Here is a 57,384-nt window from a genome sequence, read left to right on the forward strand (position 1 = left end):
GCCGACCGGCTCGGGCCGCCGTCGGCCGGCCCCGCGGAGGCCGCGACCGGCTCGGCGCCGGCCGCCGCCGGCGACCACACCGACCGCGTGGTGGAGGCCCTGACCGGCCTGGGCTGGCCCGCCAAGCAGGCCGACGACGCCGTCGCGAAGGTGCTCGCCGAGGCGGGGACCGAGGCCGTGGCCGCCGAGGACGTCGCGTCGACCCTGCGCGCGGCGCTGCGCGTGCTGGGAGGCCACCGTGGCTGAGCTCTCGACCGAGACGGAGGGCGCGGGCGGCCGGATCGTCGCGCCGAGCGCCGACGAGGTCGAGCGGGCCGCCGAGGCGGCGCTGCGCCCCAAGCGGCTCGACGACTTCGTGGGCCAGCGGGTCGTGCGCGACCAGCTCTCCCTGGTGCTGCAGGCCGCGATCGCGCGCGGCAACCCGCCCGACCACGTGCTCCTGTCCGGCCCGCCCGGCCTCGGCAAGACGACGCTCGCCATGATCATCGCGGGCGAGCTGGAGTCGCACCTGCGGCTCACCAGCGGCCCGGCCATCCAGCACGCGGGCGACCTCGCCGCCGTCCTGTCCTCCCTGGAGGAGGGGGACGTGCTGTTCATCGACGAGATCCACCGCCTCGCCCGCCCCGCCGAGGAGCTGCTCTACGTCGCGATGGAGGACTTCCGGGTCGACGTCGTGGTCGGCAAGGGCGCCGGCGCCTCGGCGATCCCGCTCGCCCTGCCGCGGTTCACGGTCGTCGGCGCCACCACGCGCTCCGGCCTGCTGCCCGCCCCGCTGCGCGACCGCTTCGGGTTCACCGGGCACATGGACTACTACTCGCCGCAGGAGCTGGAGCGGGTCATCCTGCGCTCCGCCGGGCTGCTCGGCGTGCGGCTGGACCACGCCGCGGCGCACGAGATCGCCGGCCGCTCGCGCGGCACCCCCCGCATCGCCAACCGGCTCCTGCGCCGCGTCCGCGACTGGGCCCAGGTGCGCGGCGACGGACGGCTCGACCTGCACGCCGCCAAGTCGGCCCTCGAGGTCTACGAGGTCGACCTCATCGGCCTGGACCGGCTCGACCGCGCCGTGCTCACCGCGCTGTGCACCCGGTTCGGGGGCGGGCCCGTCGGCCTGTCCACGCTCGCCATGACCGTGGGCGAGGAGGCGGAGACGGTCGAGACCGTCGCCGAGCCGTACCTGGTCCGCGAGGGCCTGGTCGGCCGCACCCCGCGCGGCCGCGTCGCCACGCTCGCGGCCTGGGAGCACCTGGGACTGACGCCGCCCGCCCCGGCGCCCGGCAGCCCGACCGCGATACCGGACCAGGGAACTTTGCTCGACCCCTGACGTTGTCCTGGTGGCACCCCTGCCGGGGAGCCCGAGGATCCAGGCCCGGCACTACACTGGGTTGGATCCTCGTCGTACGTGCGCACCAGCGCGTGCACAGCACATCCGACCCAGCAATCGAACAGGACCATCCATAGTGGACCCCACATTCCTCATCCTCATCGCGATCCTCCTCGTGGTGATGTTCTTCATGTCCTCCCGCACGCGCAAGCAGCAGCGCGAGGCGGCGGAGTTCCGGAACAACCTCACGGTCGGGACCAAGGTCATGACCGCCTCCGGCATGGTCGGCACCGTCGTCGACGTCGACGAGGCGAACGACCAGGTGACCATCGAGTCCGTCCCGGGCAGCCCCACCACCTGGCTCCGCGCGGCCATCGCCAGGAAGGTCGAGGAGCCGGTCGCGGAGGACACCGACGACGACGACGCGACCGATGAGTCCGACGACGCGGCGAAGAGCGAAACGCCGGGTACGATCAGCCCCGACGCGAACGACGTTCCTGACGACCTGTCCAGCCTGGACACTGCCCAGCGCGAGTATCGGGAGCAGCAGCGACGGGACGCGGACGGCAAGTGACGGCCGCGCCGTCCGGTGACCCCGGGCGGCGCCGAACCCGCGTCGGACGTACCCCGGCGCGCACACGAGAAGAGACAGACGTTGGCGACTGACACCCGGCGCTCGCGGCCGGTTCGCACGATCGTGATCCTCACGATCCTGACGATCCTGCTGCCCTTCGGCGCCCTCTTGGCCGGTTGGCAGCTCGACGGAAGGTCGAGCGACAATCCTGACGGCGCGAGCCTGGCCCCGGGCCTGGCGCTCGACCTGCAGGGCGGCACCCAGATCATCCTGGAAGCCGTCACCTCCGACGGGTCAGAGGTGACCCCGGAGGCGATGGAGGAGGCCATCGGCGTCATCCGGCAGCGTGTCGACGCCAACGGTGTGACCGAGGCCGAGATCGCGAGCCAGGGTGCGAACCAGATCGTGGTCGAGATCCCGGGCGAGGTGGACGACGAGACCATCGCGCTGATCTCGAAGGCCGCGCAGATGAAGTTCCGCCCGGTCCTGACCTACGGGGCCCCGCAGCCGACCGCGACGGCCGACCCGTCCGCCTCGCCCAGCGCTTCGGGTGACGCCGGCGACGACGCCAACGCAGATGGCGCCAACGCCGACGGCGGCGAGAGCGCGACCGCCGACAACCGCGCGGAGCTCGAGCGGAAGGCCGTCGAGGAGGCCAAGGACGTCGACCCGACGGACCCGAGCGACCTGGCGCAGATCACGCCCGCCGTCCAGCAGCTTTACGACGAGCTGGACTGCACCGACCCGAAGAACCTCGAGGGCGGTGGCGGCGACCACCCGGACCGCGTGCTCGTCACGTGCGACCAGACGGGTGCGGCCAAGTACATCCTCGGCCCGGTCGAGGTGGACGGCACCGACCTGAGCAGCGCGACGTCCGGCCTCATGCCGGGCGCGAACGGCACCGTCACCAACGAGTGGGGCGTCACCCTCGACTTCAACTCCGAGGGCACGGAGAAGTTCCGGAACACGACCGAACGGCTCGTGTCGCTGGAGCAGCCGCGCAACCAGTTCGCCATCGTGCTGGACGGCCTGATCGTCTCGGCGCCGAGCACCAACGAGCCCATTACCAACGGGCAGGCGACCATCTCCGGCTCCTTCACCCAGGAGTCGGCCGCCACGCTGGCCAACCAGCTCAGCTTCGGCTCGCTGCCGCTCACCTTCGAGGTGGACGGTCAGAACCAGATCTCCGCGACCCTGGGCTCCGAGCAGCTCCAGCGTGGCCTGTTCGCCGGCCTCATCGGCCTGGCCCTCGTGGTCGTGTACTCGATGTTCCAGTACCGCACGCTCGGCCTGCTGACCGTCATGTCGCTCGTCGTGGCCGGCGCGATGACCTACGTGGTGATCGCGCTCCTGAGCTGGGGCATGGGCTACCGCCTGTCCCTGCCGGGTATCGCCGGTCTGATCGTGGCCATCGGCTTCACGGCGGACTCGTTCATCGTGTACTTCGAACGTATCCGCGACGAGCTGCGCGACGGCAGGTCGCTGCGGCTGGCGGTCCAGCGCGGCTGGGTACGCGCCCGGCGCACCATCTACGCGGCCAAGTCCGTGAACCTGCTGTCGGCGATCATCCTGTACTTCATGACCGTCGGCGGCGTGCGCGGCTTCGCGTTCACGCTGGGCCTGACCACGATCATCGACATCATGGTGGTCATCTGGTTCACGCACCCGGTCATGGAGCTCATCTCGAAGATCCCGTTCTTCCGCGACGGCCACAGCGCGTCCGGCCTGTCGACCAGCCGGATCGAGTCGGTGCCCCGGTACCGCGGCGCCGGCCGGTTCTCCGGCCCGAAGGCCCCGGCCGACGGCGCCGACGCCGACGCACCCGACTTCGGCACGCCGGACCGGGAGCGCGAGCTGGTCTCGGCGCAGTCGGTGACCCCGGCGCCGCGCACCCGCGAGGACGGGCGCAGGATGACCATCGCGGAGCGGCGTGCCGCCGAGCGCAAGGCTGCCGCTGAGTCGGGCGACACGACTCAGCCGAACGAGGAGAACAACTGATGGCCGGCAGCTTCGCTCAGTGGGGCAACGACCTCTACACCGGGCGCAGGTCCTACCCGATCATCCAGCGGCGGCGCCTCTGGTTCTCGATCGTCGGCCTCCTGTCGGCCGCCTCGATCCTCGTCCTGGTGTTCCAGGGCCTGAACCTGGGCATCGACTTCCGCGGCGGTTCTGAGTTCACCGTCTCCGGCGTGGCCAGCACGGACGAGGACATCGCCCTCGACACCGTCGCCGAGGTCGCCCCGGGCGAGGAGCCGCACGTCACGCAGGTGGGCGCCGACTCCATGCGGGTGCAGGTCTCGCAGCTCGACAACGAGGAGACGGGCCGGCTCCAGGACGCCCTGGCGGAGGCCTACGGGGTCGAACCCTCCGAGGTCACGGCCAACTTCATCGGCCCCACCTGGGGCGAGTCCGTGAGCATGCGGGCCCTGTGGGGCACAGTCGCGTTCGTGGCGGCGGCGGCGATCTTCATGGCGCTGTACTTCCGGGCGTGGCGCATGTCGGCGGCCGCCATCATCGCGATGCTGCTCGACGTGCTGATCTCGGCCGGCGTGTACGCGGTGATCGGCTGGGAGGTCACGCCGTCGACCATCATCGGCTTCCTGACCATCCTCGGCTTCTCGCTGTACGACAAGATGGTCGTCTTCGACAAGGTGCGCGAGAACACCGCGGCCGTGACCGAGCAGTCCCGCAGCACGTACGCAGAGCGGGCCAACCTCGCGGTGAACCAGACCCTGGTCCGGTCCATCAACACCTCGGTCGTTGCGCTGCTGCCGGTCGCGGGCATCCTCTTCGTGGGTGGCTTCCTGCTGGGGGCCGGCACGCTGAACGACATCTCGCTGTCGCTGTTCGTCGGCATCGCGGTGGGCGCGACGTCGTCCATCTTCCTGGCCACGCCGCTGGACGTGGCGCTGCGCGAGCGCGAGCCCAAGATCGCCGCGCACACCCGGAAGGTCATGGACGCGCGGGCGGGCCTGGTGGCGGAGGGCGCCGACGAGAGCGTGCTCGCCGCCGCGGCGTCCGGCTCCGCGCAGCTCGTCCCCGGCCACCACCGGGGGCAGAGCGCTCAGCCCAGGCGTCGCCGGTAGGCTCACGCCTCGTGGCAGACGACCTGACCGACGTCGCCCTCTCCGGACTGCTGCCGGAGAGGGCGACGCGTATTCGCGACCTGATCGTGGACGTACCCGACTTCCCCTCCCCTGGAATCCTCTTCAAGGACATCACGCCCCTCCTGGCCGACGCCCGGGGGCTGGCCGACGTCGTGGAGGCCTTCACCCGGCTGGCCCTTGCCGACGGCGTCGACGTCGTGGCGGGTATGGAGGCGCGCGGCTTCCTGCTCGGCGCGCCGGTGGCCCACGCGCTCGGCCTGGGGTTCCTGCCCCTGCGGAAGGCCGGCAAGCTGCCGCCGCCCACGCAGAGCGTGTCCTACGACCTGGAGTACGGCTCGGCGGCGATCGAGCTGCGCTCGGGAACACTCACCCCGGGTGCACGCGTTCTCATCATTGACGACGTTCTCGCCACCGGTGGTACCGCGGCGGCAGCCGCACAGCTCGTGGAGCAGTGCGGGGGAGTGGTCGCCGGGCTCGCGTTCCTCATCGAGCTGGAGGCGCTCCACGGACGCGACAGGCTTCGTGGCCACAACGTCGATACTCTCCTTCGGGTAGACACGACGTCCGGTGAATGAGCCGACCGGACGGGGAATAGAGGTCCGAGGCTAGACTGGCGACTCCGGGTTTCCCGGGGAAGGAGGCGCGCACATGGCGGAGAACACGGTGTCACGCGCTTCTGTGCCCGAGAAGAACCCACCCACCCCGCCCGGTGGCAACCGGATGCGCAACCGGCTGGTGCGCCTCGGCGTGCGGAGCGTTGGCGGCGGCACGCCCGCGGCGATCGAGCCCCTGCTGCAGGCCATCCGCAGCAACCACCCCAGGTCCGACGTCGCGCTGATCGAGCGCGCCTACGTGGTCGCGGAGAAGGCGCACCGCGGGCAGATGCGCAAGAGCGGCGACCCGTACATCACGCACCCCGTCGCCGTCTCCACGATCCTGGCCGAGCTCGGGTTCGAGGGCACCACCATCGCGGCGGCGCTGCTGCACGACACGGTGGAGGACACCGACTACTCCCTGGAGACGCTGCGGAGCGAGTTCGGTGACGACGTCGCCCTGCTGGTGGACGGCGTCACCAAGCTCGACAAGGTGAAGTACGGCGACGCGGCGCAGGCCGAGACCGTGCGCAAGATGGTCGTCGCGATGGCCAAGGACATCCGCGTGCTGGTCATCAAGCTGGCCGACCGCCTGCACAACGCCCGCACCTGGAAGTACGTGCCGTCCAAGTCGGCCGAGCGCAAGGCGCGCGAGACCGTCGAGATCTACGCGCCGCTGGCCCACCGGCTGGGCATGAACACGATCAAGTGGGAGCTGGAGGACCTGTCCTTCCAGACCCTGTACCCCAAGGTGTACGACGAGATCGTGCACCTGGTGGCCGAGCGGGCTCCCGCGCGCGAGGAGTACCTCGGCGTGGTGAAGGGCCAGATCGAGTCGGACCTGCGCAGCGCCAAGATCAAGGCGACCGTGACGGGCCGGCCCAAGCACTACTACTCGATCTACCAGAAGATGATCGTGCGCGGCCACGACTTCGCGGAGATCTACGACCTGGTCGGCACGCGCGTCCTGGTGGACACCGTGCGCGACTGCTACGCGGCGCTCGGCGCCATGCACGCGCGGTGGAACCCGGTCCCCGGCCGGTTCAAGGACTACATCGCGATGCCGAAGTTCAACATGTACCAGTCGCTGCACACGACGGTGATCGGCCCGGGCGGCAAGCCCGTCGAGATCCAGATCCGCACGCACGACATGCACCGGCGCGCCGAGTACGGCGTGGCGGCGCACTGGAAGTACAAGGAGAAGACGCCGGCCGGCGGCGGCAGCGACCCGAAGAACCAGGACATGGCCTGGCTGCGCCAGCTCGTCGACTGGCAGCGCGAGACCGCCGACCCGGCGGAGTTCCTCGACTCGCTGCGGTTCGAGATCGGCGGCGACGAGGTCTACGTCTTCACGCCGAAGGGCATGGCGATGGCGCTGCCGGGCGGCGCGACGCCGGTCGACTTCGCCTACGCCGTGCACACCGAGGTGGGCCACCGCACGATGGGCGCCCGGGTGAACGGGCGCCTGGTGCCGCTGGACTCGCCGCTGGAGAACGGCGACGTCGTCGACATCCTGACCTCCAAGTCGGAGACGGCGGGGCCGAGCCGCGACTGGCTCGGGTTCGTGAAGTCGCCGCGCGCGCGGAACAAGATCCGCCAGTGGTTCACCAAGGAGCGCCGCGAGGAGGCCGTCGAGACCGGTAAGGACTCGATCGCCAAGGCCATGCGCAAGCAGGGCCTGCCGATCCAGCGCCTCATGTCGCACGAGACCCTGGTCGGGGTAGCGGACGAGATGAACTACCAGGACGTGTCCGCCCTGTACGCGGCCGTCGGCGAGGGGCAGATCTCCTCGGCGCACGTGGTGGAGAAGCTCGTCAAGGCGCTCGGCGGCGCCGACGGCGCGGAGGAGGACGTCGCCGAGGCGGCCCGGCCCGGCGGGCTCACCGCCCGGCGGGTGCGCTCGGGCGACCCGGGCGTGGTGCTCAAGGGCGCCGACTCGGCCGACGTGTGGGTCAAGCTCGCCAAGTGCTGCACGCCGGTACCGGGCGACGACATCGTCGGGTTCGTGACCCGCGGCCAGGGCGTGAGCGTGCACCGCACGGACTGCGTGAACCTGGACGGGCTGCGCAAGCAGCCGGAACGCCTCGTCGAGGTGGAGTGGACGCAGGGCGCCAACACGATGTTCCTGGTGCAGATCCAGGTCGAGGCGCTCGACCGGTCGCGCCTCCTGTCGGACGTCACGCGGGTGCTCTCCGAGAACCACGTCAACATCCTGTCGGCGTTCGTCTCGACGTCGGACGACCGGCTGGCGGTCTCCCGGTTCATCTTCGAGATGGCCGAGCCCGCGCACCTCGCAACGGTCCTGTCGGCGGTGCGGAAGGTCGAGGGCGTGTTCGACGTGCACCGCATCACCGGCACCAAGCCGGTCGAGCGGCCACAGCTCCCGGTCTGAGGCCGGCCCGCCAGGCGGGTCGGCCCGCGCCACGCTAGTCGGCCTCCCAGCGAGCCGGCCCGCCGGGCGCCCGGATGGCCCCGGACGCCCGTGCGCCGTCAGACGGTCCCTGGCGCGCCGGGAAGCAGTTTGCCCAGGTCGTAGCTGACCGGCTCCTCGAGCTGCTCGTAGGTGCACGACGCCGGCTCGCGGTCCGGCCGCCAGCGCTTGAACTGCGACGTGTGGCGGAACCGGGTGCCCTCCATGTGGTCGTAGCCCACCTCGAGCACGCGCTCCGGCCGCAGCGGCGTGAACGACAGGTCCTTGCCCGAGCTCCAGCGCGACTGCGCGCCGGGCAGCCGGTCGCCCACCTCCGCGTTCGCCGGGTCCGTCCAGCCGTGCCACGGGTGCTCCTCCGCCGCGGGGGTGCCTGGCTCGACGACCAGGGGCGCCAGCTCGGCGATGAGCTCGGCCCGCCGGGCCGCGGAGAACGACGCCGCGACGCCGACGAACTGCAGCCGCGGCTCGGGTGCCGCGTCGTCCCACAGGCCCAGCAGCAGGGAGCCCAGCAGCGGCTCCTGCGGCGTCGACGTCTTGTGCAGGCGGTAGCCCGCCAGCACGACGTCGGCGGTGCGCGTGTGCTTGACCTTGAGCATGTCGCGCTTGTTGGGCGCGTACACGCCGCCGGCGGGCTTGGCGACGACGCCGTCCAGGCCAGCGCCCTCGAACGAGCCGAACCACTCGGTGGCCACCGCGGCGTCCAGGGTGCGCGGCGTCGCGAACACCAGGGGGCCCGTCAGGCCCAGCCCGTCGAGCGCCTCGATCCGCTCGGTCAGGGGACGCTCCATGAGCGACTCGTCGCCGAGGGCCAGCACGTCGAACACCACCAGCGCCGCGGGGGTGGTCTCGGCGAGCATGTTCACCCGCGACGCCGCGGGGTGGATGCGCTGGGACAGCAGCTCGAAGTTGAGCTGCGCCGCGCCGTCGGCCGGGGACTGGGCGATGACGATCTCGCCGTCGACCACGCACCGCTCCGGGAGGGCGGCGCGCACCGCGGCCACGACGTCCGGGAAGTAGCGGTCCATCGGCTTGGCGTTGCGGGAGTCGATCCGCACGTCGTCGCCGTCGCGGTACACGATGGCGCGAAAGCCGTCCCACTTGGGCTCGTAGACGTAGGCGGGTCCGGCGTCGGTGACGGACTGGGCCGGCACCGACGCCACGCTCTTGGCGAGCATCGGCCGGACCGGCGGCTGGACGGGCAGGTTGAGTGTGGTCACGGGTACGAGCCTGCCTCAGCGCGGGGCATACCGCAGGGAGGCGCACCCGTCCGCGGACGTCCGGGAGCAGGTGGGCACGTTCGCGGAGCAGCGCAAGGTTTCCATGTGCTGCCGACGGCGGGGCGGGGCGGAACTCATCGGTGACCGCCGGACCGCTCCGCCGCGCGTGCGAGTTCGCCGGGTGCGGGTGATGGTGGACGGTGACGGTCATGCTGAACGGGAGGAGCAGTCATGCCGAAGCGTGAACCCGGACCCAGCGTCAAGGACAAGGAGCTGTACGAGAAGCTGCGCGACGAGGGCAGCTCCAAGGAGAAGTCCGCGCGCATCGCGAACGCCGCCGCTGGGTCGTCCCGCAAGAGCGTCGGCCGCAAGGGCGGCAAGGCGGGCGACTACGACGAGTGGACGGTGGAGCACCTGCGCAAGCGCGCCGCCGAGATCGGCATTCCGGGCCGGTCCTCGATGCGCAAGGGTGAGCTGATCAAGGCCCTGCGGTCCCACTGATCCTCCCGGCCCGCCCTCTCGATCGACGGCGTCGCGGCGGCCCTGCCCGACACCGGCCCGGCAGCCCTGCCGGGCCGGCGGGTCAGCTCGCGTCCTTGGACCGGTCCCTGTCCTTGTCCCGGCTCGGCTGGACCCGCTTGGGCTCGCCGGGCATCTTCGGGTACTCGGGCGGGTAGGGCAGGTCCTCCAGGCCCTCGGCCTCGTCGCGGGCCGCGAGGTCGAGGGCGGCGTCCAGCGAGCAGTCGAGGGCGGCGTCCCGGTCGGCGCGCAGCGCGGTGAACAGGTCGCCGCGCTCGGCGAACCGGGCGGGCGCCGTCGTGACGTCGAAGTCGTCGGGGTGCACGTGGGCCACCTCGTCCCAGTCCAGCGGCATCGACACCGTGGCCCTGCCGTTGGCGCGGATCGAGTAGGCCGAGGCGATGGTGCGGTCGCGGGCCATCTGGTTGTAGTCCACGAAGATGGCCTCGCCGCGCTCCTCCTTCCACCACCGGGTGGTGACCTGGCCGGGCAGCCGGCGTTCGAGCTCGCGCCCGATCGCGATGGTCGCGCGCCGCCCCTCTGTGAACGTCCACCGCGGCTCCAGCGGCACGAACACGTGCAGCCCCCGGCCGCCGGACGTCTTGGGGTACCCGGTCAGGTTCAGCTCGCCGAGCAGCTCCCGCAGGTGCGGCGCCACGGCCGCGGCGTCGGCGAAGTCGGTGCCGGGCTGGGGGTCGAGGTCGATGCGGAGCTGGTCCACCGCCTCGACGTCGTCCCGCCGCACGGGCCACGGGTGGAAGGTGAGCGTGCCCATGTTGGCCGCCCAGGCCACCACGGCGGGCTCGGTGGGGCAGACCTCGTCCGCCGTGCGGCCGGACGGGAACGCGATGGTCGCGGTCTCGACGTAGTCGGGTGCGCCCTTCGGGACGCGCTTCTGGTAGAAGCCGTCGCCCTTCGGGTCGTCCGGCTTCGGCATGCGGGTGGTCAGGTGCGCGCCCTCGTGCCAGCCCTTCGGCCAGCGCTCCAGCGTGGTGGGGCGGTGGAGCAGGGCGCCGGTGATGCCGTCGGACACGGCGACGAAGTACTCGACGACCTGCAGCTTGGTGATTCCACGGGGGAAGACGACGCGGTCGGGGCTCGTGACGCGCACCGTGCGGCCCGCGACGTCGAGCTCCACCGCTGGTGTCTTGGATCCGGCCATGTCCCGAAACTAGCCTGCCAGCCGCTCCAGCGCTGCCGTGAACGCCCGGTGCGCCGCGGGTCGGCCCACCACGCGCGCACGCCGGTCGAGCAGGCGCGCCGCGCGCCGCAGGTCCACGCCGAGCCCGGCCAGCGCGACGAGCACGGGCACAGCGGCCTCCGGCGAGGCGGTGCGGGCGACGTCGACGGCGGTGCGGGTCAGCCCGGTGACGGGCACTCCCGCGAGGTGGGTGGTGTCCCGCGCGAGCCCCGGTGCGCGCCGCGTGACCTGCCCGGACCGAGTCAGGGGCCGGTGGGTGTCGGGGGAGTAGGCCAGCTCGATCGCAGCGTCCGCGGGCCAGGCGGGGACGGCGGCGCCGTCGTACAGGCCGGTATGCACCCACGCGGCCGTGGACGCGGCCAGCACGCAGCGCGCGGGCACCTCGTGCGCGAGCGCCAGGGCGCGGTGCCCCGGGCCCACCACGGTGCCGACGGCGACGGCAGCGCCGTCGTGCAGCTCGACCAGGGCGCCGGCGCGGCGCAGGTCGGACCAGGCGACGGGGCCGCCCACGTGCGCGGGGGTGATCACGAGCGGCGCTGGCGGTGGGGCGGGGTCGAGGAGCGCGGCGAGGGAGGTGCGCGGGGGCGGCATGCGCAGAACCTACGTGCAGCGGGCCCGGTCGCGCAGTGCGACCGGGCCCGCTGTGGACAAGGGTCAGCCCCGTGAGTCCTCGGCTGCCTTGACGACCTGCTCGAGCCACGAGCGGCGGGCCGTCACGGCGGCCTCCAGCTCGGAGATCTTGCGCTTGTCGCCCTTGGCCTGGGCGTCGGCGAGGTTCGCCTCGAGGCCCGCGATCGCGGCCTCGAGCTGCGCTGCAGCACCCTCCGCGCGGGCCCGCGTCTCCGGGTTGGTGCGCTTCCACTGCGCCTGGTCGGCGTCGCGGACCGCGGTCTCGACCGCACGCAGACGGCCCTCGACGCGCTGGATGTCGCCGCGCGGCACCTTGCCGGCCTCCTCCCAGCGCTCCTGGATGCTCCGCAGGGCGGCCTTGGCCTTGTTCAGGTCCTTGACCGGCAGCAGCGCCTCCGCCTCTTCGAGCAGGACCTCCTTGACCTTGAGGTTCTCGCCGTACTCCGCGTCGATGGCGGCGTTCTCGGCGTCCCTGGCCTGGAAGAACCGGTCCTGGGCGGCCCGGAAGCGGGCCCACAGGGCGTCGTCGTCCTTGCGGGACGCGCGGCCCGCAGCCTTCCACCGCGACATGAGGTCGCGGTACGCGCCGGCGGTGTAGCCCCAGTCGGTGCTGGTGGACAGTGCCTCGGCCTCCGAGACCAGCTTCTCCTTCTCGATCTTGGCCGCGGTGTTGCGCTGCTCCAGGTCGGCGAAGAAGTGCCTGCGCTCGCGGTCGAACGCGGTGCGGGCGTGGCTGAACCGCTTCCAGAGCGACTCCTCCGTGGGGCGGTCGATGCGCGGGCCGGAGCGCTGGGCCTCCTTCCAGCGGTCCAGGAGGGCGCGCAGCTCCTCGCCGGCCGGGCGCCACTGCATCTTGCCCGGGTCGGTCGCCGCGATCTTCTCGGCGGCCTCCACGATCGCGGTGCGGGCGGCGACGGCCTCCGCCTTCGCGGCGGAACGCGCCTCCTCCAGGGCGGCCCGGCGCTCGGCGGAGCGGCCGCGCAGCGCCTCGACCCGGCCGCGCAGGCCGTCCAGGTCGCCGACGGCGGCGGGCTCCGCCGTCTCCTCGCCGAGCTTCTGGAGCGTCTGGTCGATCTCGCGCACCGACAGGTCCGCGCTCTCCAGGCGGGCCTCGAACAGGCCGACCTTCGCGCTCAGGTCGAGGTACCTGCGCACGTAGAGGGCCAGCGCCTCCTCGGTGGTCACGCCGGGGAACTGGCCCACGATGCGCTCACCGGTCGAGTCGCGCACGTAGACGTTGCCGTCGTCGTCGACGCGCCCGAACTTCTCCGCCTCGGCGTGCGCGACGGCGTCCGCTGCGGCGGGCACCACGGGCGTGGGGGCCGTGGCGGGGGCTGCGGCCGGCGTCACGGGGGCCGACGGCGCGCCCGGCTTGGGCGGCCGCGGCCTCGCGAGCGCGGCCGGCGACGGGATGGCCGAGGGCTTCGGGGCCATGGGCTTGGGCGCGGCGGGCTTGGGGGCGGGAGCGGCCGGGGTGGCAGGCTGCTCGGCTGCCGGGGGCTCCTCCGGCGCCGGCGCTTCCTCGGTGGCGGGCTCCTGGGCGGCGGCGTCGTCCGTCGAGGCGTCGGCGGCCGGTGCGTCGTCCGCCGGGACGTTGGTCTCCGGGACGTCGGCCTCGGCGGCGGGAGCCTCCTCCGCGGCGGCATCCTGTGCCGGAGCGTCCTCGGCAACCTGGGTCTCGGCGACCGGCGTCTCCTCGGCAGGCGCTTCTTCGGCAGGCGCTTCCTCGGGTGCTTCCTGCGCAGTGCCTTCCTCGGCGGGGGCCTCGTCGGCCGTTGCCTCCGCAGGGGCCTCGGGAGTCTCCTCCGCGCCGTCCTCGGGTGTGTCCGGTGCCGCGTCTGCCTCGACGGCGGCCTCAGGCGCCTCGCTCACCGCCTCGGCGGGAGATTCGGCTGCGGTCGGAGTCTCGGCCACTGACTCGTCGGGCGCGTCCTGCTGGACGGGCTCGTTCGAGCGAGAAGTGGGTTCGCTCACTGGGTCTCAACTCCTTCGATGGTGACCGGGTCGGTAGGCGCGCCGTCTGATGCGCCGCCTGCCACCCCCGCGTCAGCGACTGCCTGGACGAAGTCCAGGCCGGATGTGATCGTGCCGAAGACCGTGTACCCGCCGGCTTCGTCGGACGGGATGGTCGATTCCTCGTAGACGAGGAAGAACTGGGAGCCCATGGACTCCGCGTCGCCGCTGCGGCGCGCCATCGCGACGGTACCCGCTGGGTAGACGTCGTCCTCCGGGGCGTTCTCGACGGGGCCGAAGCTGTAGCCGGGGCTGCCGGAGCCGGTGAGCGTCGGGTCGCCGCACTGAAGCACGAAGATGCCCTCTGTGGTGAGGCGGTGGCAGCCGGTGCCGTCGAAGTAGCCGTCCTGCGCGAGCGTGACGAAGCTCGCGACGGCCTGCGGTGCGGCCGCGCCGTCGAGCTCGAGGACGATGTCGGCGTTGGTGTCGCCGGAGCAGGCCTGCAGCGTGACGGTCCAGGTGCGGTCCTCGGCGACGGCGGGCTCGGCGAGCTCGTACGTGTCCCTCGCCTCCTCGACGGGCGCCGGGCACGCGCTGGCGCTGCCCGTGTTGACCACGGCGGCGATCACGAAGGCGGCCACGAGCGCGAGCACGGTGCACAGCGCGACCACCAGCCACACGCGCTGTGTGCGGGCGCGCTTGGCTGCCTGCCGCCGCGCCCGCTTCTCCGCCTGCTTGGCCTGCTGCGCGCGCTGCCGCTGCTTGGTGGACGCCACCACGTTCCCTTCGCCGTGCTCTCTTGTGCTCGCCTCGACCCGGGGTACGGTCGCCGTGGACCGCTTCACCTGCCGGATCCGGGGCGAATCACCCCGTGCGGGGACAGTGTAGGCATCGGATGCCAGCTCATACTGTCTGAACGGTTCGGCCGACGGGTGAAGAAGGGGTCTGCCCGGGGGTCGGACGCCGCTGGTGGGCCTGGTCGACGACGCGGCCTCATGCCGCGCGCCGACCTCACCGCGGGGCGCGCGGAAGCGCGGCTGTGGAAAAGCCGGGCTGACCGGCTCGCGCTCGTGGGAAGATTTGAGGCATGGCAAAGCCCACTCCTCTCTCCGGTTTCCCCGAATGGCTCCCTGACGGTCGCATCGTCGAGCAGCACGTGCTCGACACACTGCGCCACACGTTCGAGCTGCACGGGTTCACCGGGGTAGAGACGCGGGCCGTCGAGCCGCTGGACCAGCTCCTGCGCAAGGGCGAGACCTCCAAGGAGGTCTACGTGCTGTCGCGGCTCCAGGACGAGGACGGCGCCAGGCAGGGCTCCGAGAAGCAGCTCGGGCTGCACTTCGACCTGACCGTGCCGTTCGCGCGGTACGTGCTGGAGAACGCCGGCCGCATCCCGTTCCCGTTCAAGCGCTACCAGATCCAGAAGGTCTGGCGCGGCGAGCGCCCGCAGGAGGGTCGCTTCCGCGAGTTCATCCAGGCCGACATCGACATCGTCGGCGCGGGCGAGCTGCCCTACCACTTCGAGGTCGAGGCGCCGCTGGTCATGGCGGAGGCCCTCGGCGCGCTGGGCGAGATCGGCCTGCCGCCGGTCCGCATCCTGGTGAACAACCGCAAGGTCGCCGAGGGCTTCTACCGCGGCATCGGCCTGGCCGACATCGAAGGCGTGCTGCGGCAGATCGACAAGCTCGACAAGATCGGTCCGGACAAGGTGTCCGAGCTGCTCGTGACCGAGTGCGGCGCCACGGACGACCAGGCCAAGGCCTGCCTGGCGCTCGCGTCCGTCTCCGGGTCCGACGTCGGCGTGATCGACGAGGTGCGTGCGCTCGCCGAGTCGCACGGCGCGGTGACGGAACTGCTGGAGACGGGCCTGGCCGAGCTGGGAGCGCTGATCGCGGCCGCCGCCGAGCGGGCGCCCGGCGTGGTGGTCGCGGACCTGAAGATCGCGCGCGGCCTCGACTACTACACCGGCTCGGTCTACGAGACGGTGCTGGTGGGGCACGAGCAGCTCGGTTCGGTCTGCTCGGGCGGCCGGTACGACACGCTCGCCTCCGACGGCAAGAACACCTACCCGGGCGTCGGCCTGTCGATCGGCGTCTCGCGTCTGGTCTCGCGCCTGCTGTCGGCCGAGCTGGTGCAGGCGACCCGGTCGGTGCCGTCCGCCGTGCTGGTCGCGGTGACGTCCGAGGAGGAGCGCGCCGCGTCCGACGTCGTGGCCACGGCGCTGCGGGCCCGGGACATCCCGGTCGAGGTGGCGCCGAACGCCGCGAAGTTCGGCCGGCAGATCAAGTACGCCGACCGGCGGGGCATCCCGTTCGTGTGGTTCCCGGGTTCGGTGGGCGAGGGCGGCACCGTGGGGCCCGACCAGGTCAAGGACATCCGGTCGGGCGACCAGGTCGACGCCGACGCCGCGACGTGGGAGCCGCCGGCCGAGGACCGCTGGCCGCGGGTGGTCCCGAAGGGCTGACAACCCGGCACGGCGACGCTCCTGGCGTAACGGCTTGACGCATGTTCGAACGAATGTTCGAATCAGATCATGCGTTGGCACGGTCAGGCGATCACTCACGACGACGGTGCGCTGCCCGGGCTCGAGCTGCCCGAGCTGCGCACCGCCGGACTGCTGCGGACCGTACGGTCGCCCGAGTTCGCGGGCGTCACGTTCCACGAGGTGCTCGCCAAGAGCGCCCTGTCGAAGGTCCCGGCGGCATCGCAGATGCCGTTCCGGTGGACGATCAACCCTTACCGGGGCTGTTCGCATGCGTGCGCCTATTGCTTTGCACGTCAGACGCACGAATACCTCGACCTGGATTCCGGGCACGACTTCGACTCGCAGGTCGTCGTCAAGGTCAACGCCGACCAGGTGCTGCGCGCCGAGCTCGCCAAGCCGTCCTGGGTCCACGAGCCCGTCGCGCTCGGCACCAACACCGACCCCTACCAGCGGGCCGAGGGCCGCTACCGGCTCATGCCAGGCATCATCTCGGCGCTCGCGGACTCGGGCACGCCGTTCTCGATCCTGACCAAGGGCACGCTCCTGCGGCGCGACCTGCCCCTGCTCGTCGAGGCGGCGCAGAAGGTCGACATCGGGCTGGGTGTGTCGCTGGCCTTCGCCGACACGCCGTCCGGCAAGGAGCTGCAGCAGTCCGTGGAGCCCGGCACGCCCACGCCGCGCGCCCGCCTCGACCTGATCCGGGCGATCCGCGCGGCCGGCCTGCCGTGCGGCGTCATGGTCGCGCCCGTGCTGCCGTGGCTGACCGACTCCCTCGCCCACCTCGAACGGCTTCTCGACGACCTGGCCGACGCCGGGGCGACCGGCGTCACCGTGCTGCCCCTGCACCTGCGCCCGGGCGCCCGCGAGTGGTACCTGGGCTGGCTCGAACGCTCCTACCCGCACCTCGTGGAGGGCTACGGCCGGGTCTACGCGCGCGGCGCGTACGCCCACAAGGGCTACCGGGACTGGCTCTGGCAGCGGGTGCGTCCGCTGCTCGACGAGCGCGGGCTGGGCGGGGCCGCGATGCACCGCACCCGAGCTGCCGGCGTGTCCGACAGCGACACGTCCGACAACGATCGGCACGGCGAGGGCGACTATCCGCGCGGCGCCTTCACCGGCATGCGCGCCGACGGCGCGGGCGCGGCCTCCTTGGCCGCGGACATCGGCAGCGAGACCCTGTTCTGACCCGTCCCCGCGCGCCGACCCGCCCGCCGAGACGACTACTGACTTCCGTTCACCATGCAGTTGCTGCCAGATCCGACGGCAAACTGGCAGCAACTGCATGGTGAACCGGAGTCAGTAGCCAACGACCGGTTCGGGCGTGGTGGTGCCGGGCGATTTTCGTTGTGTGTCCTGGTAGGGCCTGTTTCACTCGAAGCATGACCTTGCGCTCGACGGCGATGCGCCCAGTCCGCGCGGCCGTGACCCAGACCCTGTCCTTGCTCACCATCGGCGCGCTGCTCGTCGTCGGCGCGGTGCCCGCGCAGTCGGCGACCACTGCGGCGTCGTCCGACGGCGGCGCGCCGCCCTCCGCAAGTTCCGCCGGCGACATCCCCTGGACCGAGTGCGCGAACGAGGGGGCCGCCGCCTTCGACTGCGCCACCATCGAGGTGCCCTCGGACTACGACGAGCCCCAGGGCCCCACCACCACGATCGGGGTGACCCGCCTGCCCGCACTGGACCAGGAGAACCGCATAGGCAGCGTGGTGGTCAACTTCGGCGGGCCGGGCGGGCCCGGTGTGTCGACCCTGCACGCGCTCGGCGCGATCCTCTTCGACACGTCCGTCCGCGAGCGCTTCGACATCGTCAGCTTCGACCCGCGCGCCGTGGGCACGTCCGACCCGGCCACCTGCTTTCCCACGGCCGAGGCCGAGCAGGAGTTCCTGGCGTCCAGCCTGGTGCTCCCGCTGACCCGGGCGGAGAACGCCCGGTTCCTCCGCGAGGCGGCGCTGCTCGGCACGGGCTGCACGGTGTTCGGCGGCGACCGCATCGCCACGGCGTCGACGGCGAACGTGGCCCGCGACATGGACGTGCTGCGGGAGCGGCTGGGCGACGACGCGCTCACCTATGTCGGGTACTCGTACGGCACGGTGCTCGGCGCGACGTACGGGGCGCTGTTCCCGGACAACGTGCGCGCGCTGGTGCTCGACGGCACGCTCGACCCGCGGGTGTGGACCGGCGAGGCGAACGGCGAGCTCTTCGGCAAGCGGATCCGGCAGGCGGAGGGCGCCACGGAGACCTACGGCGAGTTCGTCCGGCTGTGCCGCGAGGCGGGCGAGCGCTGCGCCCTCAACGCGCTGGGCGATCCCGCCGACGTCGTCGAGGACGTCTACGCGGCGCTGAAGGAGCAGCCCGTCGAGATCCCGGCCGGGGACGGGACGACCATCGAGGTGGGGTACGGCGCCCTGGTCGCCCAGGTGTTCTTCTCGATGTACGGCGCGGCGGCCTGGTCGGACCTGGCGGCCCTGCTCGCCCAGCTCGCCGTCCTGACGGGCGTGGCCCCGTCGGCGCGTGCGCAGGCGCTGGACTCGGGACCGTCGATCAGCGAGCTGCTGCGCCGCCTCGGCATCTCCGAGGACTACGAGTCCATCGGCGGCGGGGTCGCGCCCGTCTGCACGGACGCCGACTTCCCCGGACGGCCGGCGTCCTACCCGCGCAAGGTCGACGCGCTCGACGAGCAGTACCCGCACTTCGGCCGGTTCCGCGGCTGGGTGGGCATCCAGTGCGAGTTCGTGCCCGTCGACGACGAGGACGCCTACGCCGGCCCGTGGGAGCAGACGACGGAGCAGCCCGTGCTCGTGATCGGCACCCGGTTCGACCCGGCCACCCACTACGGCTTCACCGCGCCGTACGCGTCGCTGTGGCCGGACGCCCGGATGCTCACCGTCGACGGCTGGGGCCACACGACCATCGGCCTGAGCACCTGCGCCGACGCGGCGATCGCGCGCTACCTCGTCACGCTCGAGGCCGACGACGGCGCGGTGTGCGAGCAGGACGTGGTGCCGTTCGCGCCGAGCACGCTGCGGGACGACCAGCGGCCGCTCGTTCCCGCGCCGCGGATCCCCGGCCTGCCCGGGCTGACGCCGCTGGCCGGCGCCGCGGGCTGACCTCGCGCGCGTTCGGCAGGAACGTGTCGGGCGCTCAGGTCACTTACGCGACCTGAGCGCCCGACGCATGCGACGGCCTTTCGCGCGCATCGGCCGTCAAGCCGGGCGCCGTCAGACCCCCGCTGTCAGACGCCCCGCCGTCAGACGCCCCGCCGTCAGGCGCGCAGTATCTCCAGGTGCTCCGCGATCCGGCCGATCGCCTCGGTGAGCACGTCGACGTCGGGCAGGGTCACCAGGCGGAAATGGTCCGGCTCCGGCCAGTTGAACCCGGTCCCGTGCGTGACCAGGATCTTCTTGTCACGCAGCAGGCCGATCACAAAAGTCTCGTCGTCGTCGATCGGATACATCTCGGGGTCCAGGCGCGGGAAGCAGTACAGTGCGCCGCGCGGGCGCACGGACGTGACGCCCGGGATCTCGTTGAGCAGCTTGTCGGCGAGCATGGACTGCTCGTAGAACCGGCCGCCGGGCACGATGAGCTCGTTGATCGACTGATAGCCGCCGAGCGCCGTCTGGATGGCGTGCTGGGCCGGCACGTTGGCGCACATGCGCATGTTCGACACGAGGGTCAGGCCCTCGATGAAGTCGGCGGCGCGGTGCTTGGGTCCGGAGATCATGGCCCAGCCCGACCGGTAGCCGGCGATCCGGTAGGCCTTGGACAGGCCGCTGAACGTGATCGTCAGGACGTCGTCGCCGGCGAAGGTGGCCGTGTGGTGGTGGGTCGCGCCGTCGAACAGGATCTTCTCGTAGATCTCGTCGCTCAGCAGGATCAGGTCGTGCCTGCGCGCCAGCTCCGCCAGGCCCTTGACCGTGGCCTCGCTGTACACGGCGCCGGTCGGGTTGTTCGGGTTGATGATCACGAGCGCGCGGGTGGCGGGCGTGATCAGTGCCTCGATGTCCTCCAGGGACGGGTTCCACCCGTTGTCCTCGTCGCAGCGGTAGTGCACGGGCGTGCCGCCCTGCAGGCTCACCGCCCCGGTCCACAGCGGGTAGTCCGGCGCGGGGATCAGCACCTCGTCGCCGTTGTCGATCAGTGCCTGCAGCACCATGCTGATCATCTCGGAGACGCCGTTGCCGATGTACACGTCCTCGACGCGGGTGTCGAGGCCGTGCGTCTGGTAGTAGTTCGCGACGGCGGTGCGCGCCGAGTAGATGCCGCGGCTGTCGCTGTAGCCCTGGGCCTCGGGCAGGTGGTGGATCATGTCCGCGAGGATCGCCTCGGGCGCGTCGAAGCCGAACGGCGCCGGGTTGCCGATGTTCAGCTTGAGGATCTTGTGACCCTCGGCCTCGAGCCGGTACGCCTCCTCGAGGATCGGACCCCGGACGTCGTACCGGACGGACTTCAGCTTTCGGCTCTGCCTGATCTCTCGCATCCGCACATGGTCGCAGGTCCGCGGAACCGTCTGCGCGCGGTGGCGCGCCGGCGAGACGCATTCACCCCGGAGGGGTATTTGTCCCCATTGACACCAGACGTCGCCATCGCGAAATGATGACGAGATGGCAGGCCTTTTCCGACGCCGGGTCGACGACGCGCCGATGGCGGTGGCTCAGCGGCTCGACCGTGCCCGGCCACGCACCGTCATCCTGTCCACCCTCTACGGGACCGGGTGGCAGCCCGTCGAGGGGAACGGCACGCTGCCGCCGAGCGCGAACCTCCGGTTCGGGTACCTGGCGCGCTACTACGACGACGCCGAGCAGCTCCTGCCCTCGGCTACCGTGCGCCACTGGGCCGGCGACGAGGTCGGCTTCACCGACGGCACCGACGACGTCGAGGTGGTCTGGGCCCGGCTCTGGCTGTTCCGCACGGCGTCGGGGCAGTCGGTGCCCGCCCTCAGCCTCGGCCTGAACGCGGCGGGGGCCGACGACCGGGGCCGGGCGAGCGACGACGCCTACCTCATGCTGCTCCGGCAGATCATCGACCTGCTCAACACGTGCCGCGACCTCCAGGTGACGCTCGGCGGCGCGCCGCTCGCCGAGCGGATCGAGCAGCTCGGCCGCGAGACGGGCGTGACCAGCCCCGGCGCCGTCTCCCGCGAGCGCCACCAGCTCGTCGTCGGGCCCGCGCTGCCCGACACGCTGGTGGGTACCGACCGGCGGATCCTGGTCGAACAGCTCGTCTACCGCACGCACCAGCGGTTCCGGGACACGCCGGAGACCTTCGCCTACCCGGAGGAGCTCAACAAGCGGCCGGGCGCCACCGTCGTCGTCGGACCGTACGTGAGCCTGCTGTTCGGCACCGACGACGAGGAGGACAACGCCGCGTTCGTCTCGGCGGCCCAGCTCGTGGCGAGCGCCGCGCGCCTGCGGTACATCCGCGAGGCGGCGCACCGGAACCTGGAGACGTTCCGCGACGCGCAGCGGCACCCGCCGGGCGGGCGGCTCGGCAAGGCGGCCAAGCGGCGGATCCTCGGGCAGGCCGCCGACACGCTCGGTGACCTGGAGCTCGAGCTGAGCTTCTCCGTCGAGGCCGCCGCCGACATCAGCCTGCTGGTCCCGTCGTGGCGCGTGACCGCCTACCACGACGCGCTGTTCGTGCAGATGGGGCTCAAGCGCAAGTTCCGGATCGTGAGCCGGATGCTGCGCCGGCTCGCCCGGTCGATCCAGGCCGAGACGCTGTCGGTGGACGCCCTGGACCGGCACGGCGAGGGCGAGCGGCGGCGGCGCTGGGAGGCCGCGTACTTCTACCTCGCGACCATCCCTCTCGCGGCGGCGCTGGCGCTGGGCTACCTGGGCATGAACGCCAGCCAGGTGGTGTCCGCCGAGTCGATGTGGGCGCCGCGCTACTACGCGATGTACGTGGTGGTGTCCGCCGTGGTGCTCGGCGCGATCCTGGTGCCGGGCGTGGTCGCGCTGTGGCAGCTCGTCAGCCGCTGGGTGGTGAGCCGGCGCGAGCCGGTCGAGCGGGTGACGATGCGTACCCGGTGAGGGGAGGAGGAGCGGCGGCGCACCGACTAGACTCGCCACGGCGTCCGAGGCGCCCACCGCGCCGTCGTCCGGCCCGCCAGGGTGGCCGACGGCGGAAGAACCCCTCCCGTACGAAAGGAACCCCTCCGTGCTCCGCACCCACACGGCCGGCTCACTGCGGGCCGAGCACATCGGTCAGACCGTCACCCTCACGGGCTGGGTCGATCGCCGCCGTGATCACGGGGGAGTGGCGTTCATCGACCTGCGTGACGCGTCCGGCATCGCCCAGGTCGTCATCCGCGACGAGGAGATCGCCCACCCGCTGCGCGCCGAGTTCGTGCTGCAGGTGACGGGCGAGGTCGGCCGCCGCCCCGAGGGCAACGCCAACCCCAACCTCGCCACGGGCGAGATCGAGGTGATCGCCACGGAGGTGGTCACTCTCAACGAGTCGGCGCCGCTGCCGTTCCAGGTGTCCACCGCGCTCGCGGACACCGAGGTGATCGGCGAGGAGGCCCGCCTCAAGCACCGCTACCTCGACCTGCGCCGTCCGGCCCCCGCGCACGCGCTGCGCCTGCGGGCGAAGGCCAACCAGGCCGCGCGCCGCGTGCTGGACGAGCAGGACTTCGTGGAGATCGAGACGCCGACCCTGACCCGGTCCACGCCGGAGGGCGCGCGCGACTTCCTGGTCCCGGCCCGCCTCGCGCCCGGCTCCTGGTACGCGCTGCCGCAGTCGCCGCAGCTCTTCAAGCAGCTCCTCATGGTGGGCGGCATGGAGCGCTATTACCAGATCGCGCGCTGCTACCGCGACGAGGACTTCCGTGCCGACCGCCAGCCGGAGTTCACGCAGCTCGACGTCGAGATGAGCTTCGTGGACCAGGAGGACGTGATCGCGCTGGCGGAGAAGATCCTCGCCGCGCTGTGGGACCTGATCGGCCACCAGATCACGACGCCGATCCCGCGCATGACCTTCCACGAGGCCATGCGCCTGTACGGCACGGACAAGCCGGACCTGCGCTTCGGCAACCCGATCGTCGAGCTCACCGACTACTTCACGGACACGCCGTTCCGCGTGTTCCAGGCGGAGTACGTGGGCGCCGTCGTCATGCAGGGTGGGGCGTCTCAGCCGCGCCGCCAGTTCGACGCGTGGCAGGAGTGGGCCAAGCAGCGCGGCGCGCGCGGCCTCGCGTACGTGACCTTCGCGGAGGACGGCGAGCTGGGCGGCCCCGTGGCCAAGAACCTGTCCGACGGCGAGCGGGCCGGCCTCGCCGCTGCGACCGGCGCGGCGCCCGGCGACGCCGTGTTCTTCGCGGCGGGCAAGACGGCGGAGGCGCGGGCCCTGCTCGGCGCGGCCCGCCTGGAGATCGCGCACCGCACCGGCGTGATCGAGGCAGCGGAGGCCGCGGGCGAGTGGTCGTTCGTGTGGGTCGTGGACGCACCGCTGTTCAAGCCGGCCGGCGAGGACGACGACGTCGACCTCGGCTCGTCCGCCTGGACCGCCGTGCACCATGCCTTCACGTCGCCGACGCCCGAGTGGATCGACACCTTCGAGAAGGAGCCGGGCGAGGCCCTGGCCTACGCGTACGACATCGTCTGCAACGGCAACGAGATCGGCGGCGGCTCGATCCGTATCCACCGCCGCGACGTGCAGGAGCGCGTGTTCGAGGTGATGGGCATCGGGCCGGACGAGGCGCAGGAGAAGTTCGGCTTCCTGCTCGACGCCTTCGCGTTCGGCGCCCCGCCGCACGGCGGCATCGCGTTCGGCTGGGACCGCATCGTGGCGCTGCTGACCAAGTCGGCCTCGATCCGCGACGTCATCGCCTTCCCGAAGTCGGGCGGCGGGTTCGACCCGCTGACCGCCGCCCCGGCGCCGATCACGCCGGAGCAGCGCAAGGAGGCGGGCGTGGACTTCGTGCCGGAGGCCGCACCCGTGGCGGCGCCGACGGCGTGACTCGGCCGGGCGGCCTCGCCGACGCCCGGCCGCCGGCCTGACCCGCGAGTCTCGCGGGCAGGTCGGCGTCAACCCTGGTTAGGTTGGGGAAGGGCGTCGGTCCAGGCGCCCCAGCACCTCGATCTGGAAGGCAGCCTCATGACCGAGAACGAGGGCGGCACGCCGCGCGATCCCCAGCGGGAGACACCGCCCACGCAGCCGTTGCCCGACGACTCGCCGACGCAGCCCGTGCCGGCGGACTCGCCCACGGAGCCCGTGTCGGAGCCGCCGCTCAGCGCCGAGCGGCCGGTCGCGGCGTCCGCCCCGCAGGAGCCGGCCCCCGGGCCGCAGGGCCCGGCCACTCCGCCGGCCGCGCCGCAGGAGCCGGTCGCCGCCGCCCCGCAGGAGCCGACCCCGGCCGCGCCGGCCGGTCCCGACGCGAGCTCGCCGTACGGGCAGCAGGGCGGGCCGGCGGCGTACGGTCCGCCCGCCACGGCCTACGGCCAGCCCGGCGCCCCCGCCCCGCAGTACGGGTACGCGCCCACGCCGCCCAAGAACGACCTGGCCGTCTGGTCGCTGGTCTCGGGCATCCTGAGCTTCGTGATGTGCCCGCTGCTGCTCGGTGTCGCCGCGATCATCACGGGCGTCATGAGCCGCAGGGCCGCCGACGAGGGCCTGGCGAACAACCGCGGGATGGGCACCGCCGGCCTGATCCTGGGCTGGATCAACGTGGCCCTGGTCGCGATCGGCATCGTGTTCTTCATCGTCGCACTGGCGGTCGGGCTGTTCGCGGGCGGGATGGGCGCCTACGACAACATGAACGACATGCGCTACTGACGCTCCGCACGCACGAACCGGGCGCTCCCGCCCGCGGACCGGGTAGGTCTCCCCATGCGTTTTCCGTGCCGTATGGGGCGTCCTACCTGTAGGTTTAGCTCCTCCGTGCCGGACCAGCCCGGCCTGACGCAAGCAGAGAGGCAGCACGATGACCCAGCCTGACGGCGGCCAGTCGCCGTACGACCCGCCGCAGCAGCCCGGGCAGGGCCAGCCGGTACCGCCGCAGGGCGCGACCCCCGGACAGCCGAGCCCGTACCAGCAGACGCCCTACCCGCAGCAGCCGGCGCCGTACCAGCAGCAGGACCCGGCGTACGCGCAGGGCGGGCAGCCCTACGCCTACGGCGCTGCTCCGCTGCCGAAGAACAGCCTCGGCGTCTGGTCCCTCGTGCTGGGCATCCTGTCCGTGCTGGGCTGCGGCCTGCTCACGGGCATCGCCGCGATCATCACCGGCCACAAGAGCCGCAGGGCGCAGGAGGAGGGCCAGGCCGACAACGGCGGCATGGGCCTGGCGGGCATCATCACCGGCTGGGTCGGCATCGCGTGGACCACCATCTACGTCGCCTTCATCATCGTGGTCGCCGCGGTGACCGTGAACGACCCGTCGTTCCAGGACGGCTTCGAGTACGAGTTCGAGACCGGCAGCTACTCGCAGGACTTCTGAGTCCGCCCCACGGTCCCGCCGGCCGGCCCGCCGCGCACCGCACGAGATGCCTTCATCTCGTGCGGTGCGCGGCGGGCCGAGCTGTCGGCGGAACGGGCCGACCTCGTAGGTGATGCCCGCGCCGCCCGGCGCGGCCGAGCACGGAAGGCAGCACGATGACCCAGTCCGACGGGTGGCAGTCCCCGTACGAACCGCGGCAGCAGCCGAACAACCCGGCGCAGGGGCAGCAGCCCGCGCCCTACCAGCAGCCCGCGCCGTACCAGCCGGCACCGGGCCAGCAGCCGGTGCCAGGTCAGCAGCCGGCGCCGAGCCCGTACGGCCCCAGCCCCTACGAGCCGGGCCAGTACCAGCAGGCGCCTGCCGAGTATCAGGCCGGCCAGTACCAGGCCCCGCAGTACCAGTACGGAGCGCCCTACGGCTACCCGGCCCCGCCCGAGAAGAACGGGCTCGGGGTCTGGTCGCTCGTGCTGGGCATCGCCGGCGTCGTCCTGCTGTTCAGCTGCGGCGTCGGCGTCCTCGCCGCCATCCCGGCGGTCATCACCGGCCACCTGAGCCGCAAGGCGCAGCGGGAGGGCCTGGCCGACAACGGCGGCCTCGGCCTGGCGGGCATCATCACGGGCTGGGTGACGATCGGCCTGACGATCCTCGCGATCGTCGGGCTGGCCGCGCTGTTCAGCATCCCGGAGTTCCGGGAGGGCTTCTTCAGCGGGACCAGCTCCGACTACTCCTACTGAGCCGGGCGCTTCCCAGGGAGTCCGGCGCCTCCCACTGAGTCCGGCGCCGGGGCGCGTCAGCCCTCGGCGCCGGCCACGTAGCCGTCGGGGCGGACCAGCAAGGTGGTCGTGCCGCCGTCGGTCCGGCGCACCTGGACGCGCTCGGCCGGGTCCACCTCGCCGGGCGCCCGCCCGAGGTCCGCCGTCGGCGCGCCGGCGGGGGCGACCAGCACGAACCGGCCCGCGCGGAGCGCCTCGGCGAGGCGCGACCCGCCCTCCAGCGGCAGGTCGGGCGCGCGGGTCCCGACCAGCGCGTGCGCCCCGCCCGGACGCGGGTAGGCGACGCCGAGCGCCGAGATGGTCAGTGCCGCCCGGCGTCGGATGGGGCGCACCCGCGACACGATGCCGATGACGGTGCGGCGCAGGAGCGCCGCGAGCGGCCCGGGGAGGGTCGCGACCCTCAGGATGCCCCCGCTGACCTGCAGCACCTGCTTGCCCACGGGGTGCCGCTCGGCCTCGTAGCTGTCGAGCACGGCGGCGCCCTCGGCGTCGGGCAGCCGGAGCGCGGCGGCGAGCTTCCAGCCGAGGTTCGCGGCGTCCTGCATACCCGTGTTCATGCCGAGCCCGCCCGCCGGGCTGTGCACGTGCGCGGCGTCGCCGGCGAGGAGGACCCGGCCCGCGCGGTAGGTGGGGGCCTGCCGCTCGTCCGCGTGGAAGCGGGACAGGAAGCGCGGCTCGGTCATGCCGTAGTCGTCGCGCAGCGTGGCGCGCGCGATCGAGCGCACCTCGTCGAGGTCCACGGGCTCGTCCTCGCTCACGTCGCGGTTGCCGTGCCAGCCGATGAACCGGTACCAGCCGTCGCCGAACGGGGCGATGAAGCCGAGCGAGTCGTTCGCCGCCGCGACCGTGAGGACGTCGGCGGGCTTGCGCCCCAGCCGGACGTCGGCCAGCACCATCGAGCGGATGACGGCGCGGCCCGGGAACGGGATCCCGACCAGGCCGCGCACCGTCGACCGGGCGCCGTCGGTGCCGACCACGTACTGCGCCCGCAGGGTCGAGCCGTCGGCGGTGGTGACCGTGACCGCCTCGTCGTCCTGGACCAGCGCGGAGACCTCGGCGTCGTGCCGGAAGACGGCGCCCGCCTGCTCGGCGCGGCGGCGCAGCAGCCGCTCCACCTCGTACTGGGGCGCGATGAGCACGTACCGGAACCGGGACGGCAGCTCGGCCAGGTTGATGGTGAGTCGCTGGAAGAGCTGGACGCTCGGGACCCGCTGGCTCGTGGTGAGCAGCTCGTCCGCCAGGCCCCGCGCGTCGAGCGTCTCCAGGCTGCGGGCGTGCACGGCGAACGCGCGGGTCAGGTTGCTCAGGCCGGCGGGCCGCTTCTCCAGCACGGTGACCCGCGCCCCGGCCGTCGCGAGGTCCCCGGCGAGCAGGAGCCCGGTCGGTCCGGCCCCGACGACTACGACGTCCACGTCCATGATGTCCTCCGATGCTAGGTCAACGGCTGTTTGCCAACGCTTGTTGACCAAACTAGCGGACCTCCCCGGCAGTGGTCAACGGGCGTTGGCATACAGTTGTTGGCATGACAGACCAGCACACTCCGCGCCGGCGCTCCGACGCGACCCGCGCCGTGATCCTCGAGGCGGCCCGTGCGCGCTTCGCCGCCGACGGCTACGACCGCGCCACGGTGCGCGCCATCGCGCAGGACGCCGGGATCGACCCGTCGATGGTCATGCGCTACTACGGCTCCAAGGAGCGCCTGTTCGCGACGGTGATCGACGTCGATCTCGACTTCCCCGACCTCACCGGGATCGACCCGGACACCCTCGGCGTCGTCCTGGTGACGCACTTCCTCGACCTGTGGGAGCGCGACAGCGTGCTGCGGACCCTGCTGCGCGTGGGGGTCACCAACGCCTCCGGCTCCGACCGGCTCCGGCAGGTGTTCCGCACCCAGCTCGTGCCGGCGGCCAAGGTGTTCGTACCGGACCCGGCCGACGCCGAGCGGCGCGCCTCGCTCGTGGCCTCGCAGGTGCTCGGCATGGCGCTGGTCCGGTACGTGCTGGGCTTCGGGCCGGCCGCCGCCATGTCCCACGAGGAGGTGGTCGCCTGGCTCGCGCCCACCGTGCAGCGGTACATCACGGCCCAGGTGCCGTGATTCACGTTGCGCCCCGGCGTGGGCCCGTGTCAGGCTGTGACCGCTCCTGCGGGTGTGCCGCGTGTGTGAGGGAGCGACCCGAAGGACTGTGATGACAGGCATCTCCCGGTACGAGAACACCTCGCGCTGACGCCTGCCCCCTTCGTGGTACCCGGGCGTCGGCACCAAGCCACCACCCGGGAGTCCTTTCTGTGTTGTCCAACCCTTCCGTCGTGCTGCACGACGTCACCTTCGCCTGGCCCGACGGCGCCGTCGCGCTCGACCACGTCTCGGGCGCCTTCGGCCGCGGGCGCACCGGCCTGACCGGCCTCAACGGCGCCGGCAAGTCCACCCTGCTGCGGCTCGTCGCCGGCCTGCTCACGCCGACGTCGGGCCGCGTGACGGTGAGCGGCACCGCCGACTACCTGCCCCAGCGGATCACCCTTGACACCCAGGCGACGGTCGCCGACCTGCTCGGGATCACGCCCGTCGTCCGCGCGCTGCGCGCCATCGAGTCGGGCGACGTCGACGCGGCGCACTTCGACGTCGTCGGCGACGACTGGGACGTCGAGGAGCGGGCCGTCGCCCTGCTGTCGGCGACCGGGCTGCCCACGGGGCTCGACCGCTCGGTCGCCACCCTGTCCGGCGGCGAGGTCATGCTGACCGCGATCACCGGGGTACGGCTGCGGCAGTCGAACGGGAGCGCCGCGGTCGCGCTGCTCGACGAGCCGACCAACAACCTGGACGGCGCGGCCCGCGAGCGCCTCTACGAGCTGGTGCGGGGCTGGCGGGGCGCGCTCGTCGTCGTCTCGCACGACCTGGCGCTGCTGGAGCTGATGGACGACACGGCGGAGCTGCGCGCCGGGTCGCTGACGACGTTCGGCGGCCCGTACTCGCAGTACCGGGCGTGGCTCGAAGTGCAGCAGGAGGCCGCGGCGCAGGCGCTGCGCTCGGCGGAGCAGACGCTGCGCCGCGAGAAGCGGCAGCGGATCGAGGCGGAGGAGCGGATAGCGCACAGCGAGCGGCAGGGGCGCAAGGACGCGGCGAACAAGAAGTACGTCAAGGCCGTGATCAACGACCGCCGCAACAGCGCGGAGAAGACGGCCGGTGCCCGGCGCGGGATGCTGGACGACAAGGTCGATGCCGCCCGCGCGGCCGTGGACCGCGCGGAGCGTGCCGTGCGTGACGACGACCGGATCTCCGTGGACCTGCCCGACCCGGGCGTGCCGGCGGGGCGGCGGCTGGCGGTGCTCCGCGGCGCGGACGGCCGCGAGATCGTGCTCCAGGGGCCGGAGCGGATCGCCCTGACGGGGCCGAACGGCGTCGGCAAGACGACGCTGCTGGAGCGGCTGCTGGCGGGTGCGCCGGGGACGCCGTCGGGCGAGCTGCTCACCGACCGGGTGGGGTACCTGCCGCAGCGGGTGGACGTGCTCCCGGACGCGTCGCCGGTGCTGGATGCCGTGCGGGAGGGTGCGCCGCACGTGCCGCCGGGGGAACTGCGCAACCGGCTGGCGCGGTTCCTGGTGCGGGGTGCGGCGGTGGACCGGCCGGTCGCGACGCTGTCGGGCGGCGAGCGGTTCCGGGTGGCGCTGGCCCGGCTGCTCCTGGCCGACCCGCCGGCGCAGCTCCTGGTGCTGGACGAGCCGACCAACAACCTGGACATCGCGAGCACGGACCAGCTCGTGGACGCGCTGTCGGCGTACCGGGGCGCGCTGCTGGTGGTGAGCCACGACGCGGTGTTCCTGGACCGGCTGGGCCTGGACGCCGAGATTCGCCTCGACGCGGCCGGGAACCTGACCGAGGAGCGGCGGTAGCACATACGGGATAACCCTGATGCGCCAAATTTCACCCGGGTTGTACGGTCTCTTTACTTATCCGACCGACATCTTCGGGAGATGACGATGAAGACGAACCCGAGGCGCCTCGCCCTCCTCAGTGCCGTGACCGCGACGGTCCTTGCTGCTGGTGGCATGGCCGGTGCCGTGGCCATGGAGGTCGCGGGCCCGAGGGTCGACACGCAGGCCGAGGCGGCGAAGATGCCCGGCGCGCCCTACCTGTACCTGGGCTGGGGCGACCCACAGAACGCCACCTCCGTGATGAGTGAGACCGGCGTGCGGGCGTTCACCATGGCGTTCATGCTGTCGTCCGGCGGCTGCACGCCCGCGTGGGACGGGCAGCGTCCGCTGGCCGGTGGTGTGGACCAGCAGACGATCGACGCCATCAAGGGCGCGGGCGGCCAGGTGCAGATCTCGTTCGGCGGCTGGTCGGGCAACAAGCTGGGCCCGAACTGCTCCAGCCCCGAGGCGTTCGCCGGTGCCGTGCAGCAGGTCATCGACGCGCACGGGCCCGACGTCGTGGACTTCGACATCGAGAACACCGACGAGCTGGAGGACTACGCCGTCCAGGACCGGATCCTGCAGGGCATCGCCATCGTCAAGCAGAACAACCCGGACGTGCAGGCCGTGGTGACCATCCCGACGTCGATCAGCGGTCCGGCGGGCGCCGGGGCGCGCCTCATCACGCGCGCCGCCGAGCTGGGCGTGCCGATCGACAACTACACGATCATGACGTTCGACTTCGGCGGCTCCGACATGGTGGCGGACACCATCAGCGCGGCCCAGGGCCTGCGGGACCAGCTCAAGGCGGCGCACGGCTGGTCCGACGCCGAGGCGTACGCACACTCCGGCATCTCGGGCATGAACGGGCTCTCCGACGTCGGCGAGACCACCACGCCCGCCCAGTGGACCGAGATCCGCGACTGGGCCAGCGCGCAGGGCCTGACCCGGTTCGCGTACTGGTCGGTCAACCGCGACCGGGGCTGCCCCGGCGGCGGGGTGACCTCGAACTGCAGCGGCATCGCGCAGGACGACCTCGAGTTCACGCGGATCACCGCGGGGTTCTGACCGGGTTAAAACCGACAGCGCCGCACCGGGACCTCGGGCCGCCACGGTGGCCCGAGGCTCTCGCGCGTACGGGAAAACCCCAGTGTCGGCGGCGGTTCGCCCGGCTGTAAGGTCTCCTCACTTAATGGCTTGACCCTCGAGGAGGACGACCATGCAAGCACGTCGATGGCGCCGTGTGATCGGCGGCCTCACCGCTGCGGCGACTGCTCTGCTCACCGTGTTCGCACTGGGTGTCGGCGCGTCCTCCGCGCAGGCGGCCACGGGCGCGATCACGGGATACGCCGGCAAGTGCGTCGACGTCGACGGCGCGAACAGCGCCGACGGCACCCAGGTCCAGCTCTACACCTGCAACGGCACGGCCGCGCAGAGCTGGGACGTCCGCTCCGACGGGACGATCCGCGCGCTCGGCAAGTGTCTCGACGTCGCCTGGGCCAACCCGGCCAACGGCACCAAGGTGCAGATCGTGTCCTGCAACGGCAACGCCGCACAGCAGTGGACGCACCACGCGGACGGCACGCTACGGGCGCTGGGCAAGTGCCTCGACGTGTCCGGCTGGAACAGCGCCGACCGCACCCCGCTGATCATCTGGGACTGCCACGGCGGCGCGAACCAGGTGTGGAACCTGCCGACGGGCGGCGGCAACCCCGACCCGAACCCGGCGAAGATGCCGGGCGCGCCCTACCTGTACCTCGGCTGGGGCAACCCGCAGAACCCGGTCGACGTCATGAACCAGACCGGTATCCGGGCCTTCACCATGGCGTTCATGCTGTCCTCCGGCGGCTGCAACCCCGCATGGGACGGCAGCCGTCCGCTGACCGGCGGTGTGGACCAGCAGACGATCAACGCCATCAAGGCCGCCGGCGGCCAGGTGCAGATCTCGTTCGGTGGCTGGTCGGGCAACAAGCTGGGCCCGAACTGCGCGACGCCGGAGGCGTACGCGGGGGCCGTGCAGCAGGTGATCAACGCCCACCAGCCGCACGTCGTGGACTTCGACATCGAGAACTCCGACGAGTTCGAGAACGAGGTGGTCCAGGACCGCATCCTCCGGGGCCTGGCCATCGTCAAGCGGAACAACCCCAACGTGAAGGTCGTGGTCACCTTCGGCACCGGGCAGAGCGGACCGAACTGGTGGGGCACGCGCCTGATCAACCGGGCCGCCGAGCTGGGGGTGCCCATCGACAACTACACGATCATGACCTTCGACTTCGAGTCGTCGAACATCGCGCAGTCCACGATCAGCGCCGCAGAGGGCCTGAAGAACCAGCTCAAGACCGCGCGCGGCTGGACGGACGCCCAGGCGTACGCCCACATGGGCATCTCCGGCATGAACGGGCTGTCCGACCAGAGCGAGCTCACCAGCCCGGCGGCCTGGACGCAGATCCGCGACTACGCCCGCAACAACGGGCTGACGCGCCTGGCGTTCTGGTCGGTCAACCGCGACCGGGGCTGCCCCGGCGGGGGTGTGGTCTCCAACTGCAGCGGCATCGCGCAGGGCGACCTGGAGTTCACGCGGATCACGGCCGGCTTCTGAGCCGACCCCGCCGTCGGCCCTGCCCGGCAAACGCTGCGGCCTCGTGCCCGCCGTCGTCCCCGTGCCTACCGGGCAGGGGCCGACGGCGGCCGCGAGGCCGCGGTCGCTGTACGGGGAACCCCCGATGTTGCGGGCGTCGAAGAAGCCGTACGGTCGCCCTACTTACAACCCTGAAAGTTTTCTGGAGGGACCATGCGAGCACGTCTACGGCGCCGTGCCTTCGGCGGCCTCACAGCTCTGGCCATCGGCATCGGCACAGTTCTCGCGTTCGGGGGCGGCGTGCTGCCGGCCCAGGCGGGGACGGCGACGTCGGCGCCCGGGGCGCGTGCCGCGCAAGGGGCGCTCGCCGTGCCCGACGGCGCCGGGGGTGGCGGTGCCGGCGGCGCTGCCGAACCTGCGGGGGCGGCTGACGGCGGGCCTGCTGCGGCGTCCGCTGCCGAAGCCGATGCCGTGCCCGCCGACGTGCCCACGACGTTCACCCACCCGGGTGTGCACGTCAGCGCGCCGCAGCTCGACTTCATCCGGCAGCAAGTGCAGGCAGGGGCCCAGCCCTGGCGCGGCGCCTACGACGCGATGATGGGCAGCCGGTACGCGTCGCTGTCGTACACGCCGCACCCGCGGGCCGTGGTCGAGTGCGGGTCGTACTCCAACCCGAACTACGGGTGCACCGACGAGCGGGAGGACGCGATCGCCGCCTACACGCACGCGCTGGCCTGGTCGGTGACCCGGGACGCGCGGTACGCGCAGAAAGCGATCTCGATCATGAACGCGTGGTCGCCCGTGATCCGGGACCACACCAACTCGAACGCGCCGCTGCAGACGGCGTGGGCCGGGTCGGTGTGGCCGCGGGCCGCCGAGATCATCCGGTACACGGGCGCGGGATGGGCGGCGGCCGACGTCGACCGGTTCGAGACGATGCTGCGCAACGTCTACCTGCCGGAGGTGATCAACGGGTCGAACAGCAACGGCAACTGGGAGCTGTCGATGATGGAGGCCGCCGTCGGCATCGCCGTGTTCCTCGACGACCGGAACGCCTACGCCTCGGCTCGCCAGCGGTTCCTGGTGCGGGTGCCGGCGTTCATCTACCTGACGTCGGACGGGTCGGTGCCGCGTACGGTCCCGGGCTCGGGCCGGGACACCCCGGACGAGATCTTCGCCTACTGGCACAACCAGCGCACGCTGGTCAACGGCGTGTCGCAGGAGACGTGCCGGGACTTCACGCACACCGGCTACGGCATCTCGGCGATCTCGCACGTGGCCGAGACCGCCGCCATCCAGGGTGACGACCTGTACCCGCAGGTGGGGGAGCGGCTGCGGCACGCGCTCGGGTTCCACTCCACCTACCAGCGCGGCGCGGCGGTACCGTCATGGCTCTGCGGCGGGTCGGTGCACCTGGGCCTCGGTCCGGTCACGGAGGTCGGGTTCAACGCCCTGCACAACCGGCAGGGCTTCGCGATGACCAATACCCAGGCCCTGACGGAGTCGACCCGGCCCGCAGGCACCAACAACCTGTTCGTCGCGTGGGAGACGTTGACCCACGCGGAGAACCCGCACGTGATCCCCTGACGGGCGGGTTCGGGGCCGACCGGCAGCCCACACCGGGCTGCCGGCCGGCAAATTCTTGGCGGGGTCGGCAGTTCTTGGCGGGTTCGGCAGTTCGCACGGTGAGGTCGGCAGTTGGCATCGAGATCGGCACAGGCCTGGACCGATCTCGATGCCAACTGCCGACCCCAATCCCTGCCCCCACCTCGCTGGGGCGTGGTTGCCTCAGTGGTGGTTGGAGGGTTGGGAGTACCGGGTGTGCATCGTGTAGTCCTTCTCCGGGCCCGTGACGCGCCAGTCCAGCTCCCACGACGGCGTGGGGGCGCCCGGGACGTCGATCCCGCCCCGGTAGAGGTCGCGGCCGCAGAGGTGCTCGACCGGCCCCGCGGTCCAGGGGTGGAAGTCCCGGCCGTCCTCGAAGGTCACGCGCCACCTGGGCCCGTCCCCCTCGCTGAACCGGACCAGGAACAGCGTGCGCGATACCGGCGTGCTCCCCGAGGCCCAGACCAGCGTGCCGTGCTCGGCCCAGCGCACCCGGCCGCCGTCGACCACGGTGAACTCGGCCTGGCCCTGCGCGGTGTACTCACTGCCGTCGCTGTGCCGGACCTGGCGCTGGAAATCCCAGGTACCGACGAGCCGGAGAGGATCCACAGCTCGACCATAGCCGCCGCGGCCGCCGCGGCGAGATCGGCAGCTCGCGCCGAGCTCGGCAGTTCGCACCGTCAGATCGGCAGTTGGCATCGAGATCGGCACAGGCCTGGACCGATCTCGATGCAGACGGCCGACCTCACTGGAGACGCCGTGCCAGTTACGCCAGGGGCGGCGGGCCGGCCTCGCCGGGCGGCTCCCGGTGGCGGCTCAAAAGGCGCTCGCCGCGGGCAGTCCATGCGCGAGGATGTTCCCCATGACCTCGACCCATGAGACCGCCCGGCCCGCGGAGCTGGACCCGGCCAACCCCTTCGCCGGCCCGTCCACGCTGCCCTACGAGCTGCCCGACTACACAGCGATCCGCGAGGAGCACTACGAGCCCGCGATCGTCGCGGGGATGGCGGCGCACCGCGCGGAGGTCGAGGCGATCGCCACCGATCCGGAGCCCGCGACCGTCGAGAACACGCTGGAGGCGCTGGAGCGCGCGGGCCGGCTCCTGGGCCGGGCCGCCGCAGCGTTCTACAACCAGCTCTCCGCCGACTCGACGCCGGGCCTGGAGGACGTCCAGGAGCGCATCGCTCCGCTGCTCGCCGCCCACCAGGACGCGATCCTCATGGACCAGCGCCTCTACCGGCGCGTGCAGTCCCTGGCCGACGCCGTGGCGGCGGGCACGCTCGCCGTCGAACCGGATACCGCGTACCTGCTGGAGCGGCTCATGACACGGTTCAAGCGGTCGGGCATCGCGCTGCCCGAGGCCGACCAGGCCACGCTGCGCGACCTCAACACCCGGATCACGTCGCTGGAGGCGAGCTTCGGGCGCAAGCTCCTGGCCGGCGCCAACGAGGCGAGCGTGCTCGTGACCGACGAGGCCGAGCTCGCCGGGCTCTCCGCCGACGCCAAGGCCGGCGCCCGGGCCGCCGCGCAGGCCCGCGGCCAGGAGGGCTGGCTGCTGGAGATGCAGCTCTTCACGCACCAGAACGTGCTCGCGTCCCTGGCGGACCCGGCCACGCGCGAGCGGGTGCAGCAAGCCTCCGTGACGCGCGGCGCCACGGGCGGCGAGACCGACACGCGCGAGGTGCTCCTTGAGCTCGCGCGGCTGCGGGCCGAGCACGCGCGACTGCTCGGCTACGAGCACCACGCCGCGTACATCGCGGCGGACGCGACGGCCGGCACCACGGCCGCCGTCGACCAGATGCTCGGGCGGCTCGCGCCCGCCGCCGTCGCCAACGCGCGGCGGGAGGCGGGCGAGCTCGCGAAGGTGAGCGGCGCGCACCGGGATCCCCGCGAAGACCCGCAGCACAGCGAGGACGCCTCGCGGGGTGAGTCGGCGGGCGGCTGTGACGCGGCGGGCGGCCGTGTGTCGGCAGTCGGCAGCAACGCGGCAGTCGGCAGTGACGCGGCGGACGGCGTGGCCGCCGCCGACTGGTCCTACCTCAGCGAGGCGGTGCGCAAGGAGCGGTTCAACCTCGACGACGCCGCCCTGCGCCCCTACCTGGAGCTCGAGCGCGTGGTGCACGACGGCGTGTTCAAGGCGGCCGGGCTGCTCTTCGGGCTCTCCTTCGTCGAGCGCCCCGACCTCACGGGCTACCACCCGGACGTGCGGGTCTTCGAGGTGTTCGACGCGCCCGAGCCCGGCGAGCCGAACACGGGCCTCGGCCTGTTCCTCGCCGACTGGTACACCCGCGAGTCCAAGCGCGGCGGGGCCTGGATGGACAGCCTCGTGCACCAGAACCACCTGCTCGGCCAGCGGCCCGTGGTGGTGAACAACCTCAATATCGTCAAGCCGCCGTCGGGTGAGCCGACGCTGCTCGTGTGGGACGAGGTGACCACCCTGTTCCACGAGTTCGGGCACGCGCTGCACGGCCTGCTCAGCGACGTGCGCTACCCGTCGCAGTCGGGCACCTCGGTGCCGCGCGACTTCGTGGAGTACCCGTCGCAGGTCAACGAGATGTGGTCCTGGGAGCCGCAGATCCTGACGTCGTTCGCCGTGCACCACGCCACGGGCGAGCCGATGCCGTCCGAGTGGGTGGACACCATGCTCGCCTCCCGGACCTGGGGCGAGGGCTTCGCCACCACGGAGTACCTGGCCGCGGCGCTGCTCGACCAGGCGTGGCACCAGCTCACGCCCGAGCAGGTGCCGACGTCGGTCGAGGACGTGCTGCCCTTCGAGGCCGCGGCGCTCGCGGCGGCCGGCGTCGACTTCGAGCCCGTGCCGCCGCGGTACCGCAGCACCTACTTCAACCACATCTTCGGCGGCGGGTACTCGGCCGGATACTACTCGTACATCTGGTCGGAGGTGCTCGACGCCGACACCGTCGAGTGGTACGCCGAGCACGGCGGGCTGACCCGCCAGAACGGCGAGGCGTTCCGCCGCAAGCTGCTCGCGCGCGGCGGGTCGCGGGACCCGCTGGCGTCGTTCGAGGACCTGCGGGGGCGGACGGCGGACATCGCGCCGCTGCTGAAGCGGCGCGGGCTCGCCTGACCCGGGCCCGCCACCCCAGCGGGTACGGTGGCGGGCGTGACTTCGACTGCACCAGGCCCCGCGCACGCCGTCCCCACCGCCGCCGACGAGGTGGTCCGGATCTGCCGGGAGCTGATCCGGTTCGACACGTCGAACTACGGCGACAACGAGGGTCCGGGGGAGCGGGCCGCCGCCGAGTACGTCATGGAGCTGCTGCACGAGGTCGGGCTGGAGCCGGAGCTGTTCGAGTCCAGCCCGGGGCGCGCCTCCGTCGTCGTCCGCCTGGAAGGGCAGGACCCGACGCGGCCCGCCCTCGTGCTGCACGGGCACCTCGACGTGGTGCCGGCGGCCAAGGACGACTGGAGCGTGGACCCGTTCGCCGCCGAGCTGACGGAGGCGGAGTCCGGGAGCCTGATCTGGGGCCGCGGCGCCGTCGACATGAAGGACATGGACGCCATGATCCTGGCCGTCGTGCGGCAGATGGTGCGCGAGGGCCGCAGGCCGGCGCGTGACGTCGTGGTCGCGTTCTTCGCCGACGAGGAGGCGGGCGGCGTCTACGGCGCGCGGTGGGCCGTGGACCACCGGCCCGAGCTGTTCGAGGGGGCCACCGAGGCGATCTCCGAGGTGGGCGGCTACTCGGTCGAGGTGGGCGGCCAGCGCGCCTACCTGCTGCAGACGGCGGAGAAGGGCCTGGCCTGGCTGCGCCTGGTCGCCGACGGCCGGGCCGGGCACGGCTCGCAGGTCAACGAGGAGAATGCCGTGACGGAGCTCGCCGCCGCCGTCGCGCGGATTGGTCGGCACGCCTGGCCGTACACGGTCACGCCGACGGTGGACGCGCTGCTGCGCGGCGTGAGCGACCTGACCGGTCTGCCCGTGGACTACGAGGACCCGGCGACGATCGACGCGCTGGTCGCCGCGCTCGGCCCCGTGGCAAAGTTCGTGGGCGCCACGGTGCGCAACACGTCCAACCCCACCCAGCTCGCCTCCGGGTACAAGGCGAACGTGATCCCCGGGCGCGCCGAGGCGACCGTGGACGTGCGGCTCCTGCCGGGCCACGAGGAGGACGGGATGGCGACGCTGCGCGAGCTGGCCGGGCCGCACGTGCGGATCGAGCCCATCCACGTGGACACGGCCCTTGAGGTGCCGTTCGGCGGGTCCCTGGTGGACGCGATGGTCGCCGCCATCGACGCCGAGGACCCGGGCGCGAAGGTGCTGCCCTACACGCTGTCGGGCGGCACGGACAACAAGTCGCTGCACCGGCTCGGGATCACCGGGTACGGCTTCGCGCCGCTGCAGCTCACGAACGACCTCGACTTCGCGGGCATGTTCCACGGCGTGGACGAGCGCGTGCCCACCGAGGCCCTCAAGTTCGGCACACGCGTGCTGGACCGCCTGCTGGCGACCTGCTGAGGGGGCGCCCTACGGGTGCAGGGCTCGGGTCACCCGGGCCCCGCACCCGCGCCGGCGGACGCCGAGCGGCGCGGAGCGACTCAGAGCGTCGAGGAGACCTTGATGATCTTGCGGCGCAGCCAGACCTTGCGTCTGCCGCCGATGTAGAGAAGGGTCCTTGCCAGTTCCCACCGGCCGTACTCGGCCTCGTCGGTGAGCACCTTGCGTGCGTCCGGCACTGTTGTGTCCGGATCGAACGTCATGACGCGGTACTCGTACTGACTCTGCTTGCGAAACTCGTGCTTACCGTGCAAGGAGCCGTCTCTCGCCATCTGATGCTCCGTCCTCGGTCGCGGGTGAGGTCAGTTTATGCCGGTTTGATTGCAGACCGGTGACAGCAACACAATTCGTCTGCCCATTGTGGCCCATGGGGCGCTACCTTCAAGGCATGACCGTTGAACCGCGTGCCGCGCTCGACCGCCTCGTGGCCGCACTGGAGGCCCACCATCACGCGGTCGCCACTCGCCGGAGTGACGACGACCCCGCAGTCGACGACGCCTACGACGTGCTCGCCGATGCCTACGAGGTGTACGAGGACTCCTTGGCCACGGTGTTCGGCGAGGTGACGCCGTTCTACCTGGCTGACGAGGTCGACGATGACGAAGAGGACGACGACGAGGACGAGGACCTCGACGACATCGACTTCGACGACGACCTGGGCGATCTGGACGACGTGGACGAGGCCGCGGAGGAGGACGAGCCGCAGCCCGCCCAGCAGCGCTGATCAGGCACGGGCGGGCCAGTCCAAAGGCACGGCGGTCGCAGGCACGGCAGGGGGAACGGTCACCAGCGTTCGGGGTAGCCGATCTCGGGGGCGGAGACGTCGTCGAGCGCGGCGTGCACCTCGTGCGGCAGCTCGAGGGTCACGGCCTCCAGCGACGAACGGAGCTGGGCCGGCGTACGCGCGCCCACGATCGCCGACGAGATGCCCTCGCGCTCCAGGAGCCAGGCGAGGGCGACCTCCCCGGCGGTGCGGCCCAGTCCTTCGGCAGCGGTCGCCACGGCCTCGACGACGGCGGTGGCGGGACCCTCCAGGTACGGCTGGACGAAGCCCGCCAGGGCCCCTGCGGCGCGCGAGTCCGCCGGGATGGCGCGCCGGTACTTGCCGGTCAGCACGCCGCGCCCGAGCGGGGACCAGGCGAGCAGCCCCGCGCCGACGGCCTCGGCGGCCGGGACGACGTCGCGCTCCACGCCGCGCTGCAGCAGCGAGTACTCGAGCTCGACGGCGGCCAGGCCGACGTCGGGCTCCAGGAGCGTCGCCATGCGCGCCGTGGCCCAGCCGGGGTGGTTGCTCAGGCCGACGTACCGGGCGCGCCCGCTGGTCACCGCGATGCGCAGCGCGTTGCACGTCTCCTCGAGCGACGTGTTCGGGTCGGGGCAGGCCACGAGGAACAGGTCCACGTGGTCGGTGCCCATCCGCGCGAGCGACTCGTCGAGGCTGTCGAGCAGCGCGCCGCGTGAGGCGTCCACCACCCGGCCCGCACCGCCGTCGGGCCGCGTCTCGGAACGGATGCCCGCCTTGGTGGTGAGGACCACCTCGCGGCGCGCCACCTTGCCCGACAGGAGGGTGCCGATGACCCGCTCGGCGTCGCCGTCGGCGTAGCTGGCCGCCGTGTCGACGAGGCTCCCGCCGGCGTCGAGGAAGTCCCGGACCTGCTCTGCGGCGTCGATCTCGTCGGTGTCGCGGCCCCACGTCATGGTCCCGAGCCCGAGTTCCGAGACCCGAAGCCCCGAGGTGCCCACCCGGCGTCGTTCCATGTATGGCAGGCTACCCGCGGCTGCTGTCGGTGCGTCAGGAGGCGCGCCGTGGGGTAGTGTCACCGCCCGTGACTGCGTGGGAAGCGATCCTTCTGGGCCTCGTCCAGGGCCTGACCGAGTTCCTGCCGATCTCGTCGTCGGCGCACCTGCGGATCGTCGGGGAGCTGATCGGATCGAGTGATCCGGGCGCCGCCTTCACCGCCATCACGCAGATCGGCACAGAGGCCGCGGTGATCATCTACTACCGCAAGAAGCTCGGCACGATCCTCGTCGCCTGGTTCCGCGCCCTGTCGGGCGCGAACGGCAGGGGCTGGCGCGCCCGCGTCGGCCTCGGGCCGCGGCCCGGCTCCGTGGACGTGCGGCACAGCCGGCCCGGCGTCACCGCCGACCACGACGCCGCGATGGGCTGGTACATCATCCTCGGCTCCATCCCGATCGTCGTGCTGGGGCTGCTGTTCCAGGACTACATCGAGACCACGCTCCGCAACCTCTGGATCACGGTCTTCACCCTCACGTTCTTCGGGCTGCTGCTGCTCCTCGCCGACATCTTCGGCCGCCGGGAGCGCGAGCTGACGTCGCTGACGGGGCGCAGCGCCATCGCCTTCGGCCTCGCCCAGGCGCTCGCCCTCGTACCCGGCGTGTCCCGCTCGGGCGGCACCATCACGGCGGGCATGGCCATGGGCTTCACCCGCAAGGCCGCTGCGGACTACTCGTTCCTGCTGGCGCTGCCCGCCGTGCTCGGCTCGGGCTTCTACCAGCTCTTCAAGACGCTGGGGGAGCCGATCCCCGCTGGAGCGCCCGGCTGGGGAGCCACGATCATCGCCACGATTGTCGCGTTCGGCGTGGGCTACGCGGTGATCATCGGGTTCCTCAAGATCGTCGGGAACTACTCGTACAAGCCGTTCGTGTACTACCGGTTCGCGCTCGCGGCCGTCGTCGTGTGGCTGCTGCTGTCGGGGACGATCGACCCGCACGGCGGCATCGTGTAGCACCCTGGCGCCAGGGTCCCTGACGTGGTCCTCGGCGTGGTCGGGAGTGTCGGATGCGGCGGTTATCGTTGGTCGCGTGCACGTCTGGCCCACACCTCAGGTCCCCCAGCTTCCCGCCTCTCCCTCGCCCGTACGGGTGCGGGTGCACGACTCGTCGTCGGGCGAGCTCGTCGAGGCGGCGCCGGGGCCGCAGGCCCGGCTGTACGCGTGCGGCATCACGCCGTACGACGCCACGCACATCGGGCACGCGAACACCTACGTGGCCTTCGACCTGCTGGTCCGCGCCTGGCGGGACGCGGGCAAGGACGTCGTCTACGTCTCGAACGTGACCGACGTCGACGACCCGCTGCTGGAGCGCGCCGACGAGACCGGCGTGGACTGGCGCGACCTCGCCACCGCCCAGACGGCGCTGTTCTGCGAGGACATGACGGCGCTCGGCGTCGTGCCGCCCGTGACGTGGACGGGCGCCGTGGAGTCGGTCTCCGCCGTCGCGCGGGCGGTCGCCGACATGATCGACGCCGGCGCGGCCTACCGGGTCCCGCTCGAGCCGGGCGCCGGCGGCCCGACGCCGGAGCTGGGCGACGTCTACGCGGACCTCACCGCCGACCCGCGCTTCGGCACCGTCGCGCACCTCGACCGCGAGCAGGCGCTGGCCACCTTCGCCGAACGTGGCGGCGACCCGGACCGCGAGGGCAAGAAGGACCCGCTGGACCCGCTGCTGTGGCGCCGCGAGCGCCCGGGCGAGCCGGCGTGGGACGGCGGCCCGCTGGGCAGCGGTCGTCCGGGCTGGCACATCGAGTGCGCGGTGATCGCCCGCGACGGGCTGGGCCTGGCGGCGGGGGAGCGGTTCGACGTGCAGGGCGGCGGTGTGGACCTGCTGTTCCCGCACCACGAGATGTCGACGTCGCACCTGCGGGTGCTGTGTCCGGGACCCGACGGCGGCGAGCCGGCCGGCGCCCGCACGCACGTGCACGCGGGCCTGGTCGCCTACGAGGGCGAGAAGATGAGCAAGTCGCTCGGCAACCTGGTGCTCGTCTCGCGCCTGCGCGACGCGGGGCACGACCCGATGGCCATCCGGCTGGCCCTGCTGGCCCACCACTACCGCTCCGAGTGGGAGTGGGACGAGACGTCGCTGCCCGCGGGCGAGGCGCGGCTCGGACGGTGGCGGTCGGCCGTGTCGGGGAACGGCGGCCCGTCGGCCGACGCGACCCTCGCCGCGGTCCGCGTGGCGCTGGCGGACGACCTCGACGCGCCCGCGGCGCTGGCCGCCGTCGACGCCTGGGCGGACCTGTCGCTCGACCCGGCCCGGGACACCTCGGCGGACGACGAAGGCGCGCCGGGGATCATGGCGCGGACGGTGAATGCCCTGCTCGGAGTGCGTCTTTGAGGGGTTGACGGCCAGTCTTTTCTCAGGTAGGCGAGAGCCACGCAACGGGCCTGCCAGGTTAGTTTTGGCCCCTGCTTCCGTTTGCATTTAACCCGGTGCAGGATGGTCGCATGACGGAGTACGAGGAAGACTTCACGGGGGAGACCCGGGTCACCGTCACGACGACGCCCCGGTGCAGTACGCGTTACCGCGTGGTACGCAACGGACCGGGATACGCGCCGGTCTACGACCGTGTCGAGGACGCCGCACGGTGTCTGGAGACGTGGGTGGGCTTCCACGGCCCGAACGCAGGAGTACGGATCGAGCCCATCTCGGCCAGCGCGTGAACGATGCGCCGGACGGAACGTCAGAGGCCTGAGCCCGCAGGGGCTCGGGCCTCTGTGCTGAGGGCGAAGTTGCGATAGCCTCCATAGTCTCCGAGGGCGATATGGCCCGAATGTACAGACAGGGGCATCGTGGAGGAGTCGGCCGCCGGCACCGGGCGCACGGCAGGCCCGTACCGCCTGGAGACTCGCCTCGGCGGCGGTGGCATGGGCGAGGTGTTCCTGTCCCGCACCCGTGCGGGCCGGCCCGTTGCGGTCAAGGTCGCGTGGCCCAACGTGGCCCAGGACCCCGAGTTCCGTGCCCGGTTCGTGAGCGAGATCGAGGCCGCCCGCCGGGTCGGCGGATTCCACACCGCCCCGGTCATCGACGCCGACCCCCACGCCGAACGGCCCTGGATGGCCACCGAGTACGTGGCGGGGCCGTCCCTGCACGAGGCGGTCGACGCCCATGGACCGCTGTCCGTCGGGCTGGTCCGGCTGCTGGGCGCCGGCCTGGCCGAGGGGCTCGCGGCGATCCACGCCGCGGGCCTCGTGCACCGCGACCTCAAGCCCGCGAACGTCCTCCTGGCGGAGGACGGGCCGCGGGTGATCGACTTCGGGATCAGCCGGGCGCTCGACGCGACCAGTGCCGTGACCCGGGCCGGGACCACGATGGGCACCCCGGCGTACATGTCGCCCGAGCAGGCGCGCGGCGAGCCGACGACGCCGGCGTCGGACGTGTTCGCCCTCGGCTGCGTGCTCGGTTTCGCCGCGACGGGGCGCACCCTGTTCGGGGCGGGCCGCACGCAGGCCGTCCTGTACCGCGTCATGCACGAGGGCGTGGACCTGGACGACGTCCCGGCCGGTCTGGCGCCGCTCATCGAGGCGTGCCTGGCCAAGGATGCGGAGCGCCGCCCGGCCGTCGACGACGTCCTGGCGCGGCTCTCGGGCCCGAGCAGCCAGGGCGCGCAGTGGCTGCTCCCGCCGGCGGTCGCGGCCATGGCGCGGCAGCGGGCCGAGGCGGCCCGCATCCCGGTGGCCGCCGTGGACGTCCCGGCCGCGGCCGAACCGGACGCCGACCCGACCCACGCGCGCGACACCGTGCTGTCCCAGGCTCCGGCCCCCGAGCCGGAACCCGCCCCGGACCCGACCCCGCCGAAGTCGCGGAGCCGCTGGATGCCGCTCGTCTGGGTGCTCGGCGTGCTCGCGCTCCTGATCCCGGCGGTCCTGGGCGTGCTGGCCTACCGGGCCGTCGCGGACTGGTACGCGACGGTGGTGGCGGAGCCGACCTTCTCCGTGCCGGAGCTCAGCGACGAGCCGACGGCGTCGGCCGCCCCCGAGTACAGCGCCGAACCGTTCGACGCCGCGGGCCAGCTCCCGCGGCATGTGATCGAGATCGAGGTGACCGGCGCCACCGCTGACGAGCCGGTGAACCTCATCTACGCGGGGCTGCTCGACGTCGGCCGGCAGGACGAGATCGAGGTCCAGGAGTTCGGCCGCGGCGACTCCGACTGGATCACAGCCACCGCCGACTGGCAGGAGCGGCTGCTGGTGGACGGCACGCTCATCAAGCTCGACCTGATGGCCCAGGGCACGTCCGAGCACCTCACGTGCCGGATCAGCTTCGACGGCGAGCTCGTGTCCGAGCAGACGAGGTCGCTCGACGACGGCACGCTCTGCTCCGTGACCAACCGGTACTACCAGGAGCTGGTGGACCAGCAGTCGTGACGGGCCCGCGTGACGGCGCCGTCGGGAGCCGACGGCGTCCCCCGAATAGGAACCAGCGAAGGGAACAGAACACGTGCTGACCGAGCTGCGTGCCGACGATCCGACCGAGGTGGGCCCGTTTCGCCTGGAGGCCCGGCTCGGCAGTGGCGAGATGGGCGACGTCTTCCTGGGCCGGTCGGCCGGCGGTCGGCCGGTCGCGGTCAAGGTGGTCTCGGCCCCGCTCGCCGCGGACGCGCCGTTCCGCAGGCAGTTCGCCCGCGAGGTGGCGGCAGCCCGGCGTGTGGACGGCCTCTACACCGCGCGCGTGGTCGACGCCGAGACCGAGGGCGAGCACCCGTGGGTCGCCACCGCCTACATCCCCGGCCCCACGCTGCGCGAGGCCGTGGCCGACGGCCCGCTCCCCGCCGCCGCCGTCGGCCGGCTCGCCACGGGCCTGCTGGAAGGGCTGGCCTCGATCCACGGCGCGGGCGTGGTGCACCGCAACCTCACGCCGGACAACGTGATCCTCGCGGCCGACGGCCCCCGGGTGATCGACTTCGGCCTCGCCCGCGCGCTGGAGCACACCTCCACCGCGACGATCGTCTCGGACCCCGGGACGGACACGGTCGCCTACATGTCGCCCGAGCAGGTGCTGGGCGGGGCGGTCACCCCCGCGAGCGACGTCTTCTCCCTGGGCTGCGTGCTCCACTTCGCGGCCGTCGGGAGCAGCCCGTTCGACGGGGAGACGCCCGAGGCCACCATGTCCCGGATCCTGCACGGGGAACCCGACCTGAGCAGGCTGCCCCGCGCTCTGGCCGGCCCGGTGGCGAGCTGCCTCGAACGGGACGCGGGCGCACGCCCGTCGGTCTCCGCGCTGCTCAACCGGTTCATGTCCGAGGACCCGGGGTCGGACCAGTGGCTCCCGCCCGTGGTGTCGGAGATGGTCACGGAGCTCGCCGCCGCGACGGAGCTGCGCCAGGAGGCCGCTGCTCCGGCCGAGCCCGTCCCGGCCGGGCCCGCTTCGGCCGGGCCTGCCCCGGAGCCGGTGCCCGAGGCGTCGAAGGAGCGCGCGTGGCCGTCGCGCCGCCTTGTGCTGGGCGCCGTGGCGGTGGTCGCCGGCATCGGGCTCGTCATCGGTGGCGTGGCCACCGTCATGGCCCTGACCGGGGGCGACACGCCGTCGGGGGACGCCCAGGACGGGTCGTCGACCGGCGGGGCCACCGGCGACGACGGCGGATCCGGCGAGCAGCACACCGTCGTCCTGGAGGCCTTCTACGAGAGCCCGGACGCCGAGGGACTCGCGCTCGGCGTCAGCTACAGCGGGTTCTACGACCGGGACACGTACGCCTTCGGGGACGAGGGGTCGAACGCCGAGCCCACCGAGGTCCAGGCGCCGTGGTCCGAGTCCTTCGAGATCCAGGGCCCGCTCGACTCGTTCCTGCTGAGCGCGTACACCGGCCAGTCGCTCGGCAGCGTCGAGCTCGACGTCACGTGCCGGGTCACGGTCGACGGCGAGGTCCTCGTGGAGGCCACGAGCGACACGTACCACGCCGGGTGTGTCGCGTCGGGGATCGGCCCGGAGAGCGAGTACCCGTCCGAGACGCTGATGTTCAGCGGGCACACCTGCCACGGCACCCTGGTCCGCAACCCGCCGAGCTGCGACGACTAGGCGCGACGGCGGGGGATGCGCGAACCGGAGACGCGCGACCGCGGATCAGAGCTTCTCGGGCCCGCTGTCCTTGCCGCCGATGTCGCGCCGGCGCAGGTAGCGCTCGAACTCACGCGCGATGGCGTCACCGGACGCCTCGGGGAGCTCCGCGGTGTCCTTCGCCTCCTCGAGCTGCGCCACGTACTCGGAGATCTCCGAGTCCTCCGACGCCAGCTCGTCCACGCCGTGCTGCCACGCCGCGGCGTCGTCGGGCAGCTCGCCCATGGGGACGGACTCGCCGAGGATCTCCTCCACGCGCGTGAGGATCGCGAGCGTCGCCTTGGGCGACGGCGGGTTGGCCACGTAGTGCGGCACCGCCGCCCACAGGCTGACCGACTGGAGGTTGCGCTGGGCCGCCTCGTGCTGCAGCACCCCCACGATCCCGGTCGGGCCCTGGTAAGTGTTGGCGTCGATGTCCAGCACGGACTGCAGGCCCACGCTGTCCGACGTCGCGGTCATCGGGATGGGGCGCGTGTGCGGCACGTCGGCCAGGAGCGCGCCGAGCGTGATCACCGTTCGCACGCCCAGCTCCTCGGCGACCTGCAGCAGCTCATCGCAGTACTTCCGCCACCGCATCGACGGCTCGACGCCGTGCACCAGCACCACCTTGCGGTCGCCCACCTGGGCCACCGAGACGGACGTCGTGGGCCAGGTGATGGAGCGCTTGCCGTCGTCGTCCAACGAGATGTAGGGCCGGTTGACCTGGAAGTCGTGGAACTCCTCCGGGTCGAGCTCCTTCACCTTCTCGGCGCCCCACACCTCCGCCAGGTGCGTGAGCGCCGTCGTGGCAGCGCTCCCCGCGTCGTTCCAGCCTTCGAAGGCAGCGAGGAGCACGGTCTGGCGAGGCGAGGCCTGCTCCGGCTGCTCGTGATGCGCGTCGGTCATCCCCCCACCCTAGGCCGTGGCGGGCTCGTCATGGCCAGGGGCGCGGTCGCGTTCGCGCACGGGCGAATCGGTCGCGCGGCGTGGGGGCCGGACCGGCCCCGGGGATCAGAACACCGGCACGCCGGCCCGCAGCGCACCCCGGACCTGCACCTCGATGCCCCGCCAGGTGCCGCTCCACAGCGTGTAGCCCGGTTCCAGCATGCGCTGGTCGATGGCGTGGTCGAGGCCGAGCGCGCGGGCGATGCTCTCGCCGTCGTCCAGGTGCCAGGGCTGCAGGCACACGCGCTCCTCAGTGACCGTCAGGACCTCGATCCAGTCCGCGCGGACGTGCCGCAGCAGATCGATGACATCGCCGAGACGTTCGGTGACCGACTGCGACGCGATGGGGTTCACGAGACTCTCCGGGACACGGGTCGGACAGGGGGACTGGCTTGCATACCACTGTGCGCCGACCACATGGGACGTGCCATCGGCAGCGCTCGGGACGTTTCGGTGGTAGATACGTCCCTGGGGGGTGGTCGCACGTGCGCAACCAACGACTTGTCGCCGCGATGGCTCAGGCCGGCCTGAGCCAGGTACGGCTGGCCGCAGCCGTCGGCGTCGACCCGAAGACCGTGGAGCGGTGGGTGGCCCAGGGCCGCACGCCGCACCCGCGCCACCGCGTGGCGGTGTCCGACGCGCTGGGCTGCGACGTCGCGGCGCTGTGGGGCGACGTCGACCGGGCGGAGGCCGCCGCCCAGGAGATCGTGGGCGTGTACCCGGCGCGGCGCGCGGTGCCGTCGGGGACCTGGCAGGCCTTCCTCGCCGGCGTGGAGCAGCGGTTCGAGCTGCACGCGTTCGCCGCGACGTTCCTGCCCGACCAGACCTTGGACCTGACCACGGAGATCGTCTCCATGGCGGCCCGCGGCGTGCGAGTGCGCCTGCTGCTGGGCGACCCGGACGGCGAGGCGGTGGCGGTCCGCACCCAGGAGGAGGGCGGTACGGGCCTGGCCGGGCGGATCGCGCTGGTGCTGGCCTACCTCGCGCCCGCGCTCGGCACGCCGGGGGTCGAGGTGCGGCTGCACGACCGCACCCTGTACGCCACGACCTTCCGGTTCGACGACGACCTGCTGGTCAACACGCACGTGTGGGGGTCGCCCGCAGGGGCCAACCCGCTGCTGCACCTCAAGGACGGCCCCGAGGCGTCGATGGCGCCCGCCTACCAGGCGGGGTTCGAGCGGGTCTGGAGCGCCGCCACGCCGTTGGCGGCGTGGCCTCGGACGGGGGACTCGGACAGGGTGGCGTGATGGTTCGGTTCGACTACTTCGACGATCCGGCCGCGCCCCCCGTGAACTCCGTGGTTCCGTCGGTCACGGTGGCGGTGCGCGACGACGTCGGACGGCTGCTGCTGATCCACCGGACCGACAACGACCTGTGGGCCCTGCCGGGCGGCGCCATCGACCCGGGGGAGACGGTGCGCCAGGCGGGTATCCGCGAGACCGAGGAGGAGACCGGGTACCGCGTGCGGATCACGGGCCTGATCGGGATCTACACCGATCCCCGGCACGTCATCGTGTACTCGGACGGCGAGGTCAGGGCGCAGTTCTCCATCTGCATGCGCGGCGCGGTGACCAGCGGGACCGCGCGCACGTCGGCGGAGTCGAGCGAGGTGGTCTGGCAGCGGGTCGACCGGCTCGGCGAGCTGGAGATCCATCCTTCGATGCGGCTGCGCATCGAGCACGCGGTAGACGCGTCGCGGACGGAGCCGTTCCTTACCTGACCTCGAAGCCCTACCCGGCCTCGAACCCCTTCCCGAGCCGGGCCTCGACGGCCGACACGACCCGCCGCAGACGGGGCTCGGCGCGGCGCATGCTGCGGGAGACCAGGTGGCCGGGTGCATACCGGTCGTAGATGCGGCCGAACCGCTCGTCCACCGTGACGGTCCTGCCCTGGGCCGAGGTGGTCATGTCGCAGTAGGTCAGCAGGTCCAGCAGCTCGCTGTCCGACGGCGCGGGGAACTCGGTCCCCAGCTCCACGTCGAGGCCACGTCCCGCCGCCTCGACGATGGCCGCCGTGTGGTGCGCCACGAGGCTCGTCAGGTCGGCCGAGGCGCCGAGCGAGCGCAGGTAGCGGGCGCCGTCGAGCTGGTGCAGCCCGGTGTCGCGCGCGGCGGCCGCGTAGCCGACGTCGTGCAGGTAGGCCGCGGAGACGAGCAGGTCCGGCTGGCCGAGTGCCTGGGCGACCCGCTCGGCCCGCCGTCCGACGCCGATCGAGTGCGCGAGCCGGTCCGCGCCGGGCTCGAAGAGCTCGGTCAGCAGCGCCAGCGCGCCCGCGGGATCGAGCGCCCGCGGGGTGAGTTTCCGCATCGGTTCACCGTAGGGCGCCGGGCCGCGCGCGGCGCGGCGGGGCGTGAAGGCCACGGTCCAAGCCGCGGTCAGCGAAGGTGTGCTGGTCTGCTGCATGCTGCCCCCTGTGGTCGTCAGAGCTCCGGTCGGCCCTTCGCGATCCACTCGCGGACCATTGCGGTCGCGCGGTAGTGACCGACCAGCGCCGTCTCCCGGGTGGCGTACAGCTCCGCGTACTGCTCGGTGCAGTCGAGGCGCTCGTCCTCAGGGAGTACGCCGTCCGGGTCGAGACGTTCGACGAAGACCATGGTCTCGTAGATCAGCGGAGTGTGCCCGATTTCGTCCTCGAGCGGTGCAGCGGCGTCGATGCCGGTCCAGACCGTGGACACGTGGTAGATCCCGAGGTGGTCCCGCGCGACGTGCGCCCCGCCGGCCCCGAGCCGCAGCACCGACCACTGGTCCTGGGTGATCGGGTTGCCGTCCAGGTCGTAGTACATCCGCTGCGAGAGTCGCTCGAAGAAATCGGGTCCGAACACGGTCTGCTCTCCTTCGGTCGGTGCTGCCGGACGGCCGGCGGCGTCGCCGACCGTGGGTCAGGATCACCCAGGACGTCGCGGTGCGCGCGGCAGGGCTGTGGGTTGCGCCGGTTCGTCGGGCCGGTGCGTTTTCCCAGCGTGCGGGACCAAACCTCCGTTATCGTCACAGACCGTGACCAGGGGGATGTCATGAGAGCGACGCTCGAGCGCCTTGCCGCCGTCGTGGGCGAGCTGACCGGCCGGGGAGCGTCCGCGACCCGTCCTGCCGGCCTGAACGCCTGGCGTGCCCAGGACTGGCACGCCGTCCTGCTCGACCTCCCGCTCGACGAGCGCGCCTACGCGGACCGGTTCCAGGTGGCCCGCGAACGCGAGATCGAGGAGCTGTGGCGCTGGTGGCCCGGGCGTGCCGACGTCGGCTCCCTGGAGCCGCGCGCCGCGGGCTTTCTCGGGTTCTACCTGCTCACCCTCGTGGCCATGCACTGCTCGGACCGGATGCGGTTCCACGGCGACGCGCCGGCAGAGGTGGTCGTTGCCGGGACCACGGCGGAGAACCTGAGCAGGGCGCTCGTGGCCGACCCGGACGTGCGGCAGGCCATCGCCGCCCTGCACGACCCGAGCGCGTCGCGCGGCGCCGCGCCGTCGGCCGAGACGGTCGCGGAGTGGGCGGCGCTCGACGTGACGAGCCTCAAGTTCTACCGGCACGGCACGACGTCGATCATCCTCACCGGGCGGGTCGCCGCGCCGTCCCGCGGGCGGACGGCGGCCTTCGCGCTGAAGTGCGTGATCCATCCCTACCTCTCGATCCCCGCGATCGTCAGCGCGACCCGCGGCTACCTGGCCGAGCACGGGCGGCTCGACCGCGAGGAGAGCTCGCCGGCGGTGCCCGTCTGGGCGAGCCACGAGAGCTGGATCCTGATGGACCTCGTGCGCGGCCGGACGCTCGGCGAGCACCTGGCCCACCGGGCGGCGCAGCGGCCGGCCCCGCCCGCGCGGGAGATCCTGCGGCCGGTCGACACGGCGGCGCTGCGCGAGCTGGGTGGCGCCCTGCTGAGCGCCCTGGCCGATCTGGAGCGCGACGGGCAGCGGCACGACGACCTCACGCCGTCCAACATCATCGTGCAGGTCGAGGAGCCGGGCCGCCTCCGGCTCCGGTTCGTGGACCTGGGCGTGAACCACCTGCACACCCGGTCGATCACCGGCCAGGTCCAGGGCGACGGGGCGTACACGGCGCCCGAGGTGCGCCGCGACGGCGTCGGGCACCCCAGGGCGGACCTGTACTCCCTCGGCGCGCTGCTCATCACGATCGCCGGGATCCCGCACAGCGCCGACGGCACCGTCCCCGACCAGTTCTACGTGGCGTCGGTCGGGCTGGCCCGGCTCCTGGAGGACCTGACCGACGCCGACCCGCGGCGCCGGCTCCTGGTCGTCCCGGTCGATCCGGCCGCCGAGCGGTTCGAGCAGCTCGGCCGCGTGTTCGGGGACGAGGTGGCGATCCTCGAACAGGACGGCAGGGATCGCCCCGACGGCTGGCTGCAGCGGCTGTTCACCCTGGTCGGGATCGTCACGGTGGCCCTGGTGGTCCAGGCCTGCCTGTGGTTCGCGCGGGACGCGAACGCCCGGGCGCGCGCCGCCGGGCTCACCTCGGTGCCGCGGGGCGAGATCGCGACGCTCGAACGGCTCGCGGCGTGGCAGCCGACCGTCGCCATCTACCTGATCCCGATCGTCGTGATCGGCACGCTGCTGTCCCTCGGCCTGGTGCACGACGAGCTGGTCTACGCCTGCTTCGTGAGCCTGATCAACGTGGGCATCTTCTACCTCAAGAGCGCCGGCACGGATGCGCCCTACATCCGGGCGGGGCTGAGCCGGGCCGTGCTGGCGGCGGAGCGGCTGGAGCATCTGGAGCGGAAGCGGGTCTGAACGGTAAGGCGCCCGAGATAAGTGCATATGTCTGATTGCTCCGTCACGGATCACACTCTTCACCGCGCCGAACGCCCCGGGTTCGGGTGAGGATGAACGAATGCTCAAGCTGCGAAACCACCGGGCCCTGCTGTCCGTCGCCGGCGCGTTCCTCGTCGCCGGGGCCGGCAGCGGCATCGCCTGGTCCCAGGCCGAGCGCACCCGCGAGCCCGCTGACGTGCTGCTCGACGCCGTGGAGCACAGCGAGTCGACCATGCGCGACTACATCGACGAGATCAGCGGCCGGTTCGACGAGATCGAGGCGACGTCCGACGTCGCGCGCAAGGAAGAGCTCGCCGCCGCGCTCATGGCGGACGTGCCCGACCTCGCCCAGGGGGCGCGGTCCGGGGTCCTGGCCGCCAAGGAGGACGCCAGGGCGGTGTCGCTGCCCGACGGCGGCCGGCTGGACCAGGCGCGCGACGCCTACGTCGCGCACATCGATGCGTGGATCGCCGAGTACGACCAGGCGATCGTCTCCCCAGCGGGCGTCGTCGAGATCGAGCCGCAGGTGAACCGGACGTTCGGCAAGGCGGTCAGCGCGTTCGAGCGGACCGACCTGGACGGCGACCAGCGGGAACGCGCGGAGCGGCTTCTCGCGGACTGAGCGGAATGCCTGGGGGCCTTGGGCGGCGCAGCGGACGCCGTCCGACGTGGGGCAAGATGTGGTCGTCACGTCTCATCGTCCTGACATCTCGTTCCGACATCGCGGTTCGTCCTGACATCGCTGCGCCCGGAGGCCACCCTGAACACGTTCCTCAGCCCTGAAGCAGCGGCTCACGACTCAGCTCCCGAGCTCCGCCTCCCGAAGGCCGTCCTGTTCGACATGGACGGCACCCTCGTCGAGACCGAGCCCTACTGGATGCGCGCCGAGCGCGAGATCGTCGAGGCGCACGGGGCGACGTGGACGCACGAGGACGCCCTCGGCGCCGTCGGGCAGGCGCTCGTCACCACGGGCAGCATGCTGCGCGACGCCGGCGTCCCGCTCGAGCCCGAAGAGATCGTCGCCTGGCTCGTGGCCCGGGTGAACGAGCAGCTCCGGGAGGCCGTGCCGTGGCGCCCCGGCGTGCGCGAGCTGCTCGAGGACCTGCGCGCGGCGGGCGTCCCGTGCGCCATCGTCACCATGTCCTACCGCGGCCAGGCCCAGATCGTGGCCGACGCCGCCCCTGCAGGCACCTTCACGCACCTCGTCACCGGCGACGAGGTGACGCACGGCAAGCCGCACCCCGAGCCGTACCTGGTGGCAGCCGGCCTGTTCGGCGTGCGGCCGGAGGACTGCGTGGCGATCGAGGACTCCGGCCCCGGCATCACCTCCGCGCTCGCGTCGGGCGCCCGCACGCTCGGCGTCCCGGCCGAGGTACCCGTGCCCGAGCGGCCGGGGCTGAGCCGGGCGGCGTCGCTCAAGCAGGTCGACCTCGACGTGCTCGGCCGGATCGTGTCGGGCGAGGTCGTGGACCTGCTCGGCTGAGGGCCGCCCTCGGAACCGTTCAGCCCGTGATGCCCAGCCGCAGCGCGACCGCGCCCTCGGGGATCTCGGGAGGCGTGCCGCCGAACTCCGGGCACACGGCCTGGTGCGCGCACCAGCCGCAGAGCTTGGACCGGCGTGGCTTCCACTCGCCCGTCCGCGCCGCCTCCTCGATCCCCGACCAGATGGCGCGGATCTTCTGCTCGGTGTGCTCCAGGTGGTCGGTCGTCGGCTCGCCGCGCAGCACCTGGCCGTCACCCAGGTACACGAGCTGCAGCATCTTGGGCAGCACCCCGCGCTCGCGCCAGAGCACCAGCCCGTAGAACCGCATCTGGAACACGGCCGACGACTCGTAGCCGGGACGGGGGGAGCGGCCCGTCTTGTAGTCGACCACCCGGACCGCCCCGTCGGGTGCCACGTCCAGCCGGTCCACGATGCCGCGCAGCAGCGGACCGCCGTCGAGCTGCGACTCGACCAGGAGCTCCCGCTCGGCCGGCTCCAGCCGGTTGGGGTCCTCCAGCGTGAAGTACGTGCCCAGCAGGGCGCCCGCTCCGCCCAGCCAGCCCTCGCGGTCCTGCCCCTCCGGCCCGATCCCGTCGGTGAACAGCGACGCGTACCGCTCGTCCGCCTCCAGCAGCCGGTCCCACTCGCCCGGCAGCAGGTCCTGCGCCGCGGCGAGGGTCCGCTCGCCGAGCGGGGCGTCGTACAGCCGCTCCAGCACCGCGTGCACCAGGGTGCCGCGCGCGGCGGCCGCCGACGGCGGCTCCGGCAGCCGGTCCACCGTGCGGAACCGGAACAGCAGGGGGCACTGCATGAAGTCGTTGGCGCGTGACGGCGACAGCGCGGGCGGCCGGGACGGCGCCCGCAGGGCGGACGCGGCGTCGTCCACCTCCGTCAGCACGTCCTGCACCGGCTCCTGCGTCAGCTCCGTCGTCGTCATGGCCCCAACCCTATGGGCGGGCACTGACATCCTCCGGGAGTTGTCCACAGCGTGCCGCCACACCGTGCCGGACGGGCGGATAGGTTGGTCCCGTGACCACCTCGGAGCCCGCCTCCACGCCAGCACCTCCACCCGCACGCCCCGCCCCGCCGCGCTCGAAGGGGATAGTGATCGGCCGCGTCGCCGGCGCGCCCGTCATCATCACGCGGTCGTGGTTCCTCGCGGCCCTCGTGCTGACCCTCCTGTTCGTGCCCAACGTGCAGGCCATCGCTCCGCAGCTCGGCGCGGGCGCCTACCTCGTCGCGTTCGTGTTCGTGCTGCTCCTGTTCGGCTCGGTCTTCCTGCACGAGACCGCGCACGCCCTCGTCGCGCGGGCGCGCGGCCAGCAGGTGACAGAGCTCGCCGTCACGATCTGGGGCGGCCACACCGCCTACACCGGCGGGCTGGGCCGGCCGCTCGACGGCTTCCTCGTCGCGGTCGTCGGACCTCTGACCAACCTGGCGCTCGCCGCCGCGTTCTGGTTCGCCTACCTCGCGGCCCCGGTGCAGAACGTGCCCACGCTCCTGCTCTACGCGGGCGCCGTCTCCAACGCGTTCGTCGGCGTGTTCAACCTGCTCCCCGGGCTGCCGCTCGACGGGGGCCAGATGCTCGAGTCCCTCGTCTGGGCCGTGACGGGCAAGCGCTCGACCGGCACGGTGGCGGCCGGCTGGGTCGGCCGCGTCGTCGCCGTCGGCGTGCTGCTCTGGGCCCTCGGGTGGCCGCTGGTGCAGGGCACGAGCCCGAGCCTCACCACCGTCCTGTGGTCGGCCCTCATCGGCGCGTTCCTCTGGGCCGGTGCCGGCGCCGCGATCACCAACGGGAGGCGGCGCGAGGCGATCGCAGCCCTGTCCGCGAGCGCGCTCGCGGCACCGGCGCTCCCGGTGCCGCTGGGTTCCACGGTCGCGCAGGCGTTGGGCGCCCGGGCCGCCGACGCCCACGGCGGGCCGCCGGCGGCGTCGTACCGCCTGGTCGTGGTGGGGCACGACCAGGTCCCGGTCGCCGTGGTCGACGACGACGCCGTCGCGGCGGTGCCCGCCTCGGCCCGCGAGCTGACGCAGGTCGACGCCGTCGCGGTGCCGTTCGCGCCGGGGTCGGCGGTCGACCCGGGCACGTCCGGCCCGGACCTGCTCGACCACCTGGCGCGGACGTCGGGCGGCGCCCGGCTGGTGCCAGTGGTCGAGGGAGGCCGGGTCACCGGCGTGCTCGACCTGGCCGACGTCGCGCGGGCCGTGCGCGCCAGGGGGTGACCTTCGGCACCTGTGCGGCGCACGCGGGGGACGCGGCCTGCACCTAGACTGGTCGGTCGTGACCACACCCACCGATACCCCTACCGCCACCGGCGCCGAGCTGCGCCGCGGCCCGTTCCGCGTGGGCGACAAGGTCCAGCTCACCGACCCGAAGGGCCGGCTGCACACCATCACGCTGCAGCCCGGCGGGACGTTCCACACGCACAAGGGCTACTTCAAGCACGAGCAGATCATCGGGCAGCCCGAGGGTTCGGTGGTCGTCAACACCGCGGAGGTCGAGTACCTCGCGCTGCGCCCCCTGCTGGCCGACTACGTCCTGTCGATGCCGCGGGGCGCCGCCGTCGTCTACCCGAAGGACGCGGGGCAGATCGTCGCCATGGCCGACATCTACCCGGGCGCGCGCGTCGTCGAGGCCGGTGTGGGCTCCGGCGCGCTGACGATGTCCCTGCTGCGGGCCGTCGGCGACGCCGGCCACGTGCACTCGATCGAGCGGCGCGAGGACTTCGCCGCCATCGCGCGGGGCAACGTGGAGACCTTCTTCGGCGGGCCCCACCCGGCGTGGGACCTGTCGGTGGGCGACCTCGCCGACGTGCTGCCCGAGGTGGCCGAGCCGGGCACCGTGGACCGGGTGGTCCTGGACATGCTCGCGCCGTGGGAGAACGTCGACGCCGTGGCGGCGGCGCTCGCCCCTGGCGGCGTCCTCGTCTGCTATGTGGCCACCACGACCCAACTTTCGCGCACAGCAGAAGATCTTCGTGCCGACGGCCGGTTCGCCGAGCCGGCCGCCTTCGAGACGATGGTCCGCGGGTGGCACCTGGAGGGCCTCGCGGTCCGTCCGGAGCACCGGATGATCGGCCACACGGGCTTCCTCATCACTGCCCGCCGGCTGGCCGACGGCGTCACTCCACCCGAGCGGAAACGGCGTCCTGCCAAGGGTGCGTACCCCGTGACGGCCGAGAGCGAGTGGACGGCGGAGGAGCTCGGAGAGCGCGCCGTGTCGGACAAGAAGATCCGCAAGGTGCGCCGTGACCTCGGCGTTGCGCCGGACGACGGCGGTACCGCGCCCGCGTGAACGGCCTGTAACGATCGAGTAGCCCGCACGTCTCAAACGGGTGTTCTTACTCCCGGTCTGTCAGTGACTGTGCTTAGAGTGCTGTTCTCGGAGGCGTTTGCGTCATATGGTCGCCTCCCGGGCCCTACGAGAGGGGATGTCATGACCGAGAACACGTCAGGATACAACCATCCCGAGCACGAGCCTTTGCCGAACCGCGACTACGAGCGCCAGATTGCCCTCCTCTC

General features: G+C 72.5%; 52 protein-coding genes (2 of these 52 only partly in view). 37 read left to right on the forward strand and 15 right to left on the reverse strand.

Annotation, left to right across the window (positions count from 1 at the left end; genetic code table 11):
* The 7 genes from ruvA to AC0QU1_RS10340 all read left to right on the forward strand — a co-directional run.
* Positions 1–246: the final stretch of a Holliday junction branch migration protein RuvA gene (gene ruvA, locus AC0QU1_RS10310; protein WP_483576664.1), read on the forward strand. It extends 381 nt beyond the left edge of the window; the window shows 246 of its 627 coding nt (coding positions 382–627); the start codon falls outside the window, past its left edge; it ends in the stop codon at positions 244–246.
* Complete coding sequence (gene ruvB / locus AC0QU1_RS10315) at positions 239–1,321, forward strand: Holliday junction branch migration DNA helicase RuvB (RefSeq protein WP_483576290.1); 1,083 nt, start codon at positions 239–241, stop codon at positions 1,319–1,321. Before ruvA ends, ruvB begins: the two co-directional genes overlap by 8 nt.
* A 136-nt stretch (positions 1,322–1,457) precedes the next feature.
* Positions 1,458–1,895, forward strand: coding sequence for a preprotein translocase subunit YajC (yajC, locus tag AC0QU1_RS10320; RefSeq protein WP_483576291.1), 438 nt, complete (start codon positions 1,458–1,460; stop codon positions 1,893–1,895).
* An 81-nt stretch (positions 1,896–1,976) separates the two neighbouring features.
* Positions 1,977–3,893, forward strand: coding sequence for a protein translocase subunit SecD (gene secD, locus AC0QU1_RS10325; protein WP_483576292.1), 1,917 nt, complete (start codon positions 1,977–1,979; stop codon positions 3,891–3,893).
* On the forward strand, positions 3,893–4,981 hold the full coding sequence (gene secF, locus AC0QU1_RS10330) for a protein translocase subunit SecF (RefSeq protein WP_483576293.1): 1,089 nt from the start codon (positions 3,893–3,895) through the stop codon (positions 4,979–4,981). Before secD ends, secF begins: the two co-directional genes overlap by 1 nt.
* An 11-nt stretch (positions 4,982–4,992) precedes the next feature.
* The gene (locus AC0QU1_RS10335; protein ID WP_483576294.1) at positions 4,993–5,577 is read left to right on the forward strand and encodes an adenine phosphoribosyltransferase; all 585 of its coding nucleotides are present in this window, start codon (positions 4,993–4,995) and stop codon (positions 5,575–5,577) included.
* Between the two features lie 73 nt (positions 5,578–5,650).
* Positions 5,651–7,987 carry a RelA/SpoT family protein gene (locus tag AC0QU1_RS10340; RefSeq protein ID WP_483576295.1) on the forward strand — a complete coding sequence of 779 codons (2,337 nt, stop codon included), beginning with the start codon at positions 5,651–5,653 and terminating at the stop codon, positions 7,985–7,987.
* Positions 7,988–8,085: 98 nt separating this feature from the next.
* Here the strand turns inward: AC0QU1_RS10340 and AC0QU1_RS10345 are convergent, their stop codons facing one another.
* Positions 8,086–9,201, reverse strand: coding sequence for an ATP-dependent DNA ligase (locus AC0QU1_RS10345; protein WP_483616545.1), 1,116 nt, complete (start codon positions 9,199–9,201; stop codon positions 8,086–8,088).
* 273 nt (positions 9,202–9,474) lie between these two features.
* Here AC0QU1_RS10345 and AC0QU1_RS10350 point away from each other — a divergent pair, with 273 nt between their 5' ends.
* A complete protein-coding gene (locus tag AC0QU1_RS10350; protein ID WP_483576297.1) occupies positions 9,475–9,744 on the forward strand; it encodes a DUF7218 family protein in 270 nt (89 codons plus the stop codon).
* Positions 9,745–9,826: 82 nt separating this feature from the next.
* Here AC0QU1_RS10350 and AC0QU1_RS10355 read toward each other — a convergent pair whose 3' ends face one another.
* The 4 genes from AC0QU1_RS10355 to AC0QU1_RS10370 form a co-directional block, all read right to left on the reverse strand.
* Complete coding sequence (locus tag AC0QU1_RS10355; protein ID WP_483576298.1) at positions 9,827–10,924, reverse strand: DNA polymerase domain-containing protein; 1,098 nt, start codon at positions 10,922–10,924, stop codon at positions 9,827–9,829.
* A gap of 9 nt (positions 10,925–10,933) precedes the next feature.
* Complete coding sequence (locus AC0QU1_RS10360; protein ID WP_483576299.1) at positions 10,934–11,554, reverse strand: hypothetical protein; 621 nt, start codon at positions 11,552–11,554, stop codon at positions 10,934–10,936.
* A 63-nt stretch (positions 11,555–11,617) separates the two neighbouring features.
* Positions 11,618–13,567, reverse strand: a complete 1,950-nt coding sequence (locus tag AC0QU1_RS10365; protein ID WP_483576300.1) for a DUF349 domain-containing protein — start codon at positions 13,565–13,567, stop codon at positions 11,618–11,620.
* Entirely contained in the window at positions 13,564–14,391 is an 828-nt protein-coding gene (locus AC0QU1_RS10370; RefSeq protein ID WP_483576301.1) for a peptidylprolyl isomerase, read from the reverse strand. Before AC0QU1_RS10370 ends, AC0QU1_RS10365 begins: the two co-directional genes overlap by 4 nt.
* Positions 14,392–14,633: 242 nt before the next feature.
* Here AC0QU1_RS10370 and hisS point away from each other — a divergent pair, with 242 nt between their 5' ends.
* The 3 genes from hisS to AC0QU1_RS10385 all read left to right on the forward strand — a co-directional run bounded on the left by hisS (position 14,634) and on the right by AC0QU1_RS10385 (position 19,138).
* A complete protein-coding gene (gene hisS / locus AC0QU1_RS10375; RefSeq protein WP_483576302.1) occupies positions 14,634–16,010 on the forward strand; it encodes a histidine--tRNA ligase in 1,377 nt (458 codons plus the stop codon).
* A gap of 69 nt (positions 16,011–16,079) precedes the next feature.
* Complete coding sequence (locus AC0QU1_RS10380) at positions 16,080–17,216, forward strand: Rv2578c family radical SAM protein (protein ID WP_483576303.1); 1,137 nt, start codon at positions 16,080–16,082, stop codon at positions 17,214–17,216.
* A gap of 194 nt (positions 17,217–17,410) precedes the next feature.
* Positions 17,411–19,138, forward strand: coding sequence for an alpha/beta fold hydrolase (locus tag AC0QU1_RS10385; protein WP_483576304.1), 1,728 nt, complete (start codon positions 17,411–17,413; stop codon positions 19,136–19,138).
* 155 nt (positions 19,139–19,293) lie between these two features.
* On the opposite strand, the gene AC0QU1_RS10390 is transcribed toward AC0QU1_RS10385, so the two are convergent.
* A complete protein-coding gene (locus tag AC0QU1_RS10390; protein WP_483576305.1) occupies positions 19,294–20,508 on the reverse strand; it encodes a pyridoxal phosphate-dependent aminotransferase in 1,215 nt (404 codons plus the stop codon).
* Positions 20,509–20,632: 124 nt separating this feature from the next.
* On the opposite strand from AC0QU1_RS10390, the gene AC0QU1_RS10395 reads away from it, so the two are divergent.
* The 5 genes from AC0QU1_RS10395 to AC0QU1_RS10415 all read left to right on the forward strand — a co-directional run bounded on the left by AC0QU1_RS10395 (position 20,633) and on the right by AC0QU1_RS10415 (position 26,198).
* Positions 20,633–22,060 (forward strand): hypothetical protein, encoded by a 1,428-nt coding sequence (locus tag AC0QU1_RS10395; protein ID WP_483576306.1) that lies wholly within the window; start codon positions 20,633–20,635, stop codon positions 22,058–22,060.
* Between the two features lie 127 nt (positions 22,061–22,187).
* Positions 22,188–23,987: an aspartate--tRNA ligase gene (gene aspS / locus AC0QU1_RS10400; RefSeq protein WP_483576307.1), complete on the forward strand. Its 1,800-nt coding sequence runs from the start codon at positions 22,188–22,190 to the stop codon at positions 23,985–23,987.
* A 138-nt stretch (positions 23,988–24,125) separates the two neighbouring features.
* Positions 24,126–24,803, forward strand: coding sequence for a DUF4190 domain-containing protein (locus tag AC0QU1_RS10405; protein WP_483576308.1), 678 nt, complete (start codon positions 24,126–24,128; stop codon positions 24,801–24,803).
* A 148-nt stretch (positions 24,804–24,951) separates the two neighbouring features.
* On the forward strand, positions 24,952–25,464 hold the full coding sequence (locus tag AC0QU1_RS10410) for a DUF4190 domain-containing protein (protein ID WP_483576309.1): 513 nt from the start codon (positions 24,952–24,954) through the stop codon (positions 25,462–25,464).
* A gap of 155 nt (positions 25,465–25,619) precedes the next feature.
* Complete coding sequence (locus tag AC0QU1_RS10415; protein WP_483576310.1) at positions 25,620–26,198, forward strand: DUF4190 domain-containing protein; 579 nt, start codon at positions 25,620–25,622, stop codon at positions 26,196–26,198.
* 56 nt (positions 26,199–26,254) lie between these two features.
* Here the strand turns inward: AC0QU1_RS10415 and AC0QU1_RS10420 are convergent, their stop codons facing one another.
* A complete protein-coding gene (locus AC0QU1_RS10420) occupies positions 26,255–27,655 on the reverse strand; it encodes an FAD-dependent monooxygenase (protein WP_483616500.1) in 1,401 nt (466 codons plus the stop codon).
* A gap of 104 nt (positions 27,656–27,759) precedes the next feature.
* On the opposite strand from AC0QU1_RS10420, the gene AC0QU1_RS10425 reads away from it, so the two are divergent.
* From AC0QU1_RS10425 to AC0QU1_RS10445, 5 genes are all read left to right on the forward strand, one after another.
* Positions 27,760–28,332: a TetR/AcrR family transcriptional regulator gene (locus AC0QU1_RS10425; protein ID WP_483576312.1), complete on the forward strand. Its 573-nt coding sequence runs from the start codon at positions 27,760–27,762 to the stop codon at positions 28,330–28,332.
* 212 nt (positions 28,333–28,544) lie between these two features.
* Positions 28,545–30,125, forward strand: coding sequence for an ABC-F family ATP-binding cassette domain-containing protein (locus tag AC0QU1_RS10430; protein ID WP_483576313.1), 1,581 nt, complete (start codon positions 28,545–28,547; stop codon positions 30,123–30,125).
* Positions 30,126–30,206: 81 nt separating this feature from the next.
* Positions 30,207–31,214 (forward strand): chitinase, encoded by a 1,008-nt coding sequence (locus tag AC0QU1_RS10435; protein WP_483576314.1) that lies wholly within the window; start codon positions 30,207–30,209, stop codon positions 31,212–31,214.
* A 151-nt stretch (positions 31,215–31,365) separates the two neighbouring features.
* Positions 31,366–32,745, forward strand: a complete 1,380-nt coding sequence (locus AC0QU1_RS10440) for a ricin-type beta-trefoil lectin domain protein (protein WP_483576315.1) — start codon at positions 31,366–31,368, stop codon at positions 32,743–32,745.
* A 192-nt stretch (positions 32,746–32,937) separates the two neighbouring features.
* On the forward strand, positions 32,938–34,311 hold the full coding sequence (locus tag AC0QU1_RS10445; protein WP_483576316.1) for an alginate lyase family protein: 1,374 nt from the start codon (positions 32,938–32,940) through the stop codon (positions 34,309–34,311).
* 201 nt (positions 34,312–34,512) lie between these two features.
* Here the strand turns inward: AC0QU1_RS10445 and AC0QU1_RS10450 are convergent, their stop codons facing one another.
* Positions 34,513–34,938 carry a DUF6314 family protein gene (locus AC0QU1_RS10450; RefSeq protein WP_483576317.1) on the reverse strand — a complete coding sequence of 142 codons (426 nt, stop codon included), beginning with the start codon at positions 34,936–34,938 and terminating at the stop codon, positions 34,513–34,515.
* 253 nt (positions 34,939–35,191) lie between these two features.
* On the opposite strand from AC0QU1_RS10450, the gene AC0QU1_RS10455 reads away from it, so the two are divergent.
* Together AC0QU1_RS10455 and AC0QU1_RS10460 are read left to right on the forward strand one after the other, a co-directional pair.
* Positions 35,192–37,417, forward strand: a complete 2,226-nt coding sequence (locus AC0QU1_RS10455; protein WP_483576318.1) for a M3 family metallopeptidase — start codon at positions 35,192–35,194, stop codon at positions 37,415–37,417.
* Between the two features lie 36 nt (positions 37,418–37,453).
* Positions 37,454–38,806, forward strand: coding sequence for a M20/M25/M40 family metallo-hydrolase (locus tag AC0QU1_RS10460; RefSeq protein WP_483576319.1), 1,353 nt, complete (start codon positions 37,454–37,456; stop codon positions 38,804–38,806).
* Between the two features lie 80 nt (positions 38,807–38,886).
* Here AC0QU1_RS10460 and AC0QU1_RS10465 read toward each other — a convergent pair whose 3' ends face one another.
* On the reverse strand, positions 38,887–39,117 hold the full coding sequence (locus tag AC0QU1_RS10465; RefSeq protein WP_483576320.1) for a DUF5703 family protein: 231 nt from the start codon (positions 39,115–39,117) through the stop codon (positions 38,887–38,889).
* A gap of 116 nt (positions 39,118–39,233) precedes the next feature.
* Between AC0QU1_RS10465 and AC0QU1_RS10470 the strand changes: the two genes are divergently transcribed.
* Positions 39,234–39,569, forward strand: coding sequence for a primosomal protein (locus tag AC0QU1_RS10470; RefSeq protein WP_483576321.1), 336 nt, complete (start codon positions 39,234–39,236; stop codon positions 39,567–39,569).
* Between the two features lie 59 nt (positions 39,570–39,628).
* Here AC0QU1_RS10470 and AC0QU1_RS10475 read toward each other — a convergent pair whose 3' ends face one another.
* Positions 39,629–40,603 (reverse strand): aldo/keto reductase, encoded by a 975-nt coding sequence (locus AC0QU1_RS10475; protein WP_483576322.1) that lies wholly within the window; start codon positions 40,601–40,603, stop codon positions 39,629–39,631.
* A 68-nt stretch (positions 40,604–40,671) separates the two neighbouring features.
* Between AC0QU1_RS10475 and AC0QU1_RS10480 the strand changes: the two genes are divergently transcribed.
* From AC0QU1_RS10480 to AC0QU1_RS10500, 5 genes are all read left to right on the forward strand, one after another.
* Complete coding sequence (locus AC0QU1_RS10480) at positions 40,672–41,592, forward strand: undecaprenyl-diphosphate phosphatase (RefSeq protein ID WP_483576323.1); 921 nt, start codon at positions 40,672–40,674, stop codon at positions 41,590–41,592.
* 76 nt (positions 41,593–41,668) lie between these two features.
* Positions 41,669–42,979 (forward strand): cysteine--1-D-myo-inosityl 2-amino-2-deoxy-alpha-D-glucopyranoside ligase, encoded by a 1,311-nt coding sequence (gene mshC, locus AC0QU1_RS10485; protein ID WP_483576324.1) that lies wholly within the window; start codon positions 41,669–41,671, stop codon positions 42,977–42,979.
* A gap of 110 nt (positions 42,980–43,089) precedes the next feature.
* The gene (locus tag AC0QU1_RS10490) at positions 43,090–43,305 is read left to right on the forward strand and encodes a hypothetical protein (RefSeq protein WP_483576325.1); all 216 of its coding nucleotides are present in this window, start codon (positions 43,090–43,092) and stop codon (positions 43,303–43,305) included.
* A gap of 129 nt (positions 43,306–43,434) precedes the next feature.
* On the forward strand, positions 43,435–45,009 hold the full coding sequence (locus AC0QU1_RS10495; RefSeq protein WP_483576326.1) for a serine/threonine-protein kinase: 1,575 nt from the start codon (positions 43,435–43,437) through the stop codon (positions 45,007–45,009).
* Positions 45,010–45,082: 73 nt separating this feature from the next.
* Positions 45,083–46,657 (forward strand): serine/threonine-protein kinase, encoded by a 1,575-nt coding sequence (locus AC0QU1_RS10500; protein ID WP_483576327.1) that lies wholly within the window; start codon positions 45,083–45,085, stop codon positions 46,655–46,657.
* 45 nt (positions 46,658–46,702) lie between these two features.
* On the opposite strand, the gene AC0QU1_RS10505 is transcribed toward AC0QU1_RS10500, so the two are convergent.
* Positions 46,703–47,581, reverse strand: coding sequence for a PAC2 family protein (locus AC0QU1_RS10505; RefSeq protein ID WP_483576328.1), 879 nt, complete (start codon positions 47,579–47,581; stop codon positions 46,703–46,705).
* Between the two features lie 105 nt (positions 47,582–47,686).
* The gene (locus AC0QU1_RS10510) at positions 47,687–47,974 is read right to left on the reverse strand and encodes a hypothetical protein (RefSeq protein ID WP_483576329.1); all 288 of its coding nucleotides are present in this window, start codon (positions 47,972–47,974) and stop codon (positions 47,687–47,689) included.
* Between the two features lie 131 nt (positions 47,975–48,105).
* Here AC0QU1_RS10510 and AC0QU1_RS10515 point away from each other — a divergent pair, with 131 nt between their 5' ends.
* A complete protein-coding gene (locus AC0QU1_RS10515; RefSeq protein WP_483576330.1) occupies positions 48,106–48,867 on the forward strand; it encodes a helix-turn-helix domain-containing protein in 762 nt (253 codons plus the stop codon).
* Positions 48,867–49,340 (forward strand): NUDIX hydrolase, encoded by a 474-nt coding sequence (locus AC0QU1_RS10520; RefSeq protein WP_483576331.1) that lies wholly within the window; start codon positions 48,867–48,869, stop codon positions 49,338–49,340. The genes AC0QU1_RS10515 and AC0QU1_RS10520 overlap by 1 nt, the downstream gene beginning before the upstream one ends.
* 10 nt (positions 49,341–49,350) lie before the next feature.
* Here the strand turns inward: AC0QU1_RS10520 and AC0QU1_RS10525 are convergent, their stop codons facing one another.
* Positions 49,351–49,926 carry an HD domain-containing protein gene (locus AC0QU1_RS10525; RefSeq protein ID WP_483576332.1) on the reverse strand — a complete coding sequence of 192 codons (576 nt, stop codon included), beginning with the start codon at positions 49,924–49,926 and terminating at the stop codon, positions 49,351–49,353.
* Between the two features lie 113 nt (positions 49,927–50,039).
* A complete protein-coding gene (locus AC0QU1_RS10530) occupies positions 50,040–50,441 on the reverse strand; it encodes a hypothetical protein (protein ID WP_483576333.1) in 402 nt (133 codons plus the stop codon).
* Positions 50,442–50,630: 189 nt separating this feature from the next.
* On the opposite strand from AC0QU1_RS10530, the gene AC0QU1_RS10535 reads away from it, so the two are divergent.
* The 3 genes from AC0QU1_RS10535 (at position 50,631) to AC0QU1_RS10545 (ending at position 53,862) form a co-directional block, all read left to right on the forward strand.
* Entirely contained in the window at positions 50,631–52,358 is a 1,728-nt protein-coding gene (locus AC0QU1_RS10535; RefSeq protein WP_483576334.1) for a protein kinase domain-containing protein, read from the forward strand.
* Positions 52,359–52,458: 100 nt separating this feature from the next.
* Positions 52,459–53,001, forward strand: a complete 543-nt coding sequence (locus AC0QU1_RS10540) for a hypothetical protein (protein ID WP_483576335.1) — start codon at positions 52,459–52,461, stop codon at positions 52,999–53,001.
* Between the two features lie 219 nt (positions 53,002–53,220).
* Positions 53,221–53,862 (forward strand): HAD family hydrolase, encoded by a 642-nt coding sequence (locus AC0QU1_RS10545; RefSeq protein ID WP_483616502.1) that lies wholly within the window; start codon positions 53,221–53,223, stop codon positions 53,860–53,862.
* Between the two features lie 19 nt (positions 53,863–53,881).
* On the opposite strand, the gene AC0QU1_RS10550 is transcribed toward AC0QU1_RS10545, so the two are convergent.
* Positions 53,882–54,799: a RecB family exonuclease gene (locus AC0QU1_RS10550; protein WP_483576336.1), complete on the reverse strand. Its 918-nt coding sequence runs from the start codon at positions 54,797–54,799 to the stop codon at positions 53,882–53,884.
* Positions 54,800–54,891: 92 nt separating this feature from the next.
* Between AC0QU1_RS10550 and AC0QU1_RS10555 the strand changes: the two genes are divergently transcribed.
* The 3 genes from AC0QU1_RS10555 to arc all read left to right on the forward strand — a co-directional run.
* Positions 54,892–56,085, forward strand: coding sequence for a site-2 protease family protein (locus AC0QU1_RS10555; protein ID WP_483576337.1), 1,194 nt, complete (start codon positions 54,892–54,894; stop codon positions 56,083–56,085).
* A 58-nt stretch (positions 56,086–56,143) separates the two neighbouring features.
* Positions 56,144–57,157, forward strand: a complete 1,014-nt coding sequence (locus AC0QU1_RS10560; protein ID WP_483576338.1) for a tRNA (adenine-N1)-methyltransferase — start codon at positions 56,144–56,146, stop codon at positions 57,155–57,157.
* A 141-nt stretch (positions 57,158–57,298) separates the two neighbouring features.
* Positions 57,299–57,384 carry the 5' end (the start) of a proteasome ATPase gene (arc, locus tag AC0QU1_RS10565; protein ID WP_483576339.1) on the forward strand. 1,576 nt of this gene lie beyond the right edge of the window, so only the first 86 of its 1,662 coding nucleotides appear in the window; it begins with the start codon at positions 57,299–57,301; its stop codon lies off the right edge, out of view.

The organism is Promicromonospora noduliphila (assembly GCF_056951025.1).

Coding starts and splice junctions, on each gene's coding strand:
- secF (WP_483576293.1), top strand. CDS start 3,893: ATGGCCGGCAGCTTCGCTCAGTGGGGCAACGACCTCTACACCGGGCGC.
- AC0QU1_RS10340 (WP_483576295.1), top strand. CDS start 5,651: ATGGCGGAGAACACGGTGTCACGCGCTTCTGTGCCCGAGAAGAACCCA.
- AC0QU1_RS10345 (WP_483616545.1), bottom strand. CDS start 9,201: ATGCTCGCCAAGAGCGTGGCGTCGGTGCCGGCCCAGTCCGTCACCGAC.
- AC0QU1_RS10350 (WP_483576297.1), top strand. CDS start 9,475: ATGCCGAAGCGTGAACCCGGACCCAGCGTCAAGGACAAGGAGCTGTAC.
- AC0QU1_RS10355 (WP_483576298.1), bottom strand. CDS start 10,924: ATGGCCGGATCCAAGACACCAGCGGTGGAGCTCGACGTCGCGGGCCGC.
- AC0QU1_RS10360 (WP_483576299.1), bottom strand. CDS start 11,554: ATGCCGCCCCCGCGCACCTCCCTCGCCGCGCTCCTCGACCCCGCCCCA.
- hisS (WP_483576302.1), top strand. CDS start 14,634: ATGGCAAAGCCCACTCCTCTCTCCGGTTTCCCCGAATGGCTCCCTGAC.
- AC0QU1_RS10380 (WP_483576303.1), top strand. CDS start 16,080: ATGCGTTGGCACGGTCAGGCGATCACTCACGACGACGGTGCGCTGCCC.
- AC0QU1_RS10385 (WP_483576304.1), top strand. CDS start 17,411: ATGACCTTGCGCTCGACGGCGATGCGCCCAGTCCGCGCGGCCGTGACC.
- AC0QU1_RS10390 (WP_483576305.1), bottom strand. CDS start 20,508: ATGCGAGAGATCAGGCAGAGCCGAAAGCTGAAGTCCGTCCGGTACGAC.
- AC0QU1_RS10395 (WP_483576306.1), top strand. CDS start 20,633: ATGGCAGGCCTTTTCCGACGCCGGGTCGACGACGCGCCGATGGCGGTG.
- AC0QU1_RS10405 (WP_483576308.1), top strand. CDS start 24,126: ATGACCGAGAACGAGGGCGGCACGCCGCGCGATCCCCAGCGGGAGACA.
- AC0QU1_RS10410 (WP_483576309.1), top strand. CDS start 24,952: ATGACCCAGCCTGACGGCGGCCAGTCGCCGTACGACCCGCCGCAGCAG.
- AC0QU1_RS10415 (WP_483576310.1), top strand. CDS start 25,620: ATGACCCAGTCCGACGGGTGGCAGTCCCCGTACGAACCGCGGCAGCAG.
- AC0QU1_RS10420 (WP_483616500.1), bottom strand. CDS start 27,655: ATGGACGTGGACGTCGTAGTCGTCGGGGCCGGACCGACCGGGCTCCTG.
- AC0QU1_RS10425 (WP_483576312.1), top strand. CDS start 27,760: ATGACAGACCAGCACACTCCGCGCCGGCGCTCCGACGCGACCCGCGCC.
- AC0QU1_RS10435 (WP_483576314.1), top strand. CDS start 30,207: ATGACGATGAAGACGAACCCGAGGCGCCTCGCCCTCCTCAGTGCCGTG.
- AC0QU1_RS10440 (WP_483576315.1), top strand. CDS start 31,366: ATGCAAGCACGTCGATGGCGCCGTGTGATCGGCGGCCTCACCGCTGCG.
- AC0QU1_RS10445 (WP_483576316.1), top strand. CDS start 32,938: ATGCGAGCACGTCTACGGCGCCGTGCCTTCGGCGGCCTCACAGCTCTG.
- AC0QU1_RS10455 (WP_483576318.1), top strand. CDS start 35,192: ATGACCTCGACCCATGAGACCGCCCGGCCCGCGGAGCTGGACCCGGCC.
- AC0QU1_RS10465 (WP_483576320.1), bottom strand. CDS start 39,117: ATGGCGAGAGACGGCTCCTTGCACGGTAAGCACGAGTTTCGCAAGCAG.
- AC0QU1_RS10470 (WP_483576321.1), top strand. CDS start 39,234: ATGACCGTTGAACCGCGTGCCGCGCTCGACCGCCTCGTGGCCGCACTG.
- AC0QU1_RS10475 (WP_483576322.1), bottom strand. CDS start 40,603: ATGGAACGACGCCGGGTGGGCACCTCGGGGCTTCGGGTCTCGGAACTC.
- AC0QU1_RS10490 (WP_483576325.1), top strand. CDS start 43,090: ATGACGGAGTACGAGGAAGACTTCACGGGGGAGACCCGGGTCACCGTC.
- AC0QU1_RS10505 (WP_483576328.1), bottom strand. CDS start 47,581: ATGACCGACGCGCATCACGAGCAGCCGGAGCAGGCCTCGCCTCGCCAG.
- AC0QU1_RS10520 (WP_483576331.1), top strand. CDS start 48,867: ATGGTTCGGTTCGACTACTTCGACGATCCGGCCGCGCCCCCCGTGAAC.
- AC0QU1_RS10525 (WP_483576332.1), bottom strand. CDS start 49,926: ATGCGGAAACTCACCCCGCGGGCGCTCGATCCCGCGGGCGCGCTGGCG.
- AC0QU1_RS10535 (WP_483576334.1), top strand. CDS start 50,631: ATGAGAGCGACGCTCGAGCGCCTTGCCGCCGTCGTGGGCGAGCTGACC.
- AC0QU1_RS10540 (WP_483576335.1), top strand. CDS start 52,459: ATGCTCAAGCTGCGAAACCACCGGGCCCTGCTGTCCGTCGCCGGCGCG.
- AC0QU1_RS10545 (WP_483616502.1), top strand. CDS start 53,221: ATGGACGGCACCCTCGTCGAGACCGAGCCCTACTGGATGCGCGCCGAG.
- AC0QU1_RS10550 (WP_483576336.1), bottom strand. CDS start 54,799: ATGACGACGACGGAGCTGACGCAGGAGCCGGTGCAGGACGTGCTGACG.